A 57,453-nucleotide genomic window follows, 5' to 3' on the forward strand; every position below is an offset into this window, starting at 1 on the left:
CGTCTTCGTGGCGGTGAACTCCGTGATGCGGTACGTGCACACGCCGCCGACGGCGAACGGGTCGCCCGCCACGATCTCCTCGACCCGGGCGCGGTCCTCGGCGACGGCGAGGATCACCCCGCCGTCCCGGGGGTTCTTGCGCCCGGAGGCCAGGATGAATCCCTTCTCGTACTGCTCCTCGAGCCACGCCACATGGTCCGGCAGCAGCGCGTCGACGGCGTCGAGAGGTGCGGTGTAGGTCAGGTCCAGTACGAACATGATCACGACCCTACCCCTGGCAGCGAGCGGGGCGCCGCGGGATCGTACAGTCGGCGTCACCATGACGACCGTTGGCGTACCCGCGGGCTGGCCCGCGACCGAGGAAGAGGCCCGCGCGGTGCAGGACGAGCTGCGCGGGCGGGTGGTGCTGGACGAGCGCGGACCCGAGCCGGGCACGGGCCGGGTGACCGGGGTCGACGTCGCCTACGACGACGAGCTCGACCTCGTCGCGGCCGCGGCCGTCGTGCTGGACGCCGCCACCCTGGACGTGGTGGCCGAGGCGACGGCCGTCGGCCGGGTCTCCTTCCCGTATGTGCCCGGCCTGCTCGCCTTCCGCGAGATCCCCACCGTCCGGGCCGTCCTGGACCGGCTGCCGTGCCCGCCCGGCCTTGTCGTGTGCGACGGCTACGGCCTGGCCCATCCGCGCCGCTTCGGCCTCGCGAGCCACCTCGGCGTGCTCACCGGCCTGCCGGTCATCGGCGTCGCCAAGAACCCGTTCACCTTCACGTACGACGATCCGGCCCCGGCGCGAGGTGCCTGTGCCCCGCTGCTCGCGGGGCACGAGGAGGTCGGGCGGGCGCTGCGCACCCGGGACGGCGTCAAACCGGTCTTCGTCTCCGTCGGCCACCGGGTGACCCTGGACAACGCCATGGCCCACACGCTGGCCCTGACCCCGCGCTACCGACTGCCGGAGACCACACGCCGGGCGGACGCCCTGTGCCGCCGGGCCCTTCGGGAGGCGGCGCGGAACGCGGGAGAAGGCGGTCAGGAGGCGACCACCCGCCAGGTGCCGACCTCCTGATAGGCCGAGTCGTAGACGGCCGAGCCGTCTCCGGGTTCGAGGGCGTAATGGTGGAGGTTCCCGCCCCAGTAGCGCAGGATGCGTCCCAGCTCACCGGCGCGGTCCTGCGCCGACGCGCCCTCGTCCACGGTCACTTCGAGCACGAACTTCATGCCTCACCCGCCTCCTTCGGTTCAGCGGCCCGGGCCTCCATCGTTTCATTGAAGAACTTTGTGAGACTTTCGCGACGGAGGCCGCAGGCAGGCCGGAGGCATCGGCTGCGAAAGTCTCAAACGGGGGAGGAGACAGCCGGACCGGTGGCCGCGACCCGGAAGGTGATCCCCGCGGCGCGGAGCCGCCCGGTCAGGGCGTCACCCATCGCCTGCGCCGTGGTGACCTGCCCGGCCGTCGGCGGGAGGTCGTCGAAGGCCAGGCTGAGGGCCGCCTCGGCGAACATCTTCGCCGTCTCGTCGTAACCGGGGTCGCCGCCCGAGACCTCCGTGAACACGCGCCGTCCGCCGCCCTCGCCGACGAAGCGCACCGCGAACCGGCTTCGCGCCCGCCGCTCCGCGCTCGGCCCGTCCCCCGGCTGCAGCCGGCCCGACAACCAGCGCCGAGCGGGCGGCAGTTGGGCGGCCGCCAGCACCGCGCCGACGGCGGCGACGCCGCCGAGGGCGACCGGCAGGCGGCGTACCGCGGCGTAGTGCCGGTAGCGGAAGTCGGGGCCGTACCGGTCGAGCGCCTTCGCCGAGCGGCGCACGATCTGCGGGTCGACGGTCGGCAGCGGCAGCGCCCACGCGCCGACCTCCTTGGCGAACCGGGGTGCGCCCGTCGGCGCCGCGACCCGCCGTCCCATCAGCCGCGGCTCGTGCCGGCCCCGCTCACGCGCCGCGGCCAGCAGCTGCCGGCCACGGGCGAACTGGTTCAGCGCGGAGGCGAGGGTGCCGCCGGAGAACGCCGCGTCGGCGGTCACGTATCCGTCCACGGTCAGCGGTACGCCCTCGGGCAGCTGCCGGACCGTGAAGTACACGCCGAGGTCGTGGGGTACGGAGTCGAAGCCGCACGCGTGCACCAGGCGCGCGCCGGTCTCCCGCGCGCGTGCGTCGTGCCGGACGTACGTCAGGTCCACGAACTCCGGCTCGCCGGCCAGGTCCAGGTAGTCGGTCCCGGCGTCCGCGCAGGCGGCGACCAGTTCCTCGCCGTAGAGCACGTACGGCCCGACGGTCGTGGCGACCACGCGCGCGTGCTCGGCGAGGGCGCGCAGGGTCGCGGGTTCGGTCACGTCCGCCCGCAGGACGCCGATGTCCGCGCCGCCGGGCAGGCGCTCGCGCAGCCGCTCCAGCCTGCGTTCGTCGCGGCCGGCCACCGCCCAGCGCAGGTCCTCGGGCGCGTGCGCGGCGAGATACTCCGCCGTGAGGGTGCCGACGAAGCCGGTGGCTCCGAAGAGCACGAGGTCGTAGGGACGGTCTGTCCTGTTTAGCCTGCTCATGACACCCCTTGGTCCCGCAGCCCGCGCCGCTGTCGGTGGCTGAGGCTAGCGTGAGGAGTGCGAGTGTCGACGACCAGCCCGGAGGCAGCGGTGGCCGAAGCCAGGAACGCCCTGACGAAGTGGGGGAAAGTGCCCGGGTTCACCCTCGGTCCCGGGGGCGGGCCGCTGAGGGAGCGGGGCGAGGAGGGCCATCGGCCGACCGCCCCGGAACGCCCTATAGCCGCATTCGGCACACGGGTCTCCTAGCGCACACGGGCTGTGTCACGGCGCAGCCGCCTCTCACCCTCCCGGGTGATCCGCCCTGATCCGGGCACTTGGCTAAGCGCTTGCTCGTTAGGTCTTGTGCCCGGTGGAACACGTTCTTAGCATCACCGGTGTTACATCAGTTGTGTCACACACACCCTGGGGAGCTGGACGCATGACGACGGCAGAGACGCCGGCGGCGCCGGGCGGCGGGCCGCTGTCCGGCGTGCGCGTGGTCGAGCTGGCCGGCATCGGGCCGGGCCCGTTCGCCGCCATGCTCCTGGCGGACCTGGGCGCGGACGTGGTCCGGGTGGACCGGCCGGGCGGCCCCGGCCTCGGCATCGACCCGGCGTACGACGTCACGAACCGCAACAAGCGCTCGATCGTGGTCGACCTGAAGGCAGCGGACGGCCCCGCGCGCGTGCTGGACCTCGCCGAGCGGGCCGACATCCTCATCGAGGGCTACCGCCCGGGCGTCGCCGAGCGCCTCGGCGTCGGCCCCGGGGACTGCCACGCCCGCAACCCCCGCCTGGTCTACGGCCGCATGACCGGCTGGGGGCAGGACGGCCCCCTCGCCGACCGCGCGGGCCACGACGTGTCCTACATCGCGTTGACCGGCACCCTCGGCATGACCGGCCGCGCGGACGAGCCTCCGGTCTTTCCCGCCAACCTGCTCGGCGACTACGCGGGCGGCTCCCTCTACCTGGTCGTCGGCGTCCTGGCCGCCCTGCACCACGCGCGCGTGACCGGCACCGGACAGGTCGTCGACGCCGCCATCGTGGACGGCACGGCCCACCTCTCGGCGATGATCCACGGCATGCTCGCGGCCGGCGGCTGGCAGGACCGGCGCGCCGCCAACCTCCTCGACGGCGGCTGCCCCTACTACGGCACCTACGAGACCGCCGACGGCAAGTACATGGCGGTCGGCGCCCTGGAGGGGCGGTTCTACGCGGAGTTCCTGCGTCTGCTCGGCCTGGACGACCTGGCACCGGCCCACAAGGACTGGAGCCGCTGGGACGAGCTGCGCGAGCGCGTCGCCGCCCGCTTCAAGTCCCGCACCCGGGACGAGTGGACGGCACTCTTCGAGGGAACCGAAGCCTGTGTGGCGCCCGTGCTGTCCCTGCGCGAGGCCCCGCACCACCCGCACCTGGCCGCCCGCGGCACCTTCACCGACCACGCCGGCATCACCCAGCCGGCCCCCGCCCCCCGCTTCTCCGCCACCCCGACGTCCGTCCGCACCGGCCCCGCCCTGCCGGGCGCCGACACGCAGGCGGTGGCGCGGGACTGGGGGATACCCGCACCCGTCGACGGCGACCCGGTCACCGACGCCGACTGACCCGGCCCACCCCGCCCGGCCCACCCTCCCGAAAGGCACACCAGTGAGCACCGAAGCGTACGTGTACGACGCGATCCGCACCCCGCGCGGCCGCGGCAAGGCGAACGGCGCCCTGCACGGCACGAAGCCCATCGACCTGGTCGTCGGCCTCATCCACGAGATCCGCGACCGCTTCCCCGGCCTCGACCCGGCCGCCGTCGACGACATCGTCCTCGGTGTCGTCGGACCGGTCGGCGACCAGGGCTCCGACATCGCCCGGATCGCCGCGATCGCCGCCGGACTGCCCGACACGGTCGCCGGCGTGCAGGAGAACCGCTTCTGTGCCTCGGGCCTGGAGGCCGTCAACCTGGCCGCGGCCAAGGTCCGTTCCGGCTGGGAGGACCTGGTCCTCGCGGGCGGCGTGGAGTCGATGTCCCGGGTGCCCATGGCCTCCGACGGCGGCGCCTGGTTCAACGACCCGATGACCAACCTCGCGGTCAACTTCGTGCCGCAAGGCATCGGCGCCGACCTGATCGCCACCATCGAGGGCTTCTCCCGCCGGGACGTCGACGAGTACGCGGCCCTGTCCCAGGAGCGCGCCGCCACGGCCTGGAAGGAGGGCCGCTTCGACCGCTCGGTCGTCCCCGTCAAGGATCGCAGCGGCCTGGTCGTCCTCGACCACGACGAGCATCTGCGCCCCGGCACCACCGCCGACTCGCTCGCGAAGCTCAAGCCGTCCTTCGCGGACATCGGCGAACTCGGCGGCTTCGACGCCGTCGCGCTGCAGAAGTACCACTGGGTGGAGAAGATCGACCACGTCCACCACGCGGGCAACTCCTCCGGCATCGTGGACGGCGCCTCGCTCGTCGCGATCGGCTCCAAGGAGGTCGGCGAGCGCTACGGCCTCACCCCGCGCGCGCGGATCGTCTCCGCCGCCGTCTCCGGCTCCGAGCCCACCATCATGCTCACCGGGCCGGCCCCCGCCACCCGCAAGGCCCTCGCCAAGGCCGGCCTCACCATCGACGACATCGACCTGGTCGAGATCAACGAGGCGTTCGCCGCGGTCGTGCTGCGCTTCGTCAAGGACATGGGCCTGTCCCTGGACAAGGTCAACGTCAACGGCGGCGCCATCGCCCTCGGCCACCCGCTCGGCGCGACCGGCGCGATGATCCTCGGCTCGCTCATCGACGAGCTGGAGCGCCAGGACAAGCGCTACGGCCTCGCCACCCTGTGCGTCGGCGGCGGCATGGGCATCGCCACCATCGTCGAGCGCATCTGAACTCCCCGCGGAATCACCAGACTTCAACGGAGACGACTGTCATGACCGAGAGCACCACCATCCGCTGGGAGCAGGACGACACCGGTGTCGTCACCCTCGTCCTGGACGACCCCAACCAGTCCGCGAACACCATGAACCAGGCGTTCCGCGACTCCCTCGCCGCGATCACCGACCGCCTGGAGGCCGAGCGGGACTCCATCCGCGGCATCATCTTCACCTCCGCCAAGAAGACCTTCTTCGCGGGCGGCGACCTGCGCGACCTGATCCGGGTCACCCCTCAGACCGCCCAGGACCTCTTCGACGGCGGCCTCGCCATCAAGCGCAACCTGCGCCGCATCGAGACCCTCGGCAAGCCCGTCGTCGCCGCCATCAACGGCGCCGCCCTCGGCGGCGGCTTCGAACTGGCCCTCGCCTGCCATCACCGGGTCGCCCTCGACACCTCCGGCACCAAGATCGGCTGCCCCGAGGTCACCCTCGGCCTGCTCCCCGGCGGAGGCGGCGTCGTGCGCACCGTACGGCTGCTGGGCATCGCCGACGCCCTGCTGAAGGTGCTCCTCCAGGGCCAGCAGTACAACGCACGCCGCGCCCAGGAGAACGGCCTCGTCCACGAGGTCGCCGCCACGCCCGAGGAACTGCTCGCCAAGGCCCGCGCCTTCATCGACGCCAACCCCGAGTCGCAGCAGCCCTGGGACAAGCCCGGCTACAAGATCCCCGGCGGTACGCCCGCCAACCCGAAGTTCGCCGCGAACCTGCCCGCCTTCCCGGCCACCCTGCGCAAGCAGACGAACGGCGCCCCCTACCCGGCTCCGCGCAACATCCTCGCCGCGGCCGTCGAGGGCTCCCAGGTCGACTTCGAGACCGCCCAGGTCATCGAGGCCCGCTACTTCGTGGAACTGGCCGCCGGGCAGACCTCGAAGAACATGATCCAGGCGTTCTTCTTCGACCTCCAGGCCGTCAACTCCGGCGCCAACCGCCCCAAGGGCATCGAGCCCCGCCAGGTCCGCAAGGTCGCCGTCCTCGGCGCCGGCATGATGGGCGCCGGCATCGCCTACTCCTGCGCCCGCGCCGGCATCGACGTCGTCCTGAAGGACGTCTCCCTGGAGGCGGCGACCAAGGGCAAGGGCTACTCCGAGAAGCTGTGCGCCAAGGCCGTCGCCAAGGGCCGCACCACCCAGGAAAAGGCGGACGCGCTGCTCGCCCGGATCACGCCCACCGCCGAGGCCGCCGATCTCGCGGGCTGCGACGCCGTCATCGAGGCCGTCTTCGAGGACACCGCGCTCAAGCACAAGGTGTTCCAGGAGATCGAGTCCGTCGTCGCGCCCGACGCGCTGCTGTGCTCCAACACCTCCACCCTGCCCATCACCACCCTCGCCGAGGGCGTGGAGCGCCAGGCCGACTTCATCGGGCTGCACTTCTTCTCGCCCGTCGACAAGATGCCGCTGGTGGAGATCATCAAGGGCGAGCGCACCGGTGACGAGGCGCTGGCGCGCGCGTTCGACCTGGTCCGGCAGATCAACAAGACGCCGATCGTCGTCAACGACTCGCGCGGCTTCTTCACCTCCCGCGTGATCGGCCACTTCATCAACGAGGGCGTCGCCATGGTCGGCGAGGGCATCGAGCCCGCCTCCGTGGAGCAGGCCGCCGCCCAGGCCGGCTACCCGGCCAAGGTCCTCTCCCTCATGGACGAGCTGACCCTCACCCTCCCGCGCAAGATCCGCAACGAGACGAAGCGGGCCGTGGAGGACGCGGGCGGCACCTGGACCGCGCACCCGGCGGAAGCCGTCATCGACCGCATGGTCGACGAGTTCGGCCGCCCCGGCCGCAGCGGGGGCGCCGGCTTCTACGACTACACCGAGGACGGCAAGCGCGCCGGACTCTGGCCGGGCCTGCGCGAGCACTTCACCAAGCCCGGGCACCAGATCCCGTTCCGGGACATGCAGGAGCGGATGCTCTTCTCCGAGGCGCTCGACACCGTACGCCTCCTCGAAGAGGGCGTCCTGACCTCGGTCGCCGACGCCAACATCGGCTCGATCTTCGGCATCGGATTCCCCGGCTGGACCGGCGGCGTCCTGCAGTACATCAACGGCTACGAAGGCGGCCTGCCCGGCTTCGTGGCCCGCGCGCGGGAACTCGCCGAGGCCTACGGCGAGCGCTTCACCCCGCCCGCGCTGCTCGTGGAGAAGGCCGAGAAGGGGGAGCCGTTCAGCGACTCAGTCCGTTCTTGACCCGGTGACCCACCCGCTCAGCTCTTCCCGCAGCGAGCGCTGGAACGTCGTCAGCAGCGCCTGCACCACCAGAGGGTGCATGTGCGCCGACAGGGACTTCACGTCCCGGGCGTCACGCTCCGCCACCTCGCCGCGGAAGAGCTGGGAGAGTTCGTGAGCCGCGGCGCGCGAGTGCTCGATGAGCACCTTGCGCGCCGCGAGGATCACCTCGTGCGACAGCGGCACGTCGAGCAGCTGCACCCCGAGCCGGAGCAGCCCCGAGTCGACGCGGAAGGTGCCGCCCTCCGCCGCCGCGACGACGTTCATCGCCGCCAGCCGCTCCACGTCCTCGTCGGCGAGCGGCCGTCCGGCCCGCCGCTCCAGCTCCTCCCGCGACACCGTGTCGACCGCGTCCGGCGCCCAGGACGCGACGACCGCACGGTGGATGGCCAGGTCGTGCGGGGAGAGACCGGCAGGCAGCTGCCTGAGGTAGCGCTCGATCGCCGACAGCGTCATGCCCTGCTGCTGCAACTCCTCGATCAGGGCCAGCCGCGCCAGGTGATCCGGTCCGTAGTGCCCCACCCGGCGCGGGCCGATCACCGGGGGCGGCAGCAGACCCTTGCTGCCGTAGAACCGGACGGTGCGCACCGTGACACCGGCCCGGGCGGCCAGCTCGTCGATGGTGAGGGGCGTGTCCCCGGCATCGGTCGTCATGTGCAGCAGTATCGCTGTCTCACCAATGGTGTGAAACCTCGGGTGAACGCCCTGTGAACCCTGGGTTGATCGTGTGAGAAGTAACGCTGTGTGATGTGGGCCACCGCGTAGAGGCGGATCTCTCTGGGAAGCTGCTGCCTTGGTCTGTACCGCGACTCACCAGGGTGGTGCGGACCAAGCCCTGCACGTCCCCCGGACCCACGAGGTCCGGGCGCACCAGGAAGTGAACCACCCGTGAGCAAGGACGCCGTGGAATCGGCACAGGCCCCCGCCCGCATCCAGGCGGCGCAGGCCGCCCAGACGCCCGCGGACGCGGGCGACGCCGGTTACAGCAAGGACCTCAAGGCCCGCCACGTCAACATGATCGCCATCGGTGGCGCCATCGGCACCGGACTCCTCCTGGGCGCCGGCGGCCGCCTGCACAACGCGGGCCCGGCGCTCGCCCTGGCCTACCTGGTCTGCGGCGTCTTCGCCTTCTTCGTCGTCCGGGCCCTCGGCGAACTGGTCCTGTACCGCCCGTCCTCCGGGTCCTTCGTGTCCTACGCGCGCGAGTTCCTCGGCGAGAAGGGCGCCTACGTCGCCGGCTGGATGTACTTCCTGAACTGGTCGACCACCGGCATCGCCGACATCACCGCGATCGCGCTCTACACGCACTACTGGAGCATGTTCACCAGCATTCCCCAGTGGGTGCTGGCCCTGATCGCGCTCGCGGTGGTCCTGGCCGTGAACCTGATCTCGGTGAAGATCTTCGGCGAGCTGGAGTTCTGGTTCTCGATCATCAAGGTCGCCACCATCGTCGGCTTCATGCTGATCAGCATTTTCCTGCTCGCCACCCAGCACAAGGTCGGTGGCCACACCCCCGGCCTGAGCGTCGTCACCGACCACGGCGGGCTCTTCCCGCACGGCGCGATGCCGGTCGTCCTGGTCATGCAGGGCGTGATCTTCGCCTACGCCGCCCTGGAGCTGGTCGGTATCGCCGCCGGCGAGACCGCCGAGCCGGAGAAGGTCGTCCCGCGCGCGGTGAACTCGATCATGTGGCGTGTGGGCCTGTTCTACGTCGGCTCCGTCGTGCTGCTCGCCCTGCTGCTGCCCGGCTCGGTGTACTCCGCCGATGAGAGCCCGTTCGTCACGGTCCTGTCGAAGATCGGCGTCCCCGCGGCCGGCGACGTGATGAACCTGGTCGTGCTCACCGCCGCCATGTCCTCGCTGAACTCCGGCCTGTACTCGACCGGCCGCATCCTGCGCTCCATGGCCATGGCGGGCTCCGCCCCGAAGTTCACCGCCCGCATGAACCGCAGCCAGGTCCCCTACGGCGGCATCCTGCTGACCTGCGCGGTCTGTGTGCTCGGCGTCGGCCTGAACTACCTGATGCCCAGCCAGGCCTTCGAGATCGTGCTGAACATCGCCTCCCTCGGCATCATCAGCACGTGGGTGATCATCATGATCTGCCACATGATCTTCGTCCGTCGCGCCCGCGCGGGCCTCGCGACCCGGCCGCACTTCCAGCTGAAGTTCAGCCCGGTCACCGAGATCGCCACGATCGCGTTCCTGCTGATCTGCCTCGGCATGATGTGGAACGACCCCGAGGTCGGCCGGAAGACCATCCTGCTGATCCCGGTGATCGCCGTCATGCTGGTCGCCGGCTGGTTCGGCGTGCGCCGCCGGGTGTCGAAGACCGCCGACCGGGAGCTGACGGAGCTGTCGCGTCCGTGAACTAGCCGTTCAGCGCCACTGTCAGTGGCACCGCCTACGGTGGCGTCATGTCGGGGATCATGTATGTCCGGGGTGACGCCACCGTGCCGTCGGTCAAGGGCGTCAAGGTGATCGCCCACGTCTGCAACGACATCGGCGGCTGGGGGAAGGGCTTCGTCCTCGCCGTCTCGCGGCGCTGGCCGGAAACGGAGGCGGCGTACCGCGCCTGGCACCGCGACCGCGCCCGGAACGACTTCGGCCTGGGCGCCGTCCAGATGATCCGGGTCGAGCCGTATGTGTGGGTGGCCAACATGATCGGCCAGCGCGGCATCCGGAGGGGCAGCAAGGGCGTCCCCGTCCGCTACGAGGCGATCGACACCGCCCTCGCCCGCCTCGCGACCGAGGCGACCGAACTCGGCGCGTCCGTGCACATGCCCCGCATAGGCTGCGGGCTGGCGGGCGGCACCTGGTCCCGCATCGAGCCGCTCATCACCGAGCGGCTGGTGAAACACGGCATCGCCGTGACGGTCTACGACCACGGAGAGGGCGGCGGATGAGCTCACACACCCCTGCGACGGACGTCCTGGTACTGGGCGGAGCCGGCGTGGACACGATCATCCATGTCCCCGAACTGCCCCTCCCGTACGCCGACAGCTACATGATCGACTCCGGGATCCGCACCCGGGCCGGGCAGACCGGCGACTTCGTCGCGCTGGGCCTCGCCGCACTCGGCCTGCGCACCCACCACCTCGACCTGCTCGGTGACGACCCCGAGGGCGACCTCGTACGCGGCCTGCACCACGAGCACGGCATCGGACTGACCGCACTCCCGCAGCCCGCCGGCACCAAACGGGCGGTCAACCTCGTCGGCCCGGACGGCCGCCGCCTGTCCCTGTACGACACCAGCCGAGCCCGCCCCGGCGACCGCTTCCCGCCGGAGACGCTGCGGATGCTGGCCGGGGCGAGCCGGCATGTGCACGTGACCATCACCCAGCCCTGCGCCGAGGCTCTGCCGACCCTGGCCGCGACGGGCGTGCCGCTGTCCACGGATCTGCACGACTGGGACGGGGAGAACCCCTACCACGAGCCCTTCGCCCACGCGGCGGACGTCGTCTTCCTGTCGGCCGCCGCCCTGACCGACCCCGAGCGCACCATGCGGCGCATCACCGAGCGGGGCAGGGCCGAGGTGGTCGTCGCCACCGCCGGAGCCGAGGGCGCGTATCTCCTGGCCGACGGCGAGCTGGCCCGCGTGCCCGCGGTGTTGCCGCCCGCGCCGGTGGTGGACTCCAACGGCGCGGGCGACGCCTTCGCCGCCGCGTTCCTCTACGGCCGCCTCGCCGGCGAGCCGCCCGAGACCTGCGCCCGCTACGGCGCGGTAGCGGGCGCGCACGCCTGCACCGTCCCCGCCTCCCGAGCGGAGTCGATAGACCGGGACGAGCTTCACAAACGGTCAGCGGAACCGAGCCCCTGAACCGGCTGGCTGCCAGAGGCCGGGCCTCTGCGCAGGCCGGGCGGCGGGGCCGGGCGCCCGCACCGGCCGGGTGCCAGGACCGAGTTCCTGAACGGGCCGGACTGCGGGGCCAGGCGTCTGCACCGGCCGGGCGGCGGAACCGAGCCCCTGAACCGGCTGGGCGGCGGGCCGGGGCGCCTGTACTGGCCGGGTGGCTGGGCCGAGTTCTTGAACCGGCTGGATGCCAGGGGCCGGGTCTTTGCACTGGCCGGGCGGCGGAACCGGTGCCTGCCCTGAGCCGGCCGGACAGCGGGGCCGGGCTCCTGAACCGGCCGGATGCCGGGGTCGCGTCTCTGCACATGCCGGGCGGCGGATTCGGTGCCTGCGCTGAACCGGCCGGACGGCGGGGCGGGCGGCCCCACCGGCCGGGTGTCAGGGCCGGGCGCTCGCCCCGGCCGGGTGCCAGGGCGTCCTGCACCCGCTGGACAGCAGGGCCGGTCTTTGCACTGGCCGGGGGGCGGATCCAAGCCCCTGAACCGGCCGGACGGCGGGGCCAGGCACCCGCACCGGCCGGATGCCCGACCCGAGGCCCTGCACCGGCCGGGCAGCGGGGCCCGCCTCCTGAACCGGCGGTATGCCGGGGCCGGGTCTCTGCACATGCCGGGCGGCGGATCCGGTGCCTGCGCTGAACCGGCCGGACGGCGGGGCCAGGCGCCCGCACCAGCCGGATCCCGGGCCGAGACCCTGCACCGGCCGGGCAGCGGGGCCCGGCTCCTGAACCGGCGGTATGCCGGGGCCAGGCGCCCGCACCGGCCGGATGCCCGGGCCGAGGCCCTGCACCGGCCGGACGGCAGAGCCGGGGTGGCCTCGGTACGGCCGGCCCGGGTCAGTGACCGCGTGTGGCGTGGATGTCGTTCGTCGCCTCGATCTTCTTCCACGACTTCGGCTGGGCCACCGCCGTGTCCGCCTTCGCCAGGGACGCGGCGCGGGCCGCGGGCGCGGCCGGCTTCGACGGCTGGAACAGCCAGGTGTCGAACAGCGCCGCGAGGGGCTTGCCGGACACCTGCTCGGCGTACTTCTGGAAGTCGGCCACCGAGGCGTTGCCGTACGCGTGCTCCTGGGGCCAGCCCTTCAGGATGCGGAAGAACGCGTCGTCACCGATCTCGTTGCGCAGTGCCTGGATGGCGAGCGCTCCGCGGTCGTAGACGGCGATGTCGAACTGGTCGTCCGGGCCCGGGTCGCCGGGCTTGACCGTCCAGAACGCGTCATCGGCCGGGTGGGAGGCGTACACGTAGTCGGCGAGCTCCTGCGTGGTGCCCTCGCCCTCGTGCTCCGACCACAGCCACTGCGCGTACCGGGCGAAGCCCTCGTTGATCCAGATGTCCTTCCAGCCCTTCAGCGACACGTCGTCGCCGTACCACTGGTGGGCCAGCTCGTGCACGACCACCGAGGTGTTGGAGCCGTTCGCGAACTGCTTCGGGCTGTAGTAGACGCGGGTCTGGGTCTCCAGCGCGTACCCGGTGGTGGTGTTCGGCACGTATCCGCCGGCGGTGCTGAACGGATAGGGCCCGAAGTAGCCGCTCAGCCAGTCGACGAGCTCCCCGGTGCGTTCCACGCTCGCCCGCGCGGCCCCGTCGTTGTCGCCGAGGTCCTTGCTGTAGGCGTTGATGACCGGCACCCCGCCGTCGGAGGTGCTGGTCGTGATGTCGAACTTGCCGAGGGCGAGCGTGCTCAGATAGGTCGCCTGCGGCTTGTTCTGCCGCCAGTTGTAGCGGGTCCAGCCCAGTTTCGAACTGCTCGACTGCAGCGTGCCGTTGGAGAGGGCCTGGGTGCCGTCGGGCACGGCCACCGACACGTCGTAGGTGGCCTTGTCGCTCGGGTGGTCGTTGCTCGGGTACCACCACCAGGCGGCCTCGGGCTCGTCGGCCGCGACCGCGCCGTCGGGCGTGCGGTGCCAGGTGGTGAAGCCGTAGGCGCTCTTCGTCGACGGCACCCCGCTGTAGCGGACCACCACGGTGATCGGCGTGCCCTTGGCGAGCGGCGTCTTCGGCGTGATCACCAGTTCGTGCTGCCCGGACGTGGTGAAGGCGGCCTTGGCGCCGTTGACCCGCACCTCGCTCACGTCCAGCAGGAAGTCCAGGTCGAAGCTGGACAGGTCCTGCGTGGTCCTCGCCAGGATCGTCGCCGTGCCCTGCAACTCGTCCGTCGTCGGCTGGTACTGGAGCCTCAGGTCGTAGTGGGAGACGTCGTAGCCGCCGTTGCCGTAGTACGGGTAGTAGGGGTCGCCGATGCCCGGCGCGCCGGGGGAGAAGCTCGCGGCCGATGCCGGGATCGCCAGCAGGAGGGAGGCCGCCGCCAGTGCGCCCGGCGCGATGATTCTGCGGTGCACGTCAGCTCCAAGTCGTCGGGACTGCAAGTCCGTTCGGAAGGTCCTTCGGGGAACGCTGTTCGGAGCCTATTCAGTCCCTGTGGCCCCTGGCCTGTCCATGGCCCCCGCTGTCACACGATCGCCATTCGGCCGTCACGTACCCGCGGACTGCCGCAAAGCCCCCTTCTGCAGCGGGAGTTCACCGGAGTACCGTCCGCGCATGCCGATACGCACCCTCATCCGGACGCGCTTCACGATCTGGAGAGCGCTCGCGACCGCGGTCGTCGCCATCCTGACGGCCGCCCTCCTCACTCCCTCCGCCGCGCAGGCCGGCACCGGCGAGGGCCGGGCCCCGCGCGAGAGCCGGCCCGTCTACTCCTACGCCCACGCCGTCCGCGAGTCCGTCTGGGTGGACACGGGGCTCGACGAGGACGGCGACGGCCACACCGACCGCGTCGCCGCCGACATCGTCCGGCCCGCCGAACCCGCCCGGCAGGGCCGCAAAGTGCCCGTCATCATGGACGCCAGCCCCTACTACTCCTGCTGCGGACGCGGCAACGAGAGCCAGGTCAAGACGTACGACGCGCAGGGCCACGTCGTACGGATGCCGCTGTTCTACGACAACTACTTCGTGCCCCGCGGCTACGCCTTCGTCGGCGTCGACCTCGCCGGCACCAACCGCTCCGACGGCTGCGTCGACGTCGGCGGCCGCTCCGACATCCAATCCGCGAAAGCCGTCGTCGACTGGCTCAACGGCCGCGCCAAGGCGTACACGAGCCGGACCGGGGCGACGACGGTCAAGGCCACCTGGACCAACGGCCGGACCGGCATGATCGGCAAGAGCTGGGACGGCACGATCGCCAACGGCGTCGCCGCCACCGGCGTCAAGGGCCTGAAGACCATCGTCCCGATCAGCGGCATCTCCTCCTGGTACGACTACTACTTCGCGCAGGGCGCCCCGCTGTACGACGGCGGCCCCGACGAACTGGCCGGTTACGTCGAGAGCGACGCGGCGCAGGCCCATTGCGCGGCCGTGCAGAAGAAACTCGCCGACGGCAGCCCCCGCAGCGGCGACTGGACCCCGCTGTGGACCGAGCGGGACTACGTCAAGGACGCGGCCAAGGTGCGCGCCAGCGTGTTCCTGGTGCACGGCATGCAGGACCTCAACGTCCGCACCAAGCACTTCGGCCAGTGGTGGGACGCGCTGGCCAAGCACGGCGTCGAGCGCAAGATCTGGCTCTCCCAGACCGGGCACGTCGACCCCTTCGACTACCGGCGCGGCGCCTGGGTGGACACCCTGCACCGCTGGTTCGACCATGCACTCCTCGGTTACGACAACGGCATCGACCGCGAGCCGATGGCCGACATCGAACGCCACCCCGACCAGTGGGTCACCTCCCGCGTCTGGCCCCCGCGGAGCACCCGTACCACCGCTGTGCACCCGGCCCCCGGCACCCGGGCGGGCGTCGGCGCGCTCGGTCTGCGCCCGGCCACCGGCACCGAGACCTTCACCGACGACCCGAAACTGAGCGAGACCGACTGGGCGGCGCACCTCACCACGCCGACCCCGGAGAAGGCGGGCTTCCTCACCGTGCCGCTCAGCCATGACCTGCGACTGTCCGGCTCGTCCACGGTGACGGTGACCGCGACACCGACCACCACCTCGGCCCACCTGTCCGCCGTGCTGGTCGACCTCGGCCCGGACACCATCCGCGACTACGCCGACGCCGCCGAGGGCATCACCACCCTCACCCACCGCACCTGCTGGGGCGCGAGCACGGCCGGGGACAGCGCCTGCTTCAAGGAGACGGCGGCCAAGACGGCCGAGGTCGACTACACCGTGTTCAGCCGCGGCTGGGCCGACCTCGGCCACTACGCCTCGCTCGGCAACGGCGTCCCGCTCACCCCGGGCAAGGCGTACACGATGACGCTTCGTCTCGCGGCCACCGACCACGTCGTCCCCAAGGGGCACCGGCTGGCCCTGATCATCGCGGGCACGGACAAGGACCTCATCGACCCGCCCGCCACGAAGCCGACCCTCACGGTGTCCCTGTCGGGTACGACGGCCGGGCTCCCGCTGGTCGGTGGGGCGCCGGCGTTCGCCCGCGCCACCGGCGGAACGACGGCCAAGGCGCCCGCCCCGGCACGGCTGACCGGCGTCCGCGCACCGCACGCCACCCGGCACGTTCCGGCGAACTGACCGGCGCCGGGTCACTGCGGGGCTTGGGCCGTCCGGCGCCTGCGGGGTCGTCGTCGTGGCTGATCGCGCCCACGCGGCGGAGCCGCATATCGGCACAGCCCCGCGCTCCTTGCGGGGCGCATGGCCGCGGGCGCCTTCAGGCGGCCGGGAACGCCAGCCCGGCCGCCTCCCGCGCACACCCCCAGGCGACGGTGATCCCGGCCCCGCCGTGCCCGTAGTTGTGGACCAGCGTCCGGCCGTCCGGCAGCGGCTGCCGTTCCAGGCGTACCGCCTCCCTGGCCGGCCGCAGGCCCACCCGGTGGTCCAGCACCCGCGCCTGCGCGAGCTCCGGGCGGACCGCCGCGCACCGGGCCACGATCGCCGCGGCGGTGGCCGGGTCCGGCTCCAGGGACCAGTCGTCCTCCTCCGCCGTACCGCCGAGCAGCAGACCGCCCGGCTGCGGGATGAAGTACGTGGAGGCGGCGGAGGAGTGGTCCACGGCGGTGAACCAGGTCGTGACGCCCGGGTTCTCCACGACCACCAGCTGCCCGCGCACCGGACGCACCGCCGGGTCCGGCACCAGAGAACGCGCGCCCAACCCCGTGCAGTTGACCACGACCGACGCGGGCACCGCGGCGAGGTCGGTCACCTCGCGCGCCTCGATGACGCCTCCGGCCTTCGCGAGCCGCTCACGCAGCCACGCCAGATGCACCGGCATGTCGATCACCGGCAGCCGCGCCGCCAGACCGTCGGCCACCGCCCGCAGGCCCGGCACCCGGCCCGCCCAGGTACCCAGCTCGTCCAGCCGGGTCCCCTGGTGTACGCCGTCGACCAGGCGTACGCCCGTCTCGTCCGGACGGCCCGCCATCTCTTCGTACGCCGCGAGGGACGCAAGCGCCCACGCGCCCACCAGAGGCTCGGGTTCGATGCGGTACGGCCACCACAGGCCGCCCGCGACCGCCGAGGTCGTACGCTCGGCGGGCTCCCGCGCCCACACCCGAACCCGGCGCCCGGACTCCGCCAGGACCACGGCCGTCGTCAGCCCGGCGACCCCGCTCCCGACCACGATCACTTCGTCACTCGGCTCGCTCTCCACGCCAGGACGATAGGCCCTGTCCGGACGACTCTGTCATGCTGCGCTCACATCCGTGCCGGTGTGGGGATACTCACAGCATGTCTGGCGCATACGCGACCTTCGGCCTGGCACCGGCGATCCGCGCCGGCGGTGTGCTCGCCGACGGCGGCTACCAGGTCCACCGCGACTTCGTGGACTTCGTCGTGGACGGCCGTCCACTGCTGTTCCGGCTGTCCGACCTCGACGCCGTCTCCCCGCTCGCCTCGGACGTCCCGCCCGCCATCTTCACCGAGCAGGTGCGCGCGCTGCTGCTGGAGGCCGAACCGCCGCTTCCGGGCGGCCGGTTCGTCATCTACGGCTGTCCCGAGTGCGCTGACCTGGCCTGCGGGGCGGTCACCGCCGTGATCGAGCGCGACGGCGAGGACTACATCTGGCGGGACTTCGCCTGGCAGACGGACGAAGCCGCCGACCTGGAGCTGAACGGCTACCACGGCATAGGGCCGTTCCGCTTCCGGGGTGCCGAGTACCGCGCCGCACTCGGCGACCTGATGGAGGGCTCCTCCGCGCCCCGCCGGCGGGTGCTGCTGATCGGCGCCCGGGTGGCGGTCCTGGCCAAGCTGGCCGCCGCGCTGCGCACCATCGGCATCGGCGCCGACATCACCCCGGACGCCCGGGCCGTCCCCGCCGAGGAACTGCGCGGTTACGGCGCGGTCGCCTTCGGCCGCGCGGTCGGGGAGGCCGACCGGGCCGCCGTACTGGAGGCCTTCGAGCGCGCCGGGGTCGACATCGCCCGGGTGGACGGCCTGGCCCCGATCGTGCCGCTGCTCGTCGCCCAGATCGAGCACGCCCTCGACCGCGGCCCGCTCCCGCGCCGGCTCGTGGGACTGGCCGCAGCCGGCGCCACCGCTGACGTCGAGGTGACCTCGCCGTGCCGCGTACGGATCACCGCCTATCGCCTCGACCGATTCCACCGCACGCACACCCGCGAGGTCTTCGACGGCGTCCTGGAGCCCGGCCGGCACCGCGTCCCGCTGGACCCCAAGGCGGTCAAGGGAGAGGCGTACGTCGTCGCCCGCACCACGGGGGGCGTGCTCGCAGCGCCGGTCACCGGCGAGAGACGGGGCTGAGGCGCGGCGCCGAGCCGCTGAGGAGCGGGGCTGCGAGATGTGGCCGGGGCCCAGGAGACGAGGGCTGTGCGATGCGGGCGGGGCACCGGGAGGCGGGGTCGGGGCGCGTGGGCTGCCCCCTGGAAGCGGGGTGGTGAGGTGCGGGGATGGTTTACCGGAGTACGCGGCCGGGGGGGCGAGGGTGGGCCAACCGGGGAAACGAAGGCTGTGGACGTGGGGGGCCGTCGGGAAACGCGGCTGAGGCCCGAGTGTGGGCCCACTGGGGAAACGGGGGCCGTGGAGGGGCGGGGTGCCGGGAGGCGGGGTTGGGCGCGTGGGCGGGTCCTCCGGAGGGTGGAGGCTGTGAGATGCGGGGCAGGTCACCGGGAAACGCGGCTGAGGCGCGACGGCGAGTCCGCCGGGAAGCGCGGCTGAGACCGAGGGTGGGCCCGCTCGGGAAACGCGGTCGTGGAGGTGTGGGGCGGGCGGGGGAAACGCCACTGAGGCGCGAGGGCGGGTCCGTCGGGAAACGCGGCTGAGGCCCGAGGGTGGGCCCGCCCGGGAAGCGCGGGCCGTGGAGGTGTGGGGGCGGGGAGCCGGGAGGCGGGGTTGGGGGGCGTGGGCGGGTCCTCCGGAGGGTGGAGGCTGTGAGATGCGGGGCAGGTCACCGGAACGCCACTGAGGCGCGAGGGCGGGCCGCCGGGAAGCGCCAGGGAGGTCCGAGGGCGGGCCGCCGGGAAGCGCCAGGGAGGTCTGAGGGCAGGCGACCGGGAAACGCCACGGAGGTCTGAGGGCAGGCGACCGGGAAACGCCACGGAGGCCCGAGGGCAGGCCGCCGGGAAACGCCAGGGAGGTCCGATGGCGGGCGACCGGGAAACGCCAGGGAGGTCAGAGGGCAGGCCGCCGGGAAACGCCAGGGAGGTCCGATGGCGGGCCGCCGGGAAACGCTGATGGGGCTCGCGGGCGTGGTGGGCCGACGGAAAATGCTGCCGAGGTGCGACGGCGGGGTCGCCGGAAAACGTGGCTGAGGCGCGGGTGCCGGGCCTATTAGGATCGGCGTCCTGATGACTGCCACCCTCGTCGCCAAGAACCTCGCCGCCGGACACGGTGACCGTTCCCTCTTCTCCGGGCTGGACCTCGTCGTCGCGCCCGGCGACGTGATCGGTCTCGTCGGTGCCAACGGCGCGGGCAAGTCCACCCTCCTGAGACTGCTCGCCGGACTCACCCCGCCCGAACAGGGCGAGCTGCGGCTGTCCCCGCCGGCCGCGACCGTCGGTCATCTGCCGCAGGAGCCGGAGCGCAGGCCGGGCGAGACCGTCCGGGAGTTCCTGGCCCGTCGTACGGGTGTCGCCGAGGCCCAGCGCGTCATGGACGAGGCCACCCAGGCACTCGTGGACGGGGCACCCGGCGCCGACGACGCGTATGCGACCGCACTGGAGCGCTGGCTCGGCCTCGGCGGCGCCGATCTGGAGGAGCGCGCGGAGGAAATCGCCGACACGCTCGGCCTCGCCGTGGACCTGGACCAGCCGATGACCGCCTTGTCCGGCGGCCAGGCCGCCCGCGCCGGGCTCGCCTCGCTGCTGCTGTCCCGCTACGACGTCTTCCTCCTGGACGAGCCCACCAACGACCTCGACCTCGACGGCCTGGAGCGTCTGGAACGCTTCGTCACCGGCCTGCGCGCCGGCACGGTCGTCGTCAGCCACGACCGCGAGTTCCTTACCCGCACGGTCACCAAGGTCCTGGAACTCGACCTCGCCCAGCGGCAGATCAACCTCTACGGCGGCGGTTACGCGGCCTATCTGGAGGAGCGCGAGGTGGCCCGGCGGCACGCGCGCGAGGACTACGAGGAGTTCGCCGACAAGAAGGCCGCCCTCCAGGACCGCGCGCAGATGCAGCGGACCTGGATGGACAAGGGCGTGAAGAACGCCCGGCGCAAGGCCGGAAACGACAACGACAAGATCGGCCGCAAGTTCCGCAGCGAGGCCAGCGAGAAGCAGGCGGCCAAGGCGCGGCAGACCCAGCGCATGATCGAGCGCCTGGAGGTGGTCGAGGAGCCGCGCAAGGATTGGGAACTGCGCATGGAGATCGCGTCCGCCCCGCGCTCCGGCGCGGTCGTGGCGACCTTGCGGGACGCGGAGGTCCGGCGCGGCGACTTCACCTTCGGACCGGTGTCCCTGCAGATCGACTGGGCGGACCGGGTCGCGGTCACCGGCGCCAACGGCGCCGGCAAGTCCACCCTGCTCGGCGCGCTGCTCGGCCGTGTCCCGCTCGACTCGGGGCACGCGGCGCTCGGCTCGGGCGTCCTGGTCGGCGAGGTCGACCAGGCCCGCAAGCGCTTCCACGGCCCCGAGTCCCTGCTGGACGCCTTCTGCGCGGCCGTCCCCGACACCGAGCCGGTCGAGGTCCGCACCCTGCTCGCCAAGTTCGGCCTGAAGTCCGACCACGTCCTGCGCCCGGCCGCGACCCTCTCCCCGGGCGAACGCACCCGCGCCGCGCTGGCGTTGCTGCAGGGCCGGGGAGTGAACCTCCTCGTCCTGGACGAGCCGACGAACCATCTCGACCTGCCCGCCATCGAACAGCTGGAGTCCGCCCTCGACTCCTACGAGGGCACCCTGCTCCTGGTCACCCACGACCGTCGCATGCTGGACGCGGTCCGGGTGACCCGCCGCCTGGAGGTGGCGGCGGGGAAGGTGACGGAGCGTTAGGGTCGGCCGCCGCGTCAGCCCGTGGTGACGTCGACGTAGTCGCCGGAGGCCTTGGCCGGCCCGGTCGTACCGGTCCCGGCGAAGCTCCACCGCCAGTAGCCGTCCGCGGTGGCCGTCGCCGTGGTCTTGAGAGCGCCGGCGGTGCCGCTGGTCACCGTCTTCACGGTGGTGTACGTCGTGGTGCCGGCCTTCCGGAACTGCAGCTTCACCGACTGGCCCGCGTAGCCGCTGTAGGTGCCGCCCTTGCCCCAGTCGGCGCGGGTCAGCGCGCCCTTGACGGTGATCGTGGCACCCGCGGCCACCGGCTCGGGGGAGGCGTCGACGGTCAGCTTGGCGGCACGCTTCATCAGGAAGGCGCCCGCGTTCTCCGTGTTGACGTAGTCGAAGTCGTTGGCGTCCACGGACGTCCAGATGTGCCAGGTACCGGCGTTGGCGTTGATGAGCATCGCGTTCGGGTCGATGACGATGCTGGCGGTGCAGGTCGATGTGGTGGTGCTTCCGGAGACCGGGGTGCACGTCAGCGGAGTGTCGGAACCGGGGCCGGCGAAGCCGTCGGGGTTGTCGAACGAGCCGTGGTAGAGCCAGCCGTAGGCGTCCTTGATGCCCGAGTTGTCGGTCGCGCTGATGCTGAGGGTGACCGTCTTCTTCGTCATCGCGCCCAGCACGACCGGCTCGCCGCCGTTGACGACGGCCAGGAGGACCTGGGTGTCTCCGTCGCCGGAGTCGGCCCGGGCGGCCGTCACGGTGAGGGCCGACAGTGCGAGCGCGCCGGAGAGGGCCGCGACGGCGGAACGTCTGAACATGTGTCCCCAAAAGGATGAGTTTTCGCCCGGAAGCAGGGCAGAAGTCGAAACCGATCGAATAGTAGTGATCCGACCGTTCTCTCAACAGACGTTTCCGTCAAGCTTCTTCGGCTGCCCTCTGCACCCGCTCCCGGTGCGCCGCCCAGGCGGCTCGGTCTCCGGGCGCCATGTTGGTGCCGCCCGGCCGCTGCCCCGTCGCCCCGTCGATCAACTCACGGACGATGTCGGCGTGTCCGGCGTGCCGCTGGGTCTCGGCGATCATGTGGGTGAGGCTGTGGTGCAGCGTCACCTCTCTGCCCGTGTCTCCGGGGATCCGGCCGACCGCGTCCAGGGGCAGCGAGGCGATGGTCTCGTCGGAGTGCGCCCAGGCCGCGCGGTACCGGCCGACGATGTCCTGGCGGCTCTCGTCCGGCCGGGCCCACAGGTCGGCGTTGGGTTCCGCGTCCCCGGTGATCCACAGGCGCGTTCCGTCGAAGGGCCGGCCGTAGGTCGCGCCGAAGTACAGGGCTTCGGCGCCGGTGAGGTGCTTGACCAGCCCCAGCAGATTGGTCCCTGTCGGGGTCAGCGGGCGCCGGACGTCGTACTCGGACAGGCCCTCCAGCTTCCACAGGAGGACGTCGCGGGCGTCCTGGAGATACGTCTGGAGGTCGTGCTTGGGGTCCGTGACGGTCATGGGGTGAGTCTGGCAACCAGGTGATCTCCGGGGCACCCGGTTTCGCGGGGCCGGGCCGGACGATCGACTCGCCCGGCCCGGCCCCCGTCCGTCAGCGCTTCTTCGGATCCAGCAGCCCGGCCCGCCGCAACGCGTCGGCCATGGCGCTGTTGGCCGGCGGCGGCGCCTGCCGCCCGCCCCGTGCGTCACCGCGGCCCTGACGCTGGCCCTGCCGCTGCTGGGGCGGCCGGGCACCGCCACCGCGCTGCTGCCGGCCGCCGCCTTGCCCCTGCGGCGCGGCCTCGTCGTCCAGGCGCAGGGTCAGCGCGATCCGCTTGCGCGGGATGTCCACGTCGAGGACCTTCACCTTGACGATGTCGCCGGGCTTGGCGACATCGCGCGGGTCCTTGACGAACGTCTTGGACATCGCCGAGACGTGCACCAGGCCGTCCTGGTGGACACCGACGTCCACGAACGCGCCGAAGGCGGCCACGTTCGTCACCACGCCCTCCAGGATCATCCCGGCGGACAGGTCGGAGATCTTCTCCACGCCCTCCTTGAAGGTGGCCGTCTTGAAGGCGGGACGCGGGTCGCGCCCCGGCTTCTCCAGCTCCTTCAGGATGTCCGTCACGGTCGGCAGACCGAACGTGTCGTCCACGAAGTCGGCGGGCCGCATCGAGCGCAGCACACCGGTGTTGCCGATGAGGGAGGCGACGTCCTGGCCGGTCGTCTTCACCATGCGGCGGACCACCGGGTAGGCCTCGGGGTGCACGCTGGAGGCGTCCAGCGGGTCGTCGCCGCCGCGGATCCGCAGGAAGCCCGCGCACTGCTCGTACGCCTTCGGGCCGAGCCGCGCCACCTTCTTCAGCTCGGACCGGGACTTGAACGGGCCGTTGGTGTCCCGGTGCGCCACGATGTTCTCGGCCAGGCCGGAGGAGATGCCCGACACGCGCGACAGGAGCGGCACGGACGCGGTGTTGACGTCCACACCGACGCCGTTCACACAGTCCTCCACGACCGCGTCCAGCGAGCGGGACAGCTTCACCTCGGACAGGTCGTGCTGGTACTGGCCGACGCCGATGGACTTCGGGTCGATCTTCACCAGCTCGGCCAGCGGGTCCTGCAGCCGACGGGCGATGGAGACCGCGCCGCGCAGCGAGACGTCCATGTCCGGCAGCTCCTGCGAGGCGTACTGCGAGGCCGAGTACACCGACGCGCCCGCCTCGGACACCATCACCTTGGTGAGCTTCAGCTCCGGGTGCTTGGTGATCAGTTCACCGGCGAGCTTGTCGGTCTCGCGGGAGGCGGTGCCGTTGCCGATCGCGATCAGCTCGACCGCATGCTCCTTCGCGAGCCGGGCCAGCTTGGCGAGGGCCTCGTCCCACTTGTTGGCCGGCACGTGCGGGTAGATCACGTCCGTGGCGACGACCTTGCCGGTCGCGTCGACCACGGCGACCTTCACGCCCGTACGGAAGCCGGGGTCCAGGCCCAGCGTCGCGCGCGTGCCGGCCGGGGCGGCCAGCAGCAGGTCGCGCAGGTTCGCCGCGAACACGTTCACCGCCTCGTCCTCGGCGGCCGTCCGCAGCCTGAGGCGCAGGTCGATGCCGAGGTGGACGAGGATGCGGGTGCGCCAGGCCCAGCGGACGGTGTCCGTCAGCCACTTGTCGGCGGGGCGGCCGCGGTCGGCGATCCCGAACCGGTTGGCGACGATGCCCTCGTACGACGAGGGAACCGACGAGGAATCAGCCGGTTCCTCCGGCTCCAGGACGAGGTCCAGGACCTCCTCCTTCTCGCCGCGCAGCATCGCCAGGATGCGGTGCGAGGGCAGCTCGGTGAAGGGCTCGGCGAAGTCGAAGTAGTCGGCGAACTTCGCGCCCGCCTCCTCCTTGCCCTCCCGCACCTTGGCGGCCAGCCGCCCACGTACCCACATGCGCTCGCGCAGCTCGCCGATCAGGTCGGCGTCCTCCGAGAACCGCTCGGTGAGGATCGCCCGAGCGCCCTCCAGCGCGGCCTGCGGGTCGGCGACGCCCTTGTCGGCGTCGACGAACGCGGCGGCGGCCGCCAGCGGCTCCACCGTCGGGTCGGCCAGCAGGCCCTCGGCCAGCGGCTCCAGACCCGCCTCGCGCGCGATCTGCGCCTTGGTGCGCCGCTTGGGCTTGTAGGGGAGGTAGATGTCCTCCAGCCGCGCCTTGGTCTCGGCGCCGCGGATGCGGGCCTCCAGCTCCTCGGTCAGCTTGCCCTGCTCGCGCACCGAGTCCAGGATCGCGGTCCGCCGCTCCTCCAGCTCCCGCAGGTAGCGCAGCCGCTCCTCGATCGTGCGCAACTGCGCGTCGTCGAGCATCTCGGTCGCTTCCTTGCGGTAGCGGGCGATGAAGGGCACGGTCGAACCGCCGTCGAGCAGTTCCACCGCGGCCTTCACCTGCCGCTCCCGTACGCCGAGTTCCTCGGCGATCCTGCCTTCGATGGATCCTGCTGCGATGGATCCGGGTGTCGTCACGATCCCGTACCGCCTTCTCCACTGAGGTTGCGCGGCAATTGTGGCAGGTGAAACCGACAACCGGGGATCAGGGCGGCACCTCGGCGGGCCGCCGGGCCGCCGGGCCGTTTCTCAGGCCCGGCTCCCGCGAGCGGTGGACGAGGCCCCGCCGAACAGCCGGGCGAGCGCCCGGAACGGCAGTGTGACCACCGTGGCGACGGCCCCGCCGATCTGGCGCAGTATGTCTGCGAGGGCACTGAACACGGAATTCTCCCTTCTCACCGGTTCCGCTGTCCGTCACCGGGTACCTCGGACGCCGTCCGCCCATGCGCCGCGACGCGGCCGCCCGTGGCAGGAAAGGTGGGAAACACGTCATTGCGGCCACACCGGCGGGGGCGAAGAATCGAGGGCATGGCGCAGCGAACCGTCCTCTTCGTCCTCTTCGACGGCGTTCAGAGCCTCGACGTCACCGGGCCGCTCGAGGTGTTCGCGGGCGCCGAGAAGCACACGCCGGGCACCTACCGGGTCCGAACCGCCTCCCTGGACGGCGGCCCGGTGCGCACCTCCAGCGGTCTGACCCTCGTACCCGACGAGGCGCTCACCACCGCCGCCGACCCGCACACCCTGCTGGTGCCCGGCGGCGAGGGCACGCGCCACCCCGACCCCCGGCTGATCGAGTGGCTGCGCGCCCGGGGACCGCGCGTGTCGCGTCTGGTCTCGGTGTGCACGGGCGCCATCCCGATCGCCGCCGCCGGTCTCCTCGACGGCCGCCGGGCGACGACCCACTGGGCCTACTGCGGCAAGCTCGCCCGCGACCACCCGGCCGTCGCCGTGGATCCGGAGCCGATCTACGTCCGGGACGGGCACGTCGCCACCTCGGCCGGGGTGACCTCCGGTATCGACCTGGCCCTGGCCCTGGTCGAGGAGGACCTGGACCGGGACGTGGCGCTCGCCGTCGCCCGGCACCTGGTGGTCTTTCTGCGCCGGCCCGGCAACCAGGCGCAGTTCAGTGCCCAGCTCGCCGCGCAGACCGCGCAGCGCGCACCGCTGCGGGAGGTCCAGCGCTGGATCACAGAGCATCCGGCGGGCGACCTGACGGTCGACGCGCTCGCCGCCCGCGCCCGCCTTTCCCCGCGCCACTTCGCGCGCGCCTTCCGCGAGGAGACCGGCATGACCCCCGGCCGCTACGTCGACCGGGTCCGCCTGGAACACGCCCGCCGCCTGCTGGAGGACACCCCCGACAACATCGAGGAGGTCGCCCGCGCCAGCGGCTACGGCACCCCCGAGGCCATGCGCCGCGCCTTCGTCAAGGCCCTCGGCACGGCCCCGGCCGAGTACCGCCGCCGCTTCCGCCCGGCCATGGCCCCCTGAGCCCTGGCGTGGCGTCCACTGATCTTCCGGTCCGCCGTCCATCGAGCCCCGGCATCACCGGCCCCTCGGAGGGGACACACCACGAAGGGACACCCCATGCAGATCGCCATCGTCGTCTACGAGCGGTTCACCGCCCTCGACGCCGTCGGCCCCTACGAGATTCTCTCCCGCCTCCCCGGTGCCGAGACGGTGTTCGTCGCCGAGCGCTCCGGTCCCGTCCGTACCGACACGGGCTTTCTCGCCGTCACCGCCGACAAGGCACTCGACGAGGTGCCCAGCCCCGACGTCCTGGTGGTCTCGGGAGGACCCGGCACCGTGGGCCAAATAGAGAATCCGGCCCTGCTGAACTGGCTACGTGCGGCCGACGCGACGAGCACCTGGACGACCTCGGTCTGTTCGGGCTCGCTGCTGCTCGCCGCCGCGGGGCTGCTGCGCGACCGCCGCGCGACCAGTCACTGGGCCGTCCTGGATCTACTGAAGGAGTTCGGTGCCGAACCGACGGGCGACCGGGTCGTCACCGACGGCAAGTACGTCACCGCGGCCGGGGTCTCCGCCGGTCTCGACATGGCCCTCACTCTGGTCGGCAGGATCGCCGGCGACGAACACGCCCAGGCCGTCCAGCTGTGGACCGAGTACGACCCCCGGCCCCCCTACGACGCGGGCGCGCCGCACAAAGCGCCCGCGCACCTCGTGGCGGAGCTCCGCACGGGCGGCCGGTTCAGTCTGACGTAGACCCGCTCCACGTGAACCGCGGCTGCCGGCGCTCGAGGAACGCGGCGACCCCCTCGGCGGTGTCGGGGTTGCCGCGGGCCGCCTGCGCCCAGTGGGCGTCCCGGTCGGTACGGCCGCTCGTGAACTCCTTGGCGGCGGCCTGGGTCAGCTGCGAGCGGGAGACCAGGATCCGGGCCAACTCCGCGACCCGCTTGCCCAGTTCGCCTTCGGGTAGCACCTCGTCCACCAGCCCGGTGCCGAGCGCCCGCCCGGCGTCGATCAACTCGGCCGTGAACAACAGGTACTTGGCGGTGGCCGGACCCACCAGCGACACCAGCCGGCGGGTCGAGGAGGCCGGATAGACGATGCCGAGCCGCGCCGGGGTCACCCCGAACAGCGCGCCCTCCTCCGCCAGGCGGAGATCGCAGGCCGCGGCGAGCTGGGCCCCGCCGCCCACGCAGTGTCCGCGCACGGCGGCCACGGTCGGCTTGGGGAACACTGCGAGCGCCTCCTCGGCCGCCACCGCGAGCCGCTGTGCCTCCTCCGGGGAGCCCTGGAGCGTGCTGATGTCCGCACCCGCGCAGAAGGTCCCGCCCTCACCGGTGAGCACCAGTGCCCGTACGCCGGGGTCGCGCGCCAACTCGTCCAGCAGCGGCGGCAGGGTCCGCCACATCGCGGCGGTCATGGCGTTGCGCTTGGCGGGGTTGCGGATGACGACGGTGGCGACAGCGCCTTCGATGCGGTGCGACAGCTGGGGCTCCATGCCGCGGATCGTATCGGGGGCCCCGGCCGGTACGGTGAGTGTGGGTCGGGTGGCACACGGAGATACGGCGCGACGAAACTCCACCGCGTTTGGAGCAGGGGCAGTCCAAACACGTACGACCCGACTAGTTCGCGAACCGGCGTCCGGGCGACAGGAACAGTCCCACACGTGACCGTGTCATACGCACTCGGTCAAAACCGTTCGATACCCGCTGACTTGTGTTCACTCCTGCGGACCGGAGCGGATCGTTACCAACACTCGACGTGTGGTGACAATCGAGCGCGAGGGTGGCGACCGGACGATGGACAACCACGGGCGCGGTGACGGGCCGCGCCCAGCGGGGGGCGCCGAGCGGCTGCCCGATCCACTGCCGTACGAAGGCGTCTGGCGGTTCACCGCCGCCGCGGTGGACGCCTCGGTCCCGCAGGCCAGGCACGCCGTACGGGATCTGCTGGTGCGCCAGGGCGTACCGGTCTCCGACGAGCTGGTGTACGGCCTGCTGCTGATCGTCTCCGAGCTGGTCACCAACGCGGTCCGGCACGCGGCGCTGCTGTCGCCGATGCTGGCCGTGGAGGTCGCCGTCGGGGCCGAGTGGGTGCGGGTGTCCGTGGAGGACAACCACCCCTACCGTCCGACCGCCCTGGAGGCCGACCACGGCCAGACCGGGGGCAGGGGCCTGCTCCTGGTCCGTGAGGTGGCGCACGAGGCGGGCGGGACGGTCGATGTGGAGCACACCGCGAGCGGCGGCAAGGTGATCTGGGCCGCCCTGCCCCTCAAACCGGCGACGCTCCCGTAGACCCGCGCCGAGCCGCCTTGTCACCGCAGACCCCCAAGACCGCCGAACCGCGGCCGGTGAGTCAGCCGTGGCCCCGGGTCGGCGGGAGCGCCGTGGCCCCGGGACCGAGGAGGTTGCCGTACCGGAGGCCGGTGAGACTGTGGTGCCCTGCGGGCCGGTGCGAGTGCCGTAGCGCTGCTGGCCGGCGAGGCTGCCGACCCGGCAGGCCTTTGCGCGTGCTCCGGCGGGCCGGCGAGAGCCGTGGTCCGGAGGCCGGCGAGGTTGCCGTACCGGAGGCCGGTGAGAGTGTGTGGCCCTTCGGGTCGGCGCGAGTGCTGTAACGCTGCGGGCCGGCGAGCCTACCGAGGCCGGTTGCCGTACCGAAGCCGGCGAGACTGTGTGGCCCTTCGGGTCGGCGCGAGTGCTGTAACGCTGCAGGCAGGCGAGGCTACCGAGGCCCCGGGGCCGACCAGGGTGCCGTACCGGGGGCCGGTGAGATTGCGTGGTCCCGCGGGCCGGCGAGAGCCGTGGTCCCGAGGTCGACGAGGTTGCCGTACCGGAGGCCGGTGAGACGGCGTGGCCCGGCGGGTCGGCGCCAATGCTGTAACGCTGCAGGCCCCCGAGGCTGCCGAACCGCGGGTCGGCGAGAGCGCCGTAACGCTGCCGGCCGGCGAGGCGCCGACCCGGCAGGCTTCTGTGCGTGCCCCCGCAGGCCGGCGAGGCTGCCGTGGCCTGGGGTCGGCGCGGGTGCTGAATCGCGGGCCCGTCGGTGCTGTCGTAGCGTCGCGGGCCCGCCGTGTAGGTGCCCTGCGCGGCTCACCAGCCCGCGGACGCGCCCGTCAGTTCTCTGATCGCCGGGCGGGCCGCGTCCAGGACGGTCATGAACCACGCCGAGAAGGGATCGCGGGCGTGCCGCTCGGCCAGCTCGGCGGGCGTCACGAAGGCGGTCTGGGCGACCTCCTCCGCGTCCGGCGCGAGCGGCGCCTGCACCAGGCCGACGAACAGGTGGTTGTACTCCTGCTCGACCAGGCCCGAGGCCGGGTCCGGGTGGTTGTAGCGGACCGTGCCCGCCTCCGCCAGCAGCGACGGGGACACGCCGAGCTCCTCGAAGGTACGCCGGGCGGCGGCGGCGAACGGCGCCTCGCCCGGGTACGGATGACCGCAGCAGGTGTTGGACCACACACCGGGGGAGTGGTATTTGCCGAGGGCCCGCTGCTGCAGCAGCAGCCGGCCCTGCTCGTCGAAGAGGAACACCGAGAACGCGCGGTGCAGCTGTCCCGGCGGCTGGTGCGCGGCGAGCTTCTCCGCCGTGCCGATCGTCACACCCTTCTCGTCGACCAGTTCCAGCAAAATCGCCTCTGCGGTGCCATTCGACGAGCTGTGCGTCGCGGTGGCAGGTGTGATCGGCATACCCATCCTTCGCCTCGGTCTTCGCACCCCAAGTCTGCCGTACGAATCCGGCACTCCCGGCACTTCCCCGCACGTCCGCGCGCGGCGCGGTACCGGAAGGCGGACCCGGTAGATCATCTGCCCTATCAGGAGATCACGGAACCGTCAGGGGTGGGTGCCGAACGCCCGTGCGCCTCGTCGGTGGTGTCCTCGCGCCCCGTCAGTGGCACAGCCGGACCTCGTGCTCCGCGTGCCCGCTCGGCTCCAGCTGGAAGGTGCAGTGCTCCACGTCGAAGTGGTCGCCGAGGCAGCCCTGCAGCTCGTGCAGCAGCTTCTCGTGGCCGATGGCGCTGATCACGTCGGACCGGACCACCACATGCGCCGACAGCACCGGCATCCCGGAGGTGATCGTCCACGCGTGCAGGTCGTGGACGTCCTCCACGCCGTCCAGCGCCAGGATGTGCGCCCGCACCTCGGCCATGTCGACGCCCTTCGGGGCCGCCTCCAGCAGCACGTCCAGCGTCTCGCGCAGCAGCTTCAGCGTCCTCGGCACGATCATCACGCCGATGATCAGCGAGGCGACCGGGTCGGCGCCCTGCCAGCCGGTGGTCAGGATCACCGCCGCCGACACCAGCACCGCGAACGAGCCCAGCGCGTCCGCGGCGACCTCCAGGAAGGCGCCGCGCACGTTCAGGCTCTCCTTCTGCCCGCGCATCAGCAGGGTCAGCGAGACCGAGTTCGCGACCAGGCCGATCAGACCGAACACGATCATCAGGCCGCCACGGGTCTCCGCGGGCGTCACGAACCGCTGGATCGCCTCGTACAGGACGTATCCGCCGACCCCGAGCAGCAGCACACAGTTGGCCAGGGCGGCGAGGATCTCGGCGCGGGCGAAGCCGAAGGTGCGGTTGGTGCTCGGCGGGCGGTTGGCGAAGTGGATCGCGAGCAGGGCCATGCCGAGGCCCACCGCGTCGGTCGCCATGTGCGCCGAGTCCGCGATCAGCGCGAGGGAGTCCGCGAGCAGACCGCCGACGATCTCCACCACCATGATCGTGAGCGTGATGCCCAGCGCGATCCGCAGCCGGCCCCGGTACGCTGCCGCGGCCGTACCCGTGGGCGGCGCATGGCTGTGTGCGTGCCCGTGGTCGTGCCCTGCCCCCATGACATCCGCCCTTCCGTATCCGTCCGGCTCGGCCCAGTGAACTACGGGTGGGGGGTATGGGGCAACGCGGCACTGAACACCGTTGTCATGTGCCCTGACCTGCGGAAACGTTCCGCAGGTCAGAACGGGTGCGGCTGGGCCTCGGTTCGTCCTCGGCTCAGCCGCCGTGGTGCAGCCGCCAGCCCTGCCAGGCCGAGGCGACCATCTCGTGGACCCCGTGCCGGGCCCGCCATCCCAGCCGTTCGGCGGCCCGCTCGGCCGAGGCGACCGCGCGCGGCGCGTCCCCCGGCCGGCGCGCCTCCACCACCGGCTCCCGGCGGTCACCGGTGACCTCGCTGACGACCGTGATCAGCTCGCGCACCGAGACGCCCTCGCCCCGCCCGATGTTCAGCGTCAGATCACCGGACACGCTCCCGTCGGCGAGCCGGCGGGCGGCGGCGAGGTGGGCCTCGGCGAGATCGGCCACATGGATGTAGTCCCGGACGCAGGTGCCGTCCGGTGTCGGATAGTCGGCACCGAAGATCCGCGGGGCCTCGTCGCGGGTGAGCCGGTCGAAGACCATCGGCACGATGTTGAACACGCCGGTGTCCGCGAGTTCCGGTGCCGCGGCGCCCGCCACGTTGAAGTAGCGCAGGCACACCGTGGAGATTCCGTGCGCCTTTCCGGCCGCCCGCACCAGCCACTCACCGGCCAGCTTGGTCTCGCCGTACGGGTTCACCGGCGCGCACGGGGTGTCCTCCGTGATCAGGTCCACGTCCGGGTTGCCGTACACCGCCGCCGACGAGGAGAACACCAGGCGCTCGATCCCCGCCTCGGCGACCGCGTCCAGCAGGGTGGCCAGACCGCCCACGTTCTCCTGGTAATAGCGGGTGGGCTGTGCCACCGACTCGGCGACCTGCTTGCGCGCCGCGAGGTGGACGACGCCCGTGACGTCGTACGCGGCGAGGACCCGCTTCAGCCCCTCGCCGTCCAGCGTCGAGCCCTCGACCAGCGGGACGTCCGCGGGCAGCCGCGCGGGCACCGCCGCCGAGAGGTCGTCCAGCGCCACGACGCTCTCCCCGGCGCCTGCCATGGCCCGTGCCACGTGCGCCCCGATGTATCCGGCTCCGCCGGTGATCAGCCACGTCATGGTCGTTCACCCTATGCCGACGCGCCGGGTGTCCCGGATGCCCGGGTCTGCGCCCTTGGGTTTGTGGGCCGGGCCCCGGATCCCCGATGATGATCGCGGCAAAGGCCGGGGCAGCCCCCGTGGGCCGGGCCGTGAACGGCCGGTGAACAAGGGCTCCTGCCCATCCGATAGCCTCTGCCGACATGCCGCCCGGGTGCCGCTGGCAGGGCGCCCCACCACGCAAGAGACCGGCGCCACCGCGCCGGCACCCAGGGAGTGAGTTCGGTTGTCGACCGCCATCGTCACCGGTCAGCCGGTCCCCGGATCGTCCCTCGAGAACGATCTGCGGTCCCTCGGCTTCGACGTCCGGGTCGCAGCGGACGCCGCCGAGGCCGAGACCCTGCTCGCCGCCGCACCGGCCGGCGACCGCGTGGCCCTGGTCGACGCCCGCTTCGTCGGTCACCAGCACGCCCTGCGTCTCGGCCTGACCGACCCGCGCTTCCCGCTCAGCGCGATCCCCGGCGCCGTGACCGCCCAGCCGGCGGCCCGGCAGGCCATGACCCGCGCCGTGGCCCAGGAGACCACCGCGGGCGGCGGCACCGCGCTCGCGGTGGACAGCCTCGCCGACCGCGTCGTCACCGCCCTCGACGCCGACGGTGGCGAGGTGCACCGGCCGGAGCTGGGCAGCCTGGTCGCCGCGGTCCCCGCCGACCCCCAGGCCCGCAACGAGGCGCGGCAGGCCGTGGCCGCCGTCGACGACGAGGCCGTACGCCTGAAGTCGGCGGTGAAGTCCCGAGACGGCTTCTTCACCACCTTCTTCATCAGCCCCTACTCGCGCTACCTCGCCCGCTGGTGCGCCCGCCGCGGACTGACCCCGAACCAGGTCACCACGGCCTCGCTGCTCACCGCCCTGATCGCGGCGGGCTGCGCGGCCACCGGCACCCGCGGCGGCTTCATAGCGGCCGGCGTGCTGCTGATCGCCTCCTTCGTGCTGGACTGCACCGACGGCCAGCTCGCCCGCTACGCCCTGAAGTACTCCACGCTCGGCGCCTGGCTCGACGCCACCTTCGACCGGGCCAAGGAGTACGCCTACTACGCCGGCCTCGCGCTGGGAGCGGCCCGGAGCGGCGGCCATGACGACGTATGGGCGCTCGCGCTCGGCGCCATGGTCCTGCAGACCTGCCGGCACGTGGTCGACTTCTCCTTCAACGAGGCCAATCACGACGCCGCCGCCAACACCAGCCCCACCGCGGCGCTCTCCGACAAGCTGGACAGCGTCGGCTGGACGGTGTGGCTGCGGCGGATGATCGTGCTGCCGATCGGCGAGCGGTGGGCGATGATCGCGGTCCTCACCGCGGCCACCACCCCCCGCATCACCTTCTACGCGCTGCTCATCGGCTGCGCCTTCGCGGCGGCCTACACCACGGCGGGCCGCGTGCTGCGCTCCCTGACCCGCAAGGCCCGGCGCACCGACCGGGCGGCCCGGGCGCTGGCGGACCTCGCCGACTCCGGACCGCTCGCGGACGCCGTCAAGCAGGTCGCCAAGCGGGGCCTGCCGGGTCTCGCCGTGCCCGCCGTCGCGCTCCTGGGCGGTGCCGCGGTTGTCGGCTGCTCCGCCCTCAGCGGCCACGGCTCGGTGCTGCCGGTGATCGGCGCCCTGCTCTACGTCCTCACCTCGGCCCTCGCCGTCGCCCGTCCCCTCAAGGGCGCCCTCGACTGGCTGGTCCCGCCCTTCTTCCGGGCCGCCGAGTACGGCACCGTGCTCGCCCTCGCCGGTAAAGCAGGGGTGAACGGTGCCCTTCCTGCGGCTTTCGGCCTGGTGGCGGCCGTCGCCTACCATCACTACGACACGGTGTACCGCATCCGCGGCAACGCCGGAGCGCCCCCGGCCTGGCTGGTGCGCGTCATCGGCGGGCACGAGGGGCGGACGCTGCTCGTCACCGTTCTGGCCGCGGTGCTCACCGCCTCGCAGTTCACGGTCGCGCTCACGGTCCTCGCCGTGGCCGTCGCCCTCGTGGTGCTCGCCGAGAGCATCCGCTTCTGGGTCTCCGCCGGGGCCCCAGCCGTACACGACGAAGGAGAACCCGCATGATCGGCCTCGTGCTGGCGGCCGGCGCCGGACGGCGTCTGCGCCCCTACACCGACACCCTGCCCAAGGCGCTGGTGCCGGTGGGGCCCGCGGGCATAGAGGACTCGATCACGGTGCTCGACCTGACCCTCGGCAACTTCGCCGAGATCGGCCTGACCGAGGTCGCGATCATCGTCGGCTACCGCAAGGAGGCCGTGTACGAGCGCAAGGCGGCCCTGGAGCAGAAGTACGGCCTCAAGCTCACGCTCATCGACAACGACAAGGCCGAGGAGTGGAACAACGCCTACTCCCTGTGGTGCGGCCGTGACGCCCTCAAGGACGGCGTGATCCTCGCCAACGGCGACACCGTGCACCCGGTCTCCGTCGAGAAGACGCTGCTCGCGGCCCGCGGCGAGGGGAAGAGGATCATCCTCGCGCTGGACACCGTGAAGAACCTCGCCGACGAGGAGATGAAGGTCGTCGTCGACCCCGAGAAGGGCATGACGAAGATCACCAAGCTGATGGACCCCGCCGAGGCCACCGGTGAGTACATCGGCGTCACCCTGATCGAGGGCGACGCCGCCCCCGAGCTGGCCGACGCGCTGAAGACGGTCTGGGAGACGGACCCGCAGCAGTTCTACGAGCACGGGTACCAGGAGCTGGTCAACCGCGGCTTCCGGATCGACGTGGCGCCGATCGGCGACGTCAAGTGGGTCGAGATCGACAACCACGACGACCTCGCCAAGGGACGGGAGATCGCGTGCCACTACTGACCCGGCTGATTCCCTCGCCGGTCGTCGTGGACATCCGCCCGGGTGCCCTGGACGACCTGGCCGGCGTCCTCGCCGACGAGCGCATCGCCCAGTCCGGCCGGCTCGCCGTCGCCGTCAGCGGCGGCTCCGGCTCGAAGCTGCGCGAGCGCATCGCCCCCTCGCTGCCCGACGCCACCTGGTACGAGGTCGGCGGCGGCACCCTGGACGACGCGATCCGGCTGGCCGGCGAGATGAAGTCCGGCCACTACGACGCGGTGGTCGGCCTCGGCGGCGGCAAGATCATCGACTGTGCCAAGTTCGCGTCGGCACGCGTCGGCCTGCCCCTGGTCGCCGTGCCGACGAACCTCGCGCACGACGGCCTGTGCTCGCCGGTCGCGACGCTCGACAACGACGCGGGACGCGGCTCCTACGGTGTGCCGAACCCCATAGCGGTCGTCATCGACCTGGACGTGATCCGCGAGGCCCCGGCCCGTTTCGTCCGGGCCGGCATCGGCGACGCGATCTCCAACATCAACGCGGTCGCGGACTGGGAGCTGTCGAACCGGGTCAACGGCGAGAAGATCGACGGTCTCGCCGCGGCCATGGCCCGCCAGGCCGGCGAGGCGGTGCTGCGCCACCCCGGCGGCATCGGCGACAACGAGTTCCTCCAGGTGCTCGCCGAGGCGCTCGTCCTCAGCGGCATCTCGATGTCGATCTCCGGCGACTCCCGCCCGTCCTCCGGCTCCTGCCACGAGATCAACCACGCCTTCGACCTGCTGTTCCCCAAGCGGGCGGCCGCCCACGGCGAGCAGTGCGGACTCGGCGCGGCCTTCGCGATGTACCTGCGCGGGGCGCACGAGGAGGCCGTCCACACCGCCGGCGTGCTGCGCCGGCACGGGCTCCCGGTGCTGCCGGAGGAGATCGGCTTCACCGTGGACGAGTTCGTGCGCGTGGTGGGGTTCGCCCCGGAGACCCGCCCCGGCCGTTACACGATCCTCGAACACCTCGACCTCAAGACGAACCAGATCAAGGACATCTACGCCGACTATGTCAAGGCCATCGGTAGCTGAACTCCGTCCGGTCGTCCACCCCGCGGGGGTGAAGGACCGGCGCAGCGGTGAGCACTGGATGGGACGCCTCTACATGCGTGAGGTGTCCCTGCGGGTCGACCGCTACCTGGTCAACACCAGGGTCACGCCCAACCAGCTCACGTACCTGATGACCGTCTTCGGTGTGCTGGCGGCCCCGGCGCTCCTGGTGCCGGGGATCCCGGGCGCCGTGCTCGGCGTGGTCTGTGTCCAGATGTACCTGCTGCTGGACTGCGTCGACGGCGAGATCGCGCGCTGGAAGAAGCAGTACTCGCTGAACGGCGTCTACCTGGACCGGGTCGGCGCCTATCTGACCGACGCCGCGGTGCTCACCGGCTTCGGGCTGCGCGCCGCCGACCTGTGGGGCAGCGGCCGCATCGACTGGCTGTGGGCCTTCCTCGGCACCCTGGCCGCGCTCGGCGCCATCCTGATCAAGGCCGAGACGGACCTGGTCGGCGTCGCCCGCCACCAGGCCGGCAAGCCCCCGGTCAAGGAGGCCGCCGCCGAGATGCGCTCCTCCGGGATGGCGCTGGCCCGCCGGGCCGCCGCCGCCCTGAAGTTCCACCGGCTGATCCTCGGCATCGAGGCGTCCTTGCTGATCCTGGTCCTGGCGATCGTCGACCAGGCGCGCGGCGACCTGTTCTTCTCCCGGCTGGGTGTGGCGGTGCTGGCCGGCATCGCCCTGCTGCAGACCCTGCTGCACCTGGTGTCCATCCTCGCCTCCAGCAGGCTGAAGTGAGCACGGCCATGCGGGTCGGCGCCGTCGTCATCACCATGGGCAACCGCCCCGAGGAGCTGCGGGCCCTGCTCGACTCGGTCGCCAAGCAGGACGGCGACCCGGTGGAGGTGGTGGTCGTCGGCAACGGCTCGCCCGTCCCGGACGTCCCCGAAGGCGTGCGGACGATCGAGCTGCCCGAGAACCTGGGCATCCCCGGCGGCCGCAACGTCGGCATAGAGGCCTTCGGCCCCGGCGGCCGGGATGTCGACATATTGCTCTTCCTCGACGACGACGGGCTGCTCGCCCGGCACGACACCGCCGAGCTGTGCCGCCAGGCCTTCACCGCGGATCCGGAGCTGGGCATCGTCAGCTTCCGGATCGCCGATCCGCAGACCGGCGAGACCCAGCGCCGCCACGTGCCCCGGCTGCGCGCCTCCGACCCGATGCGCTCCTCCCGGGTGACCACCTTCCTGGGCGGCGCCAACGCCGTCCGTACCCGGGTGTTCGCCGAGGTCGGCGGGCTGCCGGACGAGTTCTTCTACGCCCACGAGGAGACCGACCTGGCCTGGCGGGCCCTCGACGCCGGCTGGATGATCGACTACCGGTCCGACATGGTGCTGTACCACCCGACGACCGCGCCCTCGCGGCACGCGGTCTACCACCGCATGGTCGCCCGCAACCGCGTCTGGCTGGCCCGCCGCAACCTCCCCGCCCTGCTGGTCCCCGTCTACCTCGGGGTCTGGCTGCTGCTCACCCTGCTGCGCCGCCCCTCCCGCCCGGCGCTGCGGGCCTGGTTCGGCGGCTTCAAGGAGGGCTGGACCACGCCGTGCGGCCCCCGCCGCCCGATGCGCTGGCGCACGGTGTGGCGGCTGACCCGGCTGGGCCGTCCCCCGGTGATCTGAGAAGCTTCTCTTACCCGAAGAGAGCAAGCTTCTTACCAAAGAGAGTCCGGATTTCCACTCGTGAGTCACACAACCCATGACGGCGGTGTCGCGGTGAGCGCGATACCGTCGCCCGACGAGGGACTGACGGCGGCGCAGCTCGCCGCCAAGTACGGGCTCGCCGTGAGCGGCGCCCGGCCCTCGCTGTCCGAGTACGTCCGCCAGCTGTGGGGGCGGCGCCACTTCATCCTGGCCTTCTCCCAGGCGAAGCTCACGGCGCAGTACAGCCAGGCCAAGCTGGGCCAGCTGTGGCAGGTGGCGACGCCGCTGCTGAACGCGGGCGTGTACTACTTCATCTTCGGCGTGATCCTGCACGCGAGCCGCGGTCTGTCCCAGGACGTGTACATCCCGTTCCTGGTCACGGGCGTGTTCGTGTTCACCTTCACGCAGAGCTCGGTCATGTCGGGTGTCCGTGCGATCTCCGGCAATCTCGGCCTGGTGCGGGCCCTGCACTTCCCGCGCGCCTCGCTGCCCATCTCCTTCTCGCTGCAGCAGCTCCAGCAGCTGCTGTTCTCGATGATCGTGATGTTCGTCGTGGCGATCGGCTTCGGCAGCTACCCGAGCCCCGCCTGGCTGCTGATCGTGCCGGTCCTGCTGCTGCAGTTCCTGTTCAACACCGGGCTCGCGATGATCGTGGCCCGCATGGGCGCCAAGACGCCGGACCTCGCCCAGCTGATGCCGTTCATCCTGCGTACCTGGATGTACACCTCCGGCGTGATGTTCTCCATCAACAAGATGATGGAGGGCCGCTCCGAGATCGCGGTTCGGCTGCTCCAGGTCAACCCGGCCGCCGTCTACATGGACCTGATGCGCTACGCGCTGATCGACGGCTACGGCGCCTCGAACCTGCCGCCGCACGTGTGGGCCATCGCGCTGTTCTGGGCCGTGGTCGTCTTCGCCGGCGGGTTCGTGTACTTCTGGAAGGCGGAGGAGAGGTACGGCCGTGGCTGAGCTGAACGCAGAGCACAACGCAGAGCAGAACTCGGGGCAGAACGCCGAGCAGAACACCGGGGAGCTTCGCCCCACCGTCATCGCGGACGACCTGCACATCGTCTACCGCGTCAACGGCGCCAAGACCGGCAAGGGCAGCGCGACGGCCGCCCTGAGCCGCATCATCAAGCGCGGCGAGGAGCGCGGGGTGCGCAAGGTGCACGCCGTGCGCGGTGTGTCCTTCGTCGCCTACCGCGGCGAGGCCATCGGCCTGATCGGCTCCAACGGCTCCGGCAAGTCCACGCTGCTGCGTGCCATCGCCGGCCTGCTGCCCGCCGAGAAGGGCAGGGTCTACACCGACGGCCAGCCCTCGCTGCTCGGCGTCAACGCGGCCCTGATGAACGACCTGACCGGTGAGCGCAACGTCATCCTGGGCGGTCTCGCCATGGGGATGTCCCGCGAGCAGATCAAGGAGCGCTACCAGGACATCGTCGACTTCTCGGGCATCAACGAGAAGGGCGACTTCATCACCCTGCCGATGCGCACATACTCCTCCGGTATGGCCGCCCGGCTCCGGTTCTCCATCGCCGCCGCCAAGGACCACGACGTCCTCATGATCGACGAGGCGCTCGCCACCGGTGACCGCAAGTTCCAGAAGCGCTCCGAGGAACGCATCCGGGAACTGCGCAAGGAGGCCGGCACGGTGTTTCTGGTCAGTCACAACAACAAGTCCATCCGCGACACCTGCAACCGTGTTCTGTGGCTGGAGCGCGGTGAGCTGCGCATGGACGGACCGACCGAAGAGGTCTTGAAGGAATACGAGAAGTTCACGGGCAAGTAGCCCGTTTCGGCCAGGGCCCCGCCGGAAGCCGTCCGGCGGGGCCGGCGTATGCAAAGGAACCGTCAACTCCGTTTGATCCGAGGAATCTTGGAGCCAATCGGTGTGTTGTTGTGATGTGCAGGACACCCCGACGGACCTCACTGCGTTGTACAACGTAAGCTGTACCGGTGCCGGAAAGCGGCAAGTGGGGCGATAATGCGCGACACCCCGCGCCGGGGCGACCCCGCGGATTGCCGGGCGGCGTGTCCGAAATAGTGTCTATTGGGTCGGCAGTGTAGAACGGGAGATGTGACGGCAATGGCTACGGAAACTCCCCAGCTCAACGCAGCATGTGCCGTCCCCGCGCATGGCAGCGCCCGGTGACGGCCACCGAAACGGCGCCGGATCCGGAGCGCGCCACCCTGGACAAGGCCACGAGCGAGAACTTTCCCGTGGCCCCCTTCTTCCTGCCCAAGGCCTGGCGCACCGACCTCATGGCCGTCTACGGCTTCGCCCGCCTCGTCGACGACATCGGTGACGGCGACCTCGCCCCCGGCGGCGCCGACGCCCGGCTGCTCGGCGTGTCGCCGGCCGAGTCCGAGGACCGCCTGGTCCTCCTCGACGCCTTCGAGGCCGACCTGCGCCGTGTCTTCGACGGCACCCCGCGCCACCCCCTGCTGCGCCGCCTCCAGCCCACCGTCCGCCGATGCTCCCTCACCCCCGAGCCCTTCCTCGGCCTGATCGCCGCCAACCGCCAGGACCAGCTCGTCGCCCGCTACGAGACCTACGACGACCTCCTCGCCTACTGCGAACTGTCCGCCAACCCCGTCGGCCGCCTCGTCCTCGCCGTCACCGGCACCTCGACCCCCGAGCGGATCCGCCTCTCCGACGCGATCTGCACCGCGTTGCAGATCGTGGAGCACCTCCAGGACGTCGCGGAGGACCTCGGCCGCGACCGGATCTACCTCCCGGCCGCGGACATGAAGCGCTTTCACGTCCAGGAAACGGATCTCTCCGCGAAAACCGCGAGCGCATCGGTGCGCGCCCTGGTTGCATACGAGGCACAACGCGCCCGCGATCTGCTGAATGAAGGCGCCCCCCTGGTGGGTAGCGTCCACGGCAGGTTGAAGCTGCTGCTCGCAGGGTTCGTGGCGGGGGGAAGGGCGGCGATCAGGGCGATCGCCGCCGCCGAATACGACGTACTTCCCGGCCCGCCCCGACCCGGCAAGGTCCAGTTGCTGCGTGAGACGGGCGTGATCCTGCGAGGAGAGGGGTGATCCGGACCGTGGATTCTCCGTCGCAGGTGTCCGCACCGGTACTCGCCGCCTACAGCTACTGCGAGACCGTCACCGGGCAGCAGGCGCGGAACTTCGCCTATGGCATCCGCTTGCTGCCCACGCCCAAGCGCCGCGCCATGTCGGCGCTGTACGCGTTCTCCCGGCGCGTGGACGACATCGGCGACGGCGACCTGGCCGACGAGGTGAAGCTGAAGCGGCTGGAGGACACCCGGGCGCTGCTCGCCCGGGTCCGGGAGGACGAGGTCGAGGAGGACGACACCGATCCGGTCGCCGTCGCCCTCGCCCATGCCGCGCGCGCCTTCCCGATCCCGCTCGGCGGGCTCGACGAGCTCATCGACGGCGTCCAGATGGACGTGCGCGGCGAGACCTACGAGACCTGGGACGACCTGAAGGTCTACTGCCGGTGTGTCGCCGGTGCCATCGGCCGCCTCTCGCTCGGCGTGTTCGGCACCGAACCGGGCGCGCGCGGCGCCGAGCGCGCACCCGAGTACGCGGACACGCTCGGCCTCGCCCTGCAGCTGACCAACATCCTCAGGGACGTCCGGGAGGACGCGGACGGCGGCCGTACCTACCTGCCCGCCGACGACCTCGCCAAGTTCGGCTGCTCCGCCGGGTTCCACGGGCCGACCCCGCCGGAGGGCTCCGACTTCGCGGGCCTCGTGCACTTCGAAGTGCGCCGGGCTCGCGCCCTCTTCGCCGAGGGCTACCAGCTGCTGCCCATGCTCGACCGGCGCAGCGGCGCCTGCGTCGCCGCCATGGCCGGCATCTACCGCCGGCTGCTGGACCGCATCGAGCGCGACCCGGAGGCCGTGCTGCGCGGCCGGGTCTCGCTGCCCGGACGCGAGAAGGCCTATGTCGCCGTACGCGGTCTGTCGGGTCTGGACACCCGGCATGTGAGCCGCCAGGTCTCCCCGCGCTCGGTCAGGAGGCGCGGCTGATGGACCTCACCGAACCAGAAGACACGCGGCAGGCAACCCTCCACTGCGGCGTGGCGTCCCTGACTGCGACGGCCGACCGTGCACCGTTCAACCTGCACGCTCGCCACGCACGGAAGGACGCACGATGAGCGACGGCTCACGCCCCGCACAGCAGCACGCCACCGCGGGAGAAGAGGGTGCGGCAGGCCGCAGCGCCGTCGTGGTCGGCGGCGGGCTCGCCGGGATCACCGCGTCGCTCGCGCTCGCCGACGCGGGCATGCGCGTCACCTTGCTCGAAGGCAGGCCCAGGCTGGGCGGCCTCGCCTTCTCCTTCCAGCGCGGCGACCTGACCGTCGACAACGGCCAGCACGTGTACCTGCGCTGCTGCACCGCCTACCGCTGGTTCCTCGACCGGATCGAGGGCGCGGCGCTGGCACCGCTGCAGGACCGCCTGGACGTGCCCGTCGTCGACGTCGCCAAGCCCGAGGGCAGACGGCTCGGCCGGCTGCGGCGCGACCCGCTGCCCGTCCCCCTCCATCTGGGGCGCAGCCTGGCCGCCTATCCGCACCTCTCGCTCGCCGAGCGCGCCGCGGTCGGGCGGGCCGCGCTCGCGCTGAAGGGGCTCGACCTCGCCGATCCGGCCCTGGACACCCAGGACTTCGGCAGCTGGCTGGCCGCGCACGGCCAGTCGGCGCGCGCCGTCGAGGCCCTGTGGGACCTGGTCGGGGTCGCCACCCTCAACGCGGTCGCGGGCGACGCCTCACTGGGGCTCGCCGCGATGGTGTTCAAGACCGGTCTGCTGTCCGACCCGGGCGCGGCCGACATCGGCTGGGCCCGCGTCCCGCTGGGCGAACTGCACGACCGGCTGGCCCGCAAGGCGCTCGACTCCGCGGGCGTCCGTACCGAGGTCCGTACACGCGTCACCTCCGTCTCTATCAACGAGAACGGCACCTGGAGCGTTCAGGTTCCCGGCGAGCGCCTGGAAACCGACGCCGTCGTCCTCGCCGTTCCCCAGCGCGAGGCCCACGACCTGCTGCCGCCCGGCGCCCTCGACGCCCCCGGGCAGCTGCTGGACATCGGCACCGCGCCGATCCTCAACGTCCATGTCGTCTACGACCGCAAGGTGCTCGCGCGCCCCTTCTTCGCGGCCCTCGGCACCCCCGTGCAGTGGGTGTTCGACCGCACCGATGCCTCCGGACTGAGCGAGGGTCAGTACCTCGCACTGTCCCAGTCGGCCGCGCAGGAGGAGATCGATCTGCCGGTCGCCGAACTGCGCGAGCGCTATCTGCCCGAGTTGGAGCGGCTGATCCCGGGTACGCGGGGCGCCGTGGTGAAGGACTTCTTCGTGACCCGGGAGCGCACGGCCACGTTCGCCCCCACCCCCGGCGTCGGGCGGCTGCGGCCCGGCGCCCGCACCAAGGCCCCCGGCCTGTACCTGGCCGGAGCGTGGACCGCCACAGGGTGGCCCGCGACCATGGAGAGTGCGGTCCGCAGTGGAGTGAGCGCGGCCGATGCCGCCCTCAGTGCCCTGGGCCGGCCCCGCCCCCGCCATCTCTTCGAGTTCGAGGAGGCGGCCTGATGCTCGATCAGGAGCCCGCGGCAGGCCCCCGCACCCCCGGTACCGCAACAAGAGGAGAGACTGTGCCCACTGTGCCCCCGGCCTCGACGCCCGCCCCACGGGCCGCGGTGGACGTGACCGCGCTGCTGGAGCGCGGCCGCACCCTGGCCACTCCGGTCCTGCGTGCGGCCGTCGACCGGCTGGCGTCTCCGATGGACACCGTCGCCGCCTACCACTTCGGCTGGATCGATGCCCAGGGCAATCCGGCCGACGGCGACGGCGGCAAGGCCGTGCGTCCCGCGCTCGCCGTGCTCTCCGCCGAGGTCACCGGCGCCGCGCCGGAGGTGGGCATCCCCGGCGCCGTCGCCGTCGAACTCGTCCACAACTTCTCGCTGCTGCACGACGACCTGATGGACGGCGACGAGCAGCGCCGGCACCGCGACACCGTCTGGAAGGTGCACGGCCCCGCCCAGGCGATCCTGGTCGGCGACGCCCTGTTCGCCCTGGCCAACGAGATCCTGCTGGAGCTCGGCACCGTCGAGGCCGGCCGCGCCACCCGCAGGCTCACCACCGCCACCCGCGCCCTGATCGACGGTCAGGCGCAGGACATCTCCTACGAGCACCGCGACCGGGTCACCGTCGAGGAGTGCCTGGAGATGGAGGGCAACAAGACCGGCGCGCTGCTCGCCGCCTCCAGCTCCATCGGCGCGGTCCTCGGCGGCGCCGACGCCGCCACCGCCGACGCCCTGGAGCGGTACGGCTACCACCTCGGCCTCGCCTTCCAGGCCGTCGACGACCTGCTCGGCATCTGGGGCGACCCGGAGGCCACCGGCAAGCAGACCTGGAGCGACCTGCGCCAGCGCAAGAAGTCCCTGCCGGTCGTCGCCGCGCTCGCGGCCGGCGGCTCCGCCTCCGAGCGGCTCGGCGAGATCCTCGCCGCGGACGCCAAGAGCAGCGACTTCGAGAACTTCTCCGAGGAGGAGTTCGCGGCCCGCGCGGCTCTCATCGAGCAGGCCGGCGGCCGGGACTGGACGGCCGGGGAAGCGCGCCGTCAGCACACCATCGCCATCGAAGCCCTCGACGCCGTCGACATGCCCGACCGGGTGCGTGACTCCTTCACGGCGCTCGCCGACTTCGTCGTCGTACGAAAGAGATGATCACTATCGGCCCAACACGCCTCGCGTAGTCGCCGGCCGGTGTCCGAGGATCGACATCAGGACACCGGCCGACGGCGGACCCACAGCAGCACGACTCGCACGACTGCACGAAGGGGAAGCCATGACAGCGACGACCGACGGAAGCACCGGGGCGACTGTGCCGTCCCGCGCTGCCGCGGCCAGCGACACCACCGCCATCACCACCCCCGAGACGGCCGGGGTACAAGAAGCCGCCGCACGCGCCGCCCGGCGCGCCACCGACTTCCTGCTCGCGCGGCAGGACGCCGAGGGCTGGTGGAAGGGCGACCTGGAGACGAACGTCACCATGGACGCCGAGGACCTGCTGCTCCGCCAGTTCCTGGGGATCCGCGACGAGAAGCCCACGCAGGCCGCCGCCAAGTTCATCCGCGGCGAGCAGCGCGAGGACGGCACCTGGGCCACCTTCTACGGCGGGCCCGGCGAGCTGTCCACCACCGTCGAGGCGTACGTCGCCCTGCGCCTGGCCGGCGACGCGCCCGACGCCCCGCACATGGCCAAGGCCTCCGCCTGGATCCGTGAGCGCGGCGGTATCGCCGCCTCCCGTGTCTTCACCCGGATCTGGCTGGCCCTGTTCGGCTGGTGGAAGTGGGAGGACCTGCCCGAGCTCCCGCCGGAGCTGATCTACTTCCCCACCTGGTTCCCGCTCAACATCTACGACTTCGGCTGCTGGGCGCGGCAGACGATCGTGCCGCTCACCATCGTCTCCGCCAAGCGCCCGGTGCGCCCGGCGCCGTTCCCGCTGGACGAGCTGCACACCGACCCGGCGAACCCCAACCCGCCGCAGCCGCTCGCCCCGGTGGTGAGCTGGGACGGGCTGTTCCAGCGGCTCGACAAGGTGGTCCGCGGCTACCGCAGGGTCGCCGTGCGCAGACTCCGCAAGGCCGCGATGAACTCGGCGGCCCGGTGGATCATCGAGCGGCAGGAGAACGACGGCTGCTGGGGCGGCATCCAGCCCCCGGCCGTGTACTCGGTCATCGCCCTGCACCTGCTCGGCTACGACCTCGAACATCCCGTGATGCGCGAGGGCCTCGCCTCGCTGGACCGTTTCGCCGTATGGCGCGAGGACGGCGCCCGGATGATCGAGGCCTGCCAGTCCCCGGTGTGGGACACCTGCCTCGCCACCATCGCTCTCGTCGACGCGGGTCTCCCCGTCGACCACCCGCAACTGGTCAAGGCGGCCGACTGGATGCTCGGCGAGGAGATCGTCCGGCCCGGCGACTGGGCCGTACGCCGGCCCGGACTCCCGCCGGGCGGCTGGGCGTTCGAGTTCCACAACGACAACTACCCCGACATCGACGACACCGCCGAGGTCGCCCTCGCGCTGCGCCGGGTCCGGCACCACGACCCCGACCGCGTGGACGGGGCGATCGGGCGGGCCGTGCGCTGGAACCTCGGCATGCAGTCGAAGAACGGCGCGTGGGGCGCCTTCGACGTCGACAACACCAGCCCGTTCCCGAACCGGCTGCCGTTCTGCGACTTCGGCGAGGTCATCGACCCGCCGTCGGCCGACGTCACCGCGCACGTCGTGGAGATGCTCGCCGCCGAGGGGCTCGCCCACGACCCGCGCACCCGGCGCGGCGTCGACTGGCTGCTCGCCGAACAGGAGCCGGACGGCTCGTGGTTCGGCCGCTGGGGCGTCAACTACGTCTACGGCACGGGCTCGGTGGTGCCCGCGCTGACCGCGGCCGGGCTGCCCGGCTCGCACCCGGCGATCCGGCGGGCGGTGGGCTGGCTGGAGAGCGTGCAGAACGACGACGGCGGCTGGGGCGAGGACCTGCGCTCCTACAAGTACGCCACGGAGTGGAGCGGCCGTGGCGCCTCCACCGCCTCGCAGACCGCGTGGGCGCTGATGGCGCTGCTCGCGGCGGGGGAGAAGGACTCCAAGGCCGTCGAGCGCGGCATCCAGTGGCTGGCCGACACCCAGCGCGAGGACGGCACCTGGGACGAGCCGTACTTCACCGGCACCGGCTTCCCCTGGGACTTCTCCATCAACTACCACCTGTACCGGCAGGTCTTCCCGCTCACCGCGCTCGGCCGGTATCTGCACGGCGACCCCTTCGAGCGCGGCCTCCTCGCCCGGAAGCCGCTGTCCGAGGCGAAGGGGAGCTGACTTTGACCACCCGGCCCGCATCCGTCCCGCTGCTGATCGCCTGCGCGCTCGGCATCGAGCACCTCGCCCTGCGCACCGGGGACAGAGGCGGGGCGGACGGGCCGGTCAGCTTCCTCCGTACGGGCATGGGTCCCCGTGCGGCGGAACGCTCCGTCACCCGGCAGCTCGCGGGCCCGGCGCTGGCCGGCGCGGCCGTGATGGCCACCGGCTTCTGCGCCGGGCTCGCTCCCGGTATGCACCCCGGCGACCTGGTGGTCGCCGAGGAGACCCGGGACCCGCGCGGCGCCGTCGCCTGCGTGGGCACCGAACTGCTCGTCAAGGAACTCGTGCGCATCCTGCCCGGACGCACGGTCCACACCGGCCCGCTCACCGGCTCCGACCATGTGGTCCGGGGCCATGAGCGGTCCGACCTGCTCGCGACCGGAGCGATCGCGGTCGACATGGAGTCGGCGGCCACGCTCCTCACGGCCGTCCGCGGCGGAGAGCGCCCGGTCGCAGCCGTACGGGTCGTCGTGGACGCTCCCGAACATGAACTCGTCCGGATCGGCACCGTACGCGGTGGAATATCTGCTTTCCGTGTTCTTCGCTCCATTCTTCCCGCATTTTTCGAATGGCACCGTTCTTTGCTGCTCCCCCGGAGGTGAGCCAGATGGCCATGCCGTTGCGCCAGACAATCAAGGTCGCTACATATCTGTTCGAACAGAAGCTCAAGAAGCGGGACAAGTTCGCCCTGCTGGTCGAGTTGGAGCCGCTGTTCGCGTGCAACCTCAAGTGCGAGGGCTGCGGCAAGATCCAGCATCCGGCGGGCGTCCTCAAGCAGCGCATGCCCGTCGCCCAAGCCGTGGGCGCGGTGCTGGAATCCGGTGCGCCGATGGTGTCCATCGCCGGTGGCGAACCGTTGATGCACCCTCAGATCGACGAGATCGTGCGGCAGTTGGTCGCCAAGAAGAAGTTCGTGTTCCTGTGCACGAACGCCCTTCTCATGCGCAAGAAGATGGACAAGTTCAAGCCCTCGCCGTACTTCGCGTGGGCCGTGCACATCGACGGGCTGCGCGAGCGGCACGACGCCTCGGTGGCGAAGGAGGGCACCTTCGACGAGGCCGTGGAGGCCATCAAGGAGGCCAAGCGGCGCGGCTTCCGGGTGACCACCAACTCCACCTTCTTCAACACCGACACCCCGCAGACAGTCATCGAGGTGCTGAACTACCTCAATGACGACCTGAAGGTGGACGAGATGATGCTCTCGCCCGCCTACGCCTACGAGAAGGCCCCCGACCAGGAGCACTTCCTCGGTGTGCAGCAGACCCGCGAGCTGTTCAAGAAGGCCTTCGCGGGCGGCAACCGCAGGAAGTGGCGGCTCAACCAGAGCCCGCTCTTCCTGGACTTCCTGGAGGGCAAGGTCGACTTCCCCTGCACGGCGTGGGCGATCCCGAGCTACTCGCTCTTCGGCTGGCAGCGTCCCTGCTATCTGATGAGCGACGGATACGTGTCCACGTACCGCGAACTCGTCGAGGAGACCGACTGGGACAAGTACGGCCGCGGCAAGGATCCGCGCTGCGCCAACTGCATGGCACACTGCGGCTACGAGCCGACCGCCGTACTGGCCACGATGGGCTCCCTGAAGGAGTCCCTGCGGGCCGCGCGCGAGACCATGACGAGCGGAAAGCAGGGCTGAGGCGATGACCGCCGTGCCCTTGGGCGTTCCCGAGGTACCGGCCCGGCCGGTCGCGCCGCGGCGGCAGTCGCGGCAGATCCAGGTCGGGCCGGTGGCGGTCGGGGGCGGGGCCCCGGTGTCGGTGCAGTCGATGACGACGACCCGTACGTCGGACATCGGCGCCACCCTGCAGCAGATCGCGGAACTCACCGCGTCCGGCTGCCAGATCGTCCGCGTCGCCTGCCCCACCCAGGACGACGCGGACGCCCTCGCGACCATCGCGCGCAAGTCGCAGATCCCGGTGATCGCGGACATCCACTTCCAGCCGAAGTACGTCTTCGCGGCCATCGAGGCCGGCTGCGCGGCGGTCCGGGTGAACCCGGGCAACATCAAGAAGTTCGACGACCAGGTGAAGGAGATCGCGCGCGCCGCGAAGGACCACGGCACGCCGATCCGGATCGGCGTCAACGCGGGCTCCCTGGACCGGCGGCTGCTGCAGAAGTACGGCAGGGCCACCCCGGAGGCGCTGGTGGAGAGCGCGCTGTGGGAGGCGTCGCTCTTCGAGGAGCACGACTTCCGGGACATCAAGATCTCCGTCAAGCACAACGACCCGGTCGTGATGATCGAGGCCTACCGGCAGCTCGCCGAGCAGTGCGACTACCCGCTGCACCTGGGGGTCACCGAGGCCGGCCCGGCGTTCCAGGGCACGATCAAGTCGGCGGTGGCCTTCGGGGCGCTGCTCAGCCGGGGCATCGGAGACACGATCCGGGTGTCGCTGAGCGCTCCGCCCGCCGAGGAGGTCAAGGTCGGCATCCAGATCCTCCAGTCGCTGGGGCTCAGGCAGCGGCGCCTGGAGATCGTCTCCTGTCCCTCCTGCGGCCGGGCCCAGGTGGACGTCTACAAGCTCGCGGAGGAGGTCACGGCGGGCCTCGAGGGCATGGAAGTGCCGCTCAGGGTCGCGGTGATGGGGTGTGTGGTGAACGGTCCCGGCGAGGCCCGTGAAGCCGACCTCGGAGTTGCCTCGGGCAACGGAAAGGGGCAGATCTTCGTGAAGGGCGAGGTCATCAAGACCGTCCCCGAGTCGAAGATCGTGGAGACCCTCATCGAGGAGGCCATGAAGCTCGCCGAGCGGACGATCCCCGCAGACGAATGAGTTGAGCAGAGCACGGCACGGACCGAGAGGGGGCACAGCGTGACCATTCTGGAGACCATCCGGACACCACGCGACCTGAAGGCGCTGTCCGAGGCGGAACTCGGTGAACTGGCCCACGAGATACGCGAGTTCCTGGTGCAGGCGGTATCGAGGACCGGAGGTCACCTCGGGCCCAACCTGGGGGTGGTGGAACTGTCCATCGCACTCCACCGGGTCTTCGAGTCGCCGGTCGACCGCATCCTGTGGGACACCGGCCACCAGTCCTATGTACACAAGTTGCTGACGGGACGTCAGGATTTTTCCAAGCTGCGCGGCAAGGGCGGACTGTCCGGCTACCCCTCACGCGAGGAGTCCGAGCACGACGTCATCGAGAACAGCCACGCCTCCACCGCGCTCGGCTGGGCCGACGGCCTCGCCAAGGCCAACCAGGTGCAGGGGGAGAAGGGCCATGTGGTCGCGGTCATCGGCGACGGCGCGCTGACCGGCGGCATGGCCTGGGAGGCGCTGAACAACATCGCGGCCGCCAAGGACCGCCCGCTGATCATCGTCGTCAACGACAACGAACGCTCCTACGCCCCGACCATCGGCGGCCTCGCCAACCACCTGGCCACCCTGCGCACCACCGACAGCTACGAGAAGGTCCTCGCCTGGGGCAAGGACGTACTGCTGCGCACACCGATCGTCGGGAACACCATCTACGAGTCCCTGCACGGCGCGAAGAAGGGCTTCAAGGACGCCTTCGCCCCGCAGGGCATGTTCGAGGACCTGGGCCTGAAGTACGTCGGCCCGATCGACGGCCACGACGTCAAGGCCGTCGAGTCGGCGCTGCGCCGCGCGAAACGCTTCCACGGCCCGGTGCTGGTCCACTGCCTCACCGAGAAGGGCCGCGGCTACGAGCCCGCCCTCGCCCACGAGGAGGACCACTTTCACACCGTCGGTGTGATGGACCCGCTGACCTGCGAGCCCCTCGCACCGTCCAACGGCCCTTCCTGGACCTCGGTGTTCGGCGACGAGATCGTCAAGATCGGCGAGGAACGCGACGACGTCGTCGCCATCACCGCGGCCATGCTGCACCCGGTGGGCCTCGGGAAGTTCGCCGAGCGCTTCCCCGACCGCGTGTGGGACGTCGGCATCGCCGAGCAGCACGCGGCCGTCTCGGCGGCCGGCCTCGCCACCGGCGGGCTGCACCCGGTCGTCGCCGTCTACGCCACCTTCCTCAACCGGGCCTTCGACCAGTTGCTGATGGACGTCGCCCTGCACCGCTGCGGCGTCACCTTCGTCCTCGACCGGGCCGGCGTCACCGGCGTCGACGGGGCCTCCCACAACGGCATGTGGGACATGTCGATCCTCCAGGTCGTCCCCGGTCTCCGGATCGCCGCCCCGCGTGACGCGGGCCAGTTGCGCGCCCAGCTGCGCGAGGCCGTCGCCGTGGACGACGCACCGACCCTGGTCCGCTTCCCGAAGGAGTCGGTCGGCCCGGACATCCCGGCCGTCGACCGGGTCGGCGGCATGGACGTGCTGCACCGTGCCGAACGCCCCGAGGTGCTGCTGGTGGCCGTCGGCGTGATGGCCCCGGTGTGCCTCCAGGCGGCCGACCTGCTGGAGGCGCGCGGCATCGACTGCACGGTGGTGGACCCCCGTTGGGTCAAGCCCGTCGACCCGTCGCTGCCGGGCCTCGCCGCCGAACACCGGCTGGTGGCCGTGGTCGAGGACAACAGCCGCTCCGCGGGCGTCGGTTCGGCCGTGGCGCTGGCCCTGGGCGACGCCGACGTGGACGTGCCGGTACGGCGGTTCGGCATCCCGGAGCAGTTCCTCGCGCACGCCAAGCGCGGTGAGGTGCTGGCCGACATCGGTCTCACGCCCGTCGAGATCGCCGGGCGGATCAGCGCCGGCCTCGCGGTGCGGGACGCCGGGCGCGGGGCCGGCAGTGCCGGGAAAGGCCGCATCGCGTCCGCGGCGCCGTCGGGGCTCGTCGCGCCCTCGCGGCGGTAGCCGCGCACCGACTGGGCCCCGCGTCCTTCGGGGCACTGACAAGGAGAGTGAATGAGCACGGAGTTCGACCTCGGCGCCCTGCTCGCCGAGCGCGGAGCCGAGCGCTACGAGCTGCACACCAAGCACCTCAACCCGCAGCTCCCGCGCATGCTGCACACCATCGGCTTCGACAAGGTCTACGAGCGGGCCGAGGGCGCCCACTTCTTCGACGCGGACGGCAACGACCACCTGGACATGCTCGCCGGGTTCGGGGTGATGGGCCTCGGCCGCCATCACCCGGTCGTCCGCAAGGCGCTGCACGACGTGCTCGACCTGGACCTCGCCGACCTCACCCGATTCGACTGCCAGCCGCTGCCCGGACTGCTCGCCGAACGGCTCCTCACCCACAGCCCGCACCTGGACCGGGTGTTCTTCGGCAACAGCGGCACGGAGGCCGTCGAGACGGCCCTGAAGTTCGCCCGGTACGCCACCGGCAGGCCCAGGATCCTCTACTGCGACCACGCCTTCCACGGCCTGACCACCGGCTCCCTGTCGGTCAACGGCGAGAGCGGCTTCCGCGACGGCTTCGCCCCGCTGCTGCCCGACACCGCCGTCCCCCTCGGTGATCTCGACGCCCTGGCGCGGGAGCTGAAGAAGGGCGACGTGGCCGCGCTGATCGTGGAGCCGATCCAGGGCAAGGGGGTGCACGAGGCCCCGCCCGGCTATCTGCGCGCCGCGCAGGAGCTGCTGCACAAGCACAAGGCGCTGCTCATCGCCGACGAGGTGCAGACCGGTCTCGGCCGTACCGGCGACTTCTACGCCTACCAGCACGAGGACGGCGTCGAACCCGACCTGGTGTGCGTGGCCAAGGCGCTGTCCGGCGGGTACGTCCCGGTCGGCGCCACCCTGGGCAAGGACTGGATCTTCAAGAAGGTCTACTCGTCCATGGACCGGGTCCTGGTCCACTCGGCGAGCTTCGGTTCCAACGCGCAGGCGATGGCGTGCGGACTCGCGGTGCTGTCGGTCATGGAGAACGAGCAGATCGTCGCGGGCGTGCGCAAGACGGGCGAGCTGCTGAAGTCCCGGCTGACCGCGCTGGTCGACACCTACGAGCTGCTCGCCGACGTCCGCGGCCGGGGCCTGATGATCGGCATCGAGTTCGGCAGGCCCTCCTCGCTGAAACTGCGCAGCCGCTGGACCATGCTCCAGGCCGCCCGCAAGGGCCTGTTCGCGCAGATGGTCGTCGTACCGCTGCTGCAGCGGCACCGGATCCTCACCCAGGTCTCCGGCGACCACCTGGAGGTGATCAAGCTGATCCCGCCGCTGATCATCGACGAGGCGGACGTCGAGCGGTTCATGGATGCCTTCACGGCGGTGATGGACGACGCGCACAGCGGCGGCGGCCTGATGTGGGACTTCGGCAAGACACTCATCAAGCAGGCGGTCGCCAACCGCTGATCCCACCGCACCCGCCTCCGTCCCGCACCGACCGGCATGCCCCGGTGCGGGACGGAGGTGTTTCGGCCAGTCACAGGACGGAAGGGTCAGGCGAAGCCGGCCCGCGAGTCTTGCCTCAGAGGCAAAAAAATTGCCGCACAGGCAAAAAAGCGGCTCAATGGAGGCATGAACGCCTCAGACGCCGGACCACCGGCGGACCCGGGCGACGAGCTGCCCGCCGTCGCACCGCAGCTGCGGGCACTGCGCCGGCGCACCGGCCTCACCCTGGAGGCCGCGGCCCGCGCCGCCGGGCTCTCACCGGCCCATCTGTCCCGGCTGGAGACCGGACAGCGGCAGCCGTCGCTGCCGATGCTGCTGGCCCTCGCCCGTATCTACGGTACGACCGTCTCCGAACTGCTCGGCGAGACGGTCGCCGACCGTGACGCGATCGTGCGGTCCGGCGACATGGAGCCGACCCGGGCGGGCGGCTGGACGTACTTCCAGGCGGGGGCGCCGGGCCGCGGCATGCAGGCCCTGCGCGTGCGCGTGCCGTTCGGCTCGCAGGGCGACGTCGTGCGCGTCCATCCGGGCGAGGAGTGGCTCTACGTCCTCCGGGGCCGGCTGCGGCTGCGCCTCGGTGACGCGGCGCACCTGCTCGCGCCCGGCGACAGCGCCCACTTCGACTCCCTCACCCCGCACCGCCTCGCCGCCGTGGACCACGACGGCGTCGAGCTGCTGTTCGTCCACACCCTGCTGCAGAGCCCCACGGCCACGCTGTGCCTGGGCCCGCTGACCGGAGAGCTGCCATGAGCGACTTCGAGACGAAGTTCCCCCGTTCCCTGTGGATCCGGCTGATCATCTACATCGCGGCCGGCCATGTCCTGGCCGCGTTCCTCTTCCTGCTGTTCGCGTTGGGAGCGAAGAACTGACCCGGCCGGGCCGTCATGCCGGCGTCGCTGCCGGACACGGGCCTGGCTCGGTCAGTCCAGCAGACGCTCGCGCAGCACGTCGCGGGACGCCGGGGTGAGACCGAGACCCTGTTCCAGGTAGGTGTCCACCCCGCCCCAGGTCCCCTCGATGGTCTCGAACGCCGCGTGCAGGTACTCGGCACGGGCGTCGAAGAGGGGGCTGAGGAGCTCCATGATCTCCGGGGTGTACGCGGTGTCCGCGCTGCCGCTGCGGCGGACCTTGTAGCGCCGGTGCTTGGCGTTGGACTCCAGGTAGTCGGCGACGATCGCCTCGCGCTCCACACCGAGCGCGAGGAGCGTCACCGCCATCGAGATGCCCGCGCGGTCCTTGCCCGCCGCGCAGTGCATCAGGGCGGGCACGCTGTCCTCGACGAGGGCGCGCAGCACCTGGGAGTGCTCGGCGGTGCGTTCCGTGACGATCGACCGGTACGAGGCGATCATCCGTGCCGCCCCCTTGCCGTCGTCCAGGATGCCGCGCAGCTGGTCGAGGTCGCCGTCGCGGACCATCTTCCAGAACTCGGCGCCGTCCGCCGGGTCGCTCAGCGGCAGGTTCACGTTCCGCACGCCGGGCAGCTCGACGTCCGGGCCCTCCAGCTTCTGGTCGGCCGCGTTGCGGAAGTCGAAGATCGTGTGCAGGCCCAGGGAGGCGAGGAAGGCCGCGTCGTCCTCCGTCGCGTGCGCCAGGTGCCCGCTGCGGAACAGCACGCCGTGACGCACCCGCCGTCCGTCCGTGGTGGGCAGTCCGCCCACGTCACGGAAATTGCGCACACCGGCCAGCTCCGGCTCGGTCGACGGGACCTGCTGCGTCACGGGGGCTCCTCCCGGGTCGGGCCCCGCCGTCGCATCTCGCCGGCGGGCGCTCCGTCGACCATACGACATCGGTTTCCTCGGGCAAGGAGTTGTCCACAGGCATTGTCACCAAGGGCCGCGCCCCCTGATGATGTTGGCACTTGAGCGGATCTGTTGGCACCTGTGAGGTCTTTTCGTGGTGGACATCGCCGAAGACGGTCGTACCTGGCTCCTTTCGGGGCCCACCAGTAGCTATGCCCTGCATCTCACCGACGCGGACGAGCTGCTCCACCTGCACTGGGGGCCGCGCATCGCCCTCCCGGACGCGGAGGCCCTGGCCGTGGACCCGCTGCCCGGCTACTGGCCCTTCGAGTCCCCGCTCGACGGCCGCGAGGAGTACCCCGTCGAGGGCGGCCCCCGCTTCGTCCGCCCCGCCCTGTCCGTGCGCACCGGTGAGCGCCGCGGCACCGAGTGGCGTTTCGTGTCGTACGACACACAGGGCGACGAGCTGCGGCTGCGCTTCGACGACGACGGCCTCGCCGTCACCCTGCACTACCGGATGCGCGCGGACGTGGTCGAGCGCTGGGTCACCGTGGCGAACGGCACACAGACGCGCGTGGAGCTGCTGCGCGCCGACGCGGCCACCTGGACCCTGCCCGAGCGCGACGGCTGGCGGCTCTCCCAGCTGCACGGCCGCTGGGCCGCCGAGTCCCGCCTCACCACCGCCCCGCTCACCTACGGCGAGAAGGTCATCGGCAGCCGCCGCGGCCACACCGGCCACCAGCACCTGCCCTGGGTCGCGCTCGACACCGACGCCACCGAGGAACACGGCGAGGTCTACGGCTGCGCGCTCGGCTGGTCCGGCTCCTGGCGCATCGCGGTCGCGCAACTCCCGGACGCGCGCGTACAGATCACGGGCGGCGCCGGCTACGACGACTCGGGCCTGCTGCTCCTCGAACCGGGGGAGTCGTACACCACTCCCGTCTTCGCCGGCCTGTGGAGCGACGGCGGTTTCGGCGCCGCGAGCCGCACCTGGCACGCCTACCAGCGCGCGTACGTCATCCCGGACGCCGGGCGGGACCGGCCGGTGCTGTTCAACTCCTGGGAGGCGACGACCTTCGACATCTCCGAGGAGCAGCAGCTCGCGCTCGCCCGCCGGGCCGCCGGGATCGGCGTGGAGCTGTTCGTCGTGGACGACGGCTGGTTCGGCGCCCGCACCAGCGACCGCGCGGGCCTCGGTGACTGGACCCCCAACCCCGACCGCTTCCCGCACGGCCTGAAGCCCCTCGCCGACCAGGTGCACGGCCTCGGCATGCAGTTCGGCATCTGGGTCGAGCCCGAGATGGTCAACCCGGACAGCGACCTGTACCGCGCCCACCCCGACTGGGTGCAGTACCAGCCGGGACGGAAGCGGACGGAACTGCGCAACCAGCTCGTCCTCAACCTCGCCCGCGAGGACGTCCAGGAGTACCTCTGGGAGCAGCTGGACACCCTGCTCTCCAGCGCGCCGATCGACTATGTGAAGTGGGACTTCAACCGCTGCTTCACCGACGCCGGCTGGCCCGGCGAGCCGTACCCGCAGCGCCTGTGGGTGGACCACGTCCGCGCCTTCTACGCCCTGCTGGACCGGCTGCGCGCGGCCCACCCGAGGGTCGCCTTCGAGTCCTGCTCGGGCGGCGGCGGCCGGATCGACCTCGGTGTCATGAGCCGCACCGACCAGGTGTGGACCTCCGACAACACCGACCCGCTCGACCGGCTCGCCATCCAGCACGGCTTCAGCCAGATCCACCCCGCCCGGGTCATGGCCGCGTGGGTCACCGACAGCCCGAACACCCAGCTCAACGGCCGGGTCAGCTCCCTGCGCTTCCGGTTCGTCAGCGCCATGGCGGGCGTCCTCGGGGTCGGCGGCGACCTCACCGAGTGGACCGACCAGGAGCTGGCCGAGGCCCGGCGGTGGGTCGACCTCTACAAGGAGATCCGTCCAGTCGTCCAGCAGGGCGAGCTGTACCGGCTGCGGCCCCCGGCCGGCGGTCTGAGCGCCGTCCAGTACGTCCTGGGGGAGGAGACGGTGGTCCTCGCCTGGCTCCAGGCGCAGAGCTACGGCGAGCCGGTGCCGGCGCTGCGCCTGCGCGGGCTCGACCCCACGGCGTCGTACGAGTGCCGCGAAACGGGGGAAGTGCACCGGGGCGCCGTCCTGCTGCACCACGGGCTGCGTACCGGGCTCCAGGGCGACCTGGATGCGACGGTCCTCCGGCTGCGCCGCATCTGAGCTTTCTGCCTGGATTGGCGCCTTCGTTACAACTCGCCCAGGAATGAGGGATCAAAAAGGGGAATTGAAAGACCCCGGGATGCGGGGATTCACGGAGGGTGACCGTGAATTCCCGCATTCGATCTCCGGGACGGTCGGAAACCGACGCTTGTTTCCGTGCGTCCCGCTCGCTTACGTTCCCCACCAGTCCGGACGGAACGCCGAGTCCTGCCGCCGCCCGGAGTCCCACACTTGACCCGCGTTCGGCAGGAGCGGGGGACCCACCAGGTACTACCGCCTGTCCGGTCTCCGCGACAGGCTCGGGGTGAAGCCGCCACGGCGGCGAAGGGTAAGCACCGACGTCCCAAGACCCCGCGTTTCTCCCGGTCGATCGCCGTGGCCGGATCCGGTGGCGCCGCCCTGGCCCTCCCGCTCATCGGAACCACGGGAGCGCACGCCGCGACCACCACGCAGGGCATTTCCGCAAAGGCCGTGCAGTCCCTTAATTCGGCGGCGAGGAAGACCGCCGCGCAGACGAATCCGTCCGTGCGCACCTACACGGTGCGATCCGGCGACTGCCTTGCGGCGATCGCCGACGAACAGCATGTCGCCGGCGGCTGGCACCGCCTCTACGAAGACAACCGCCAGGCCGTCGGCGACGACTCCTCGCTGATCCACCCGGGCCTGAAGCTCGCGCTCGGCACGCAGGCCGCACAGCCCCGCCCCGAGCCCGCCGCCCCGAACCGGTCGTCGGCCAAGACTCAGTCCG

50 protein-coding genes (2 of these 50 running past the window's edge) are annotated in these 57,453 nt (G+C 71.7%); 35 read left to right on the plus strand and 15 right to left on the minus strand.

What is annotated here, in order from left to right; translation table 11 throughout:
* Window positions 1-258 carry the 5' portion of a YciI family protein gene (locus ACQPXS_RS38940; protein WP_433454163.1) on the minus strand. 39 nt of this gene lie to the left of the window's left edge, so 258 of the gene's 297 nt are visible here — the first part of the coding sequence; it begins with the start codon at window positions 256-258; its stop codon lies beyond the left edge, outside the window.
* 61 nt (window positions 259-319) lie between these two features.
* On the opposite strand from ACQPXS_RS38940, the gene ACQPXS_RS38945 reads away from it, so the two are divergent.
* Window positions 320-1,060 carry an endonuclease V gene (locus tag ACQPXS_RS38945; RefSeq protein ID WP_433454165.1) on the plus strand — a complete coding sequence of 247 codons (741 nt, stop codon included), beginning with the start codon at window positions 320-322 and terminating at the stop codon, window positions 1,058-1,060.
* Here ACQPXS_RS38945 and ACQPXS_RS38950 read toward each other — a convergent pair.
* Both ACQPXS_RS38950 and ACQPXS_RS38955 read right to left on the minus strand, forming a co-directional pair.
* The gene (locus ACQPXS_RS38950) at window positions 1,024-1,212 is read right to left on the minus strand and encodes a hypothetical protein (protein WP_433454166.1); all 189 of its coding nucleotides are present in this window, start codon (window positions 1,210-1,212) and stop codon (window positions 1,024-1,026) included. The genes ACQPXS_RS38945 and ACQPXS_RS38950 overlap by 37 nt on opposite strands.
* A 116-nt stretch (window positions 1,213-1,328) precedes the next feature.
* Window positions 1,329-2,528: a saccharopine dehydrogenase family protein gene (locus ACQPXS_RS38955; protein ID WP_433454168.1), complete on the minus strand. Its 1,200-nt coding sequence runs from the start codon at window positions 2,526-2,528 to the stop codon at window positions 1,329-1,331.
* A gap of 418 nt (window positions 2,529-2,946) precedes the next feature.
* On the opposite strand from ACQPXS_RS38955, the gene ACQPXS_RS38960 reads away from it, so the two are divergent.
* Genes ACQPXS_RS38960 through ACQPXS_RS38970 form a run of 3 tightly spaced genes read left to right on the plus strand, consistent with a single transcriptional unit; the run spans window position 2,947 to window position 7,590 of the window.
* Window positions 2,947-4,107, plus strand: a complete 1,161-nt coding sequence (locus tag ACQPXS_RS38960; protein ID WP_433454170.1) for a CaiB/BaiF CoA transferase family protein — start codon at window positions 2,947-2,949, stop codon at window positions 4,105-4,107.
* 43 nt (window positions 4,108-4,150) lie between these two features.
* The gene (locus ACQPXS_RS38965; RefSeq protein WP_351806995.1) at window positions 4,151-5,365 is read left to right on the plus strand and encodes an acetyl-CoA C-acetyltransferase; all 1,215 of its coding nucleotides are present in this window, start codon (window positions 4,151-4,153) and stop codon (window positions 5,363-5,365) included.
* Window positions 5,366-5,406: 41 nt separating this feature from the next.
* A complete protein-coding gene (locus ACQPXS_RS38970) occupies window positions 5,407-7,590 on the plus strand; it encodes a 3-hydroxyacyl-CoA dehydrogenase NAD-binding domain-containing protein (protein WP_433454172.1) in 2,184 nt (727 codons plus the stop codon).
* On the opposite strand, the gene ACQPXS_RS38975 is transcribed toward ACQPXS_RS38970, so the two are convergent.
* Window positions 7,576-8,283, minus strand: a complete 708-nt coding sequence (locus ACQPXS_RS38975; RefSeq protein ID WP_433454173.1) for a MerR family transcriptional regulator — start codon at window positions 8,281-8,283, stop codon at window positions 7,576-7,578. The genes ACQPXS_RS38970 and ACQPXS_RS38975 overlap by 15 nt on opposite strands.
* A gap of 234 nt (window positions 8,284-8,517) precedes the next feature.
* Between ACQPXS_RS38975 and ACQPXS_RS38980 the strand changes: the two genes are divergently transcribed.
* The 3 genes from ACQPXS_RS38980 to ACQPXS_RS38990 are packed head-to-tail and all read left to right on the plus strand — an operon-like array spanning window position 8,518 to window position 11,446.
* Window positions 8,518-9,996, plus strand: a complete 1,479-nt coding sequence (locus tag ACQPXS_RS38980; protein ID WP_433454175.1) for an amino acid permease — start codon at window positions 8,518-8,520, stop codon at window positions 9,994-9,996.
* 47 nt (window positions 9,997-10,043) lie between these two features.
* Complete coding sequence (locus tag ACQPXS_RS38985; RefSeq protein ID WP_433454177.1) at window positions 10,044-10,532, plus strand: macro domain-containing protein; 489 nt, start codon at window positions 10,044-10,046, stop codon at window positions 10,530-10,532.
* On the plus strand, window positions 10,529-11,446 hold the full coding sequence (locus ACQPXS_RS38990) for a PfkB family carbohydrate kinase (protein ID WP_433454179.1): 918 nt from the start codon (window positions 10,529-10,531) through the stop codon (window positions 11,444-11,446). The genes ACQPXS_RS38985 and ACQPXS_RS38990 overlap by 4 nt, the downstream gene beginning before the upstream one ends.
* Window positions 11,447-12,311: 865 nt before the next feature.
* Here the strand turns inward: ACQPXS_RS38990 and ACQPXS_RS38995 are convergent.
* A complete protein-coding gene (locus ACQPXS_RS38995; protein ID WP_433454181.1) occupies window positions 12,312-13,814 on the minus strand; it encodes a M1 family metallopeptidase in 1,503 nt (500 codons plus the stop codon).
* Between the two features lie 199 nt (window positions 13,815-14,013).
* Here ACQPXS_RS38995 and ACQPXS_RS39000 point away from each other — a divergent pair, with 199 nt between their 5' ends.
* A complete protein-coding gene (locus ACQPXS_RS39000) occupies window positions 14,014-15,993 on the plus strand; it encodes a Xaa-Pro dipeptidyl-peptidase (protein ID WP_433454183.1) in 1,980 nt (659 codons plus the stop codon).
* A 136-nt stretch (window positions 15,994-16,129) separates the two neighbouring features.
* Here ACQPXS_RS39000 and ACQPXS_RS39005 read toward each other — a convergent pair whose 3' ends face one another.
* On the minus strand, window positions 16,130-17,044 hold the full coding sequence (locus tag ACQPXS_RS39005) for an FAD-dependent oxidoreductase (protein ID WP_433456160.1): 915 nt from the start codon (window positions 17,042-17,044) through the stop codon (window positions 16,130-16,132).
* A 101-nt stretch (window positions 17,045-17,145) separates the two neighbouring features.
* On the opposite strand from ACQPXS_RS39005, the gene ACQPXS_RS39010 reads away from it, so the two are divergent.
* Window positions 17,146-18,174, plus strand: a complete 1,029-nt coding sequence (locus tag ACQPXS_RS39010) for an oxidoreductase (RefSeq protein ID WP_433454185.1) — start codon at window positions 17,146-17,148, stop codon at window positions 18,172-18,174.
* 1,043 nt (window positions 18,175-19,217) lie between these two features.
* Entirely contained in the window at window positions 19,218-20,858 is a 1,641-nt protein-coding gene (locus tag ACQPXS_RS39015) for an ABC-F family ATP-binding cassette domain-containing protein (RefSeq protein WP_433454187.1), read from the plus strand.
* A gap of 14 nt (window positions 20,859-20,872) precedes the next feature.
* Here ACQPXS_RS39015 and ACQPXS_RS39020 read toward each other — a convergent pair whose 3' ends face one another.
* The 4 genes from ACQPXS_RS39020 to ACQPXS_RS39035 all read right to left on the minus strand — a co-directional run bounded on the left by ACQPXS_RS39020 (window position 20,873) and on the right by ACQPXS_RS39035 (window position 25,053).
* Entirely contained in the window at window positions 20,873-21,661 is a 789-nt protein-coding gene (locus ACQPXS_RS39020; protein ID WP_433454188.1) for a calcium-binding protein, read from the minus strand.
* A 97-nt stretch (window positions 21,662-21,758) separates the two neighbouring features.
* Window positions 21,759-22,334, minus strand: coding sequence for a DinB family protein (locus tag ACQPXS_RS39025; RefSeq protein WP_433454189.1), 576 nt, complete (start codon window positions 22,332-22,334; stop codon window positions 21,759-21,761).
* A 91-nt stretch (window positions 22,335-22,425) separates the two neighbouring features.
* Entirely contained in the window at window positions 22,426-24,810 is a 2,385-nt protein-coding gene (locus ACQPXS_RS39030) for a Tex family protein (RefSeq protein ID WP_433454190.1), read from the minus strand.
* Window positions 24,811-24,921: 111 nt separating this feature from the next.
* The gene (locus ACQPXS_RS39035; RefSeq protein ID WP_351807010.1) at window positions 24,922-25,053 is read right to left on the minus strand and encodes an LPFR motif small protein; all 132 of its coding nucleotides are present in this window, start codon (window positions 25,051-25,053) and stop codon (window positions 24,922-24,924) included.
* A 147-nt stretch (window positions 25,054-25,200) separates the two neighbouring features.
* Here ACQPXS_RS39035 and ACQPXS_RS39040 point away from each other — a divergent pair, with 147 nt between their 5' ends.
* Complete coding sequence (locus ACQPXS_RS39040; protein WP_433454192.1) at window positions 25,201-26,160, plus strand: GlxA family transcriptional regulator; 960 nt, start codon at window positions 25,201-25,203, stop codon at window positions 26,158-26,160.
* Window positions 26,161-26,256: 96 nt separating this feature from the next.
* Window positions 26,257-26,892: a DJ-1/PfpI family protein gene (locus ACQPXS_RS39045; protein ID WP_433454194.1), complete on the plus strand. Its 636-nt coding sequence runs from the start codon at window positions 26,257-26,259 to the stop codon at window positions 26,890-26,892.
* Here ACQPXS_RS39045 and ACQPXS_RS39050 read toward each other — a convergent pair.
* A complete protein-coding gene (locus ACQPXS_RS39050) occupies window positions 26,879-27,634 on the minus strand; it encodes an enoyl-CoA hydratase/isomerase family protein (RefSeq protein WP_433454195.1) in 756 nt (251 codons plus the stop codon). The two genes, ACQPXS_RS39045 and ACQPXS_RS39050, sit on opposite strands and share 14 nt — an antisense overlap.
* 301 nt (window positions 27,635-27,935) lie before the next feature.
* Between ACQPXS_RS39050 and ACQPXS_RS39055 the strand changes: the two genes are divergently transcribed.
* A complete protein-coding gene (locus ACQPXS_RS39055; RefSeq protein WP_433456161.1) occupies window positions 27,936-28,430 on the plus strand; it encodes an ATP-binding protein in 495 nt (164 codons plus the stop codon).
* A gap of 795 nt (window positions 28,431-29,225) precedes the next feature.
* Here the strand turns inward: ACQPXS_RS39055 and idi are convergent.
* From idi to galE, 3 genes are all read right to left on the minus strand, one after another.
* Window positions 29,226-29,819, minus strand: coding sequence for an isopentenyl-diphosphate Delta-isomerase (idi, locus tag ACQPXS_RS39060; protein ID WP_356311116.1), 594 nt, complete (start codon window positions 29,817-29,819; stop codon window positions 29,226-29,228).
* Between the two features lie 199 nt (window positions 29,820-30,018).
* The gene (locus tag ACQPXS_RS39065; protein WP_433454198.1) at window positions 30,019-30,960 is read right to left on the minus strand and encodes a cation diffusion facilitator family transporter; all 942 of its coding nucleotides are present in this window, start codon (window positions 30,958-30,960) and stop codon (window positions 30,019-30,021) included.
* A gap of 157 nt (window positions 30,961-31,117) precedes the next feature.
* Window positions 31,118-32,089, minus strand: coding sequence for a UDP-glucose 4-epimerase GalE (gene galE, locus ACQPXS_RS39070; RefSeq protein ID WP_433454200.1), 972 nt, complete (start codon window positions 32,087-32,089; stop codon window positions 31,118-31,120).
* Window positions 32,090-32,354: 265 nt separating this feature from the next.
* On the opposite strand from galE, the gene ACQPXS_RS39075 reads away from it, so the two are divergent.
* From ACQPXS_RS39075 to ACQPXS_RS39170, 20 genes are all read left to right on the plus strand, one after another.
* A complete protein-coding gene (locus ACQPXS_RS39075) occupies window positions 32,355-34,160 on the plus strand; it encodes a DUF5941 domain-containing protein (protein WP_433454202.1) in 1,806 nt (601 codons plus the stop codon).
* A complete protein-coding gene (locus ACQPXS_RS39080; protein WP_351807018.1) occupies window positions 34,157-34,909 on the plus strand; it encodes a phosphocholine cytidylyltransferase family protein in 753 nt (250 codons plus the stop codon). Before ACQPXS_RS39075 ends, ACQPXS_RS39080 begins: the two co-directional genes overlap by 4 nt.
* Entirely contained in the window at window positions 34,897-35,958 is a 1,062-nt protein-coding gene (locus ACQPXS_RS39085) for an iron-containing alcohol dehydrogenase family protein (protein ID WP_433454203.1), read from the plus strand. The genes ACQPXS_RS39080 and ACQPXS_RS39085 overlap by 13 nt, the downstream gene beginning before the upstream one ends.
* On the plus strand, window positions 35,936-36,715 hold the full coding sequence (locus ACQPXS_RS39090) for a CDP-alcohol phosphatidyltransferase family protein (protein WP_351807020.1): 780 nt from the start codon (window positions 35,936-35,938) through the stop codon (window positions 36,713-36,715). The genes ACQPXS_RS39085 and ACQPXS_RS39090 overlap by 23 nt, the downstream gene beginning before the upstream one ends.
* 8 nt (window positions 36,716-36,723) lie before the next feature.
* Window positions 36,724-37,596, plus strand: a complete 873-nt coding sequence (locus ACQPXS_RS39095; protein WP_433456162.1) for a glycosyltransferase family 2 protein — start codon at window positions 36,724-36,726, stop codon at window positions 37,594-37,596.
* 60 nt (window positions 37,597-37,656) lie between these two features.
* Complete coding sequence (locus ACQPXS_RS39100) at window positions 37,657-38,586, plus strand: ABC transporter permease (RefSeq protein ID WP_399180186.1); 930 nt, start codon at window positions 37,657-37,659, stop codon at window positions 38,584-38,586.
* A 79-nt stretch (window positions 38,587-38,665) separates the two neighbouring features.
* Complete coding sequence (locus ACQPXS_RS39105; RefSeq protein ID WP_351807056.1) at window positions 38,666-39,406, plus strand: ABC transporter ATP-binding protein; 741 nt, start codon at window positions 38,666-38,668, stop codon at window positions 39,404-39,406.
* A gap of 329 nt (window positions 39,407-39,735) precedes the next feature.
* Window positions 39,736-40,662, plus strand: a complete 927-nt coding sequence (gene hpnC, locus ACQPXS_RS39110) for a squalene synthase HpnC (RefSeq protein WP_433454206.1) — start codon at window positions 39,736-39,738, stop codon at window positions 40,660-40,662.
* A complete protein-coding gene (gene hpnD / locus ACQPXS_RS39115) occupies window positions 40,659-41,621 on the plus strand; it encodes a presqualene diphosphate synthase HpnD (RefSeq protein ID WP_433454208.1) in 963 nt (320 codons plus the stop codon). The genes hpnC and hpnD overlap by 4 nt, the downstream gene beginning before the upstream one ends.
* Window positions 41,621-41,749, plus strand: coding sequence for a DUF6380 family protein (locus ACQPXS_RS39120; protein WP_433454210.1), 129 nt, complete (start codon window positions 41,621-41,623; stop codon window positions 41,747-41,749). Before hpnD ends, ACQPXS_RS39120 begins: the two co-directional genes overlap by 1 nt.
* Window positions 41,746-43,179: a hydroxysqualene dehydroxylase HpnE gene (hpnE, locus tag ACQPXS_RS39125; protein WP_433454211.1), complete on the plus strand. Its 1,434-nt coding sequence runs from the start codon at window positions 41,746-41,748 to the stop codon at window positions 43,177-43,179. The genes ACQPXS_RS39120 and hpnE overlap by 4 nt, the downstream gene beginning before the upstream one ends.
* A 71-nt stretch (window positions 43,180-43,250) precedes the next feature.
* Complete coding sequence (locus ACQPXS_RS39130; protein ID WP_433456163.1) at window positions 43,251-44,315, plus strand: polyprenyl synthetase family protein; 1,065 nt, start codon at window positions 43,251-43,253, stop codon at window positions 44,313-44,315.
* 121 nt (window positions 44,316-44,436) lie between these two features.
* Window positions 44,437-46,464 carry a squalene--hopene cyclase gene (gene shc, locus ACQPXS_RS39135; protein ID WP_433454212.1) on the plus strand — a complete coding sequence of 676 codons (2,028 nt, stop codon included), beginning with the start codon at window positions 44,437-44,439 and terminating at the stop codon, window positions 46,462-46,464.
* 2 nt (window positions 46,465-46,466) lie between these two features.
* The gene (locus tag ACQPXS_RS39140; RefSeq protein WP_433454213.1) at window positions 46,467-47,108 is read left to right on the plus strand and encodes a 1-hydroxy-2-methyl-2-butenyl 4-diphosphate reductase; all 642 of its coding nucleotides are present in this window, start codon (window positions 46,467-46,469) and stop codon (window positions 47,106-47,108) included.
* A 5-nt stretch (window positions 47,109-47,113) separates the two neighbouring features.
* Window positions 47,114-48,139 (plus strand): adenosyl-hopene transferase HpnH, encoded by a 1,026-nt coding sequence (gene hpnH, locus ACQPXS_RS39145; protein ID WP_351807029.1) that lies wholly within the window; start codon window positions 47,114-47,116, stop codon window positions 48,137-48,139.
* A 4-nt stretch (window positions 48,140-48,143) separates the two neighbouring features.
* Window positions 48,144-49,271: a flavodoxin-dependent (E)-4-hydroxy-3-methylbut-2-enyl-diphosphate synthase gene (gene ispG, locus ACQPXS_RS39150; protein ID WP_433454215.1), complete on the plus strand. Its 1,128-nt coding sequence runs from the start codon at window positions 48,144-48,146 to the stop codon at window positions 49,269-49,271.
* Between the two features lie 39 nt (window positions 49,272-49,310).
* Window positions 49,311-51,263, plus strand: a complete 1,953-nt coding sequence (gene dxs, locus ACQPXS_RS39155) for a 1-deoxy-D-xylulose-5-phosphate synthase (RefSeq protein WP_433454217.1) — start codon at window positions 49,311-49,313, stop codon at window positions 51,261-51,263.
* A gap of 51 nt (window positions 51,264-51,314) precedes the next feature.
* Window positions 51,315-52,700, plus strand: a complete 1,386-nt coding sequence (locus tag ACQPXS_RS39160; protein ID WP_433454219.1) for an aspartate aminotransferase family protein — start codon at window positions 51,315-51,317, stop codon at window positions 52,698-52,700.
* 165 nt (window positions 52,701-52,865) lie between these two features.
* Entirely contained in the window at window positions 52,866-53,489 is a 624-nt protein-coding gene (locus ACQPXS_RS39165; protein ID WP_433454220.1) for a helix-turn-helix domain-containing protein, read from the plus strand.
* Complete coding sequence (locus tag ACQPXS_RS39170) at window positions 53,486-53,608, plus strand: DUF6126 family protein (RefSeq protein WP_351807035.1); 123 nt, start codon at window positions 53,486-53,488, stop codon at window positions 53,606-53,608. The genes ACQPXS_RS39165 and ACQPXS_RS39170 overlap by 4 nt, the downstream gene beginning before the upstream one ends.
* 51 nt (window positions 53,609-53,659) lie before the next feature.
* Here the strand turns inward: ACQPXS_RS39170 and ACQPXS_RS39175 are convergent, their stop codons facing one another.
* Complete coding sequence (locus tag ACQPXS_RS39175; RefSeq protein WP_356311150.1) at window positions 53,660-54,457, minus strand: tyrosine-protein phosphatase; 798 nt, start codon at window positions 54,455-54,457, stop codon at window positions 53,660-53,662.
* Window positions 54,458-54,632: 175 nt separating this feature from the next.
* Between ACQPXS_RS39175 and ACQPXS_RS39180 the strand changes: the two genes are divergently transcribed.
* Both ACQPXS_RS39180 and ACQPXS_RS39185 read left to right on the plus strand, forming a co-directional pair.
* On the plus strand, window positions 54,633-56,705 hold the full coding sequence (locus ACQPXS_RS39180) for an alpha-galactosidase (protein ID WP_433454222.1): 2,073 nt from the start codon (window positions 54,633-54,635) through the stop codon (window positions 56,703-56,705).
* A 375-nt stretch (window positions 56,706-57,080) separates the two neighbouring features.
* On the plus strand, window positions 57,081-57,453 hold the beginning of the coding sequence (locus tag ACQPXS_RS39185) for a M23 family metallopeptidase (protein WP_433454224.1). The gene runs 470 nt beyond the window's last position; 373 of the gene's 843 nt are visible here — the first part of the coding sequence; its start codon is at window positions 57,081-57,083; its stop codon lies off the right edge, out of view.

It is taken from the genome of Streptomyces sp. CA-142005, from assembly GCF_050942335.1.
In the GTDB taxonomy this organism is placed as follows: domain Bacteria; phylum Actinomycetota; class Actinomycetes; order Streptomycetales; family Streptomycetaceae; genus Streptomyces.

Bases quoted from the DNA above. Each gene is read 5' to 3' on its own strand.
- ACQPXS_RS39160 (WP_433454219.1), top strand. From the start codon at position 51,315: ATGAGCACGGAGTTCGACCTCGGCGCCCTGCTCGCCGAGCGCGGAGCC.
- ACQPXS_RS38945 (WP_433454165.1), top strand. From the start codon at position 320: ATGACGACCGTTGGCGTACCCGCGGGCTGGCCCGCGACCGAGGAAGAG.
- hpnC (WP_433454206.1), top strand. From the start codon at position 39,736: ATGTGCCGTCCCCGCGCATGGCAGCGCCCGGTGACGGCCACCGAAACG.
- hpnH (WP_351807029.1), top strand. From the start codon at position 47,114: ATGGCCATGCCGTTGCGCCAGACAATCAAGGTCGCTACATATCTGTTC.
- ACQPXS_RS39090 (WP_351807020.1), top strand. From the start codon at position 35,936: ATGTCAAGGCCATCGGTAGCTGAACTCCGTCCGGTCGTCCACCCCGCG.
- ACQPXS_RS39000 (WP_433454183.1), top strand. From the start codon at position 14,014: ATGCCGATACGCACCCTCATCCGGACGCGCTTCACGATCTGGAGAGCG.
- ACQPXS_RS39010 (WP_433454185.1), top strand. From the start codon at position 17,146: ATGTCTGGCGCATACGCGACCTTCGGCCTGGCACCGGCGATCCGCGCC.
- ACQPXS_RS39025 (WP_433454189.1), bottom strand. From the start codon at position 22,334: ATGACCGTCACGGACCCCAAGCACGACCTCCAGACGTATCTCCAGGAC.
- ACQPXS_RS39040 (WP_433454192.1), top strand. From the start codon at position 25,201: ATGGCGCAGCGAACCGTCCTCTTCGTCCTCTTCGACGGCGTTCAGAGC.
- ACQPXS_RS39170 (WP_351807035.1), top strand. From the start codon at position 53,486: ATGAGCGACTTCGAGACGAAGTTCCCCCGTTCCCTGTGGATCCGGCTG.
- idi (WP_356311116.1), bottom strand. From the start codon at position 29,819: ATGCCGATCACACCTGCCACCGCGACGCACAGCTCGTCGAATGGCACC.
- ACQPXS_RS38950 (WP_433454166.1), bottom strand. From the start codon at position 1,212: ATGAAGTTCGTGCTCGAAGTGACCGTGGACGAGGGCGCGTCGGCGCAG.
- ACQPXS_RS38990 (WP_433454179.1), top strand. From the start codon at position 10,529: ATGAGCTCACACACCCCTGCGACGGACGTCCTGGTACTGGGCGGAGCC.
- ACQPXS_RS39095 (WP_433456162.1), top strand. From the start codon at position 36,724: ATGCGGGTCGGCGCCGTCGTCATCACCATGGGCAACCGCCCCGAGGAG.
- shc (WP_433454212.1), top strand. From the start codon at position 44,437: ATGACAGCGACGACCGACGGAAGCACCGGGGCGACTGTGCCGTCCCGC.
- ACQPXS_RS39120 (WP_433454210.1), top strand. From the start codon at position 41,621: ATGGACCTCACCGAACCAGAAGACACGCGGCAGGCAACCCTCCACTGC.
- ispG (WP_433454215.1), top strand. From the start codon at position 48,144: ATGACCGCCGTGCCCTTGGGCGTTCCCGAGGTACCGGCCCGGCCGGTC.
- ACQPXS_RS39055 (WP_433456161.1), top strand. From the start codon at position 27,936: ATGGACAACCACGGGCGCGGTGACGGGCCGCGCCCAGCGGGGGGCGCC.
- hpnE (WP_433454211.1), top strand. From the start codon at position 41,746: ATGAGCGACGGCTCACGCCCCGCACAGCAGCACGCCACCGCGGGAGAA.
- ACQPXS_RS39045 (WP_433454194.1), top strand. From the start codon at position 26,257: ATGCAGATCGCCATCGTCGTCTACGAGCGGTTCACCGCCCTCGACGCC.
- ACQPXS_RS39165 (WP_433454220.1), top strand. From the start codon at position 52,866: ATGAACGCCTCAGACGCCGGACCACCGGCGGACCCGGGCGACGAGCTG.
- ACQPXS_RS39080 (WP_351807018.1), top strand. From the start codon at position 34,157: ATGATCGGCCTCGTGCTGGCGGCCGGCGCCGGACGGCGTCTGCGCCCC.
- ACQPXS_RS38985 (WP_433454177.1), top strand. From the start codon at position 10,044: ATGTCGGGGATCATGTATGTCCGGGGTGACGCCACCGTGCCGTCGGTC.
- ACQPXS_RS38975 (WP_433454173.1), bottom strand. From the start codon at position 8,283: ATGACGACCGATGCCGGGGACACGCCCCTCACCATCGACGAGCTGGCC.
- ACQPXS_RS38955 (WP_433454168.1), bottom strand. From the start codon at position 2,528: ATGAGCAGGCTAAACAGGACAGACCGTCCCTACGACCTCGTGCTCTTC.
- ACQPXS_RS38960 (WP_433454170.1), top strand. From the start codon at position 2,947: ATGACGACGGCAGAGACGCCGGCGGCGCCGGGCGGCGGGCCGCTGTCC.
- galE (WP_433454200.1), bottom strand. From the start codon at position 32,089: ATGACGTGGCTGATCACCGGCGGAGCCGGATACATCGGGGCGCACGTG.
- ACQPXS_RS39015 (WP_433454187.1), top strand. From the start codon at position 19,218: ATGACTGCCACCCTCGTCGCCAAGAACCTCGCCGCCGGACACGGTGAC.
- ACQPXS_RS39020 (WP_433454188.1), bottom strand. From the start codon at position 21,661: ATGTTCAGACGTTCCGCCGTCGCGGCCCTCTCCGGCGCGCTCGCACTG.
- ACQPXS_RS39050 (WP_433454195.1), bottom strand. From the start codon at position 27,634: ATGGAGCCCCAGCTGTCGCACCGCATCGAAGGCGCTGTCGCCACCGTC.
- ACQPXS_RS39065 (WP_433454198.1), bottom strand. From the start codon at position 30,960: ATGGGGGCAGGGCACGACCACGGGCACGCACACAGCCATGCGCCGCCC.
- ACQPXS_RS38970 (WP_433454172.1), top strand. From the start codon at position 5,407: ATGACCGAGAGCACCACCATCCGCTGGGAGCAGGACGACACCGGTGTC.